Origin of the sequence: Pontibacillus salipaludis (assembly GCF_014642405.1) — a bacterium.
In the GTDB taxonomy this organism is placed as follows: Bacteria; Bacillota; Bacilli; order Bacillales; family BH030062; genus Pontibacillus; species Pontibacillus salipaludis.
In genome coordinates this window covers 1-56,387 of the sequence record NZ_BMIN01000021.1, presented here as the reverse complement: position 1 = coordinate 56,387, position 56,387 = coordinate 1, and the positions used below count along the sequence as shown (strand labels likewise).

The window sequence follows — 56,387 nt, the reverse complement described above, 5'->3', positions numbered from 1 at the left end:
AATATCTTGTTTGACATCGTCAATACCGTTTTCAACGAAGACTTGGAATTTTATGAAATTACAGGCGGAAATGATCAATTGCCGAAATCTTTCCTACCAGAACTCAAAGGGAATATTAAATTTAACGAAAAAGTTATACGAATCATTAGTCGCGAAGATGAAGTATTGGTGTTAGCTCGAAACACAAAAACGGGTGAGATTGATACGTATAGAGGGGACTACCTGATTATTACCGTACCGTTTTCAGTGTTGCAATTTATTGAGGTGTATCCCTATGAAACGTTTTCGTTTGATAAATGGAAGGCGATAAGAGAATTGCATTATGTAGCCGCTACAAAAGTAGGAATCGAATTCAAAAAGAGATTTTGGCAGAAAGAAGGCTTAGAAGGAGCGAACCTTATTACAGATTTCCCTAACCGCTTTATTTACACCCCTAGCCCCGCGTCCCCCACTCAGGGTCCTGGGGTTGTTCTAGCAAGCTACAGCTGGGGGGATAATGCGAAACTATGGAATGCACTCCCTGAGGAGGAGAGAATAAATCAAGCTTTACAAGATCTTGCGAAGATACACGGGCCAGAAGTTTATAGTGAGTTTCTAAATGGAGCTTCTTATAGTTGGAGTCAGGATCCTTATTCAGCAGGTTGTTTCACCCTTTTTAAGCCTAACCAAGGCGCAACCTACCCTGAGATTATTGAAAAGCCAGAAGGACGCATACACTTTGCAGGAGAACATTCTTCAGATTTTCATGGTTGGATGGAAGGAGCCGTTCAATCCGGTATACGGGCTGCATATGAAGTGAACAATCGAGAGTGAATCACAAATAGCATGGATTCTTGCAGGAGAATCCATGCTATTTTGGGATGATTCGATACTGAATGGTTAAAAAGGGAATAGAGAACAGCCACATTTTGTGTATGGCGTGCAACTCCCCTTCTCCTTCTTCCACTAGAAAATATTCTTCAATCGGCAACTTGAAGCGCTTTTGTTTAACCGTTAAATATGTTCCCGAATCAGCATTCTTTAACGTATTGCGTTTACTAGATAAACTCAACCGACTTCCCATTTGATTCAGCTCAAGAACCCCTGTCATGGTAGACCAGGGCAAGGGGAGTGCGATATTCATATAGGTACGCTCTCTCGTCTTATGAAAAGAATAGATGGCAATAAAACAAACCTCTTCCCCTATTTTTCGCACCCATGCCCTCGGGCGACGTCTACCATCGGTCTCTTCTGAAACAGGCACAATATCGCCTGTCATTTCCACTTCCCTACTCGATATGGGCAAGTTAATTTGTTCTGTTCTCTTACTAATCATACGATAAACAGATGCAAATGGCTTAAACCATGTTTTCCACTTTACTTTTGCAAATAAGCGATAGGACGTCGTTCGTTCATAAAAGTCGATAATCATGGGTGACAGGGTATGTAGATCAATATCTTCATATATTCTCATGTCTTCTACTAACCCTACCTCTTTCCTTCGCTTATCCTTGTGTTCCGCAAGGACTTCTTCACCGACATGAAACGTACCTCTAATTCGACTAGTTGGGATGTTACGCATCATTTGTAAATTCACCTTCATAGGAAAAAATCGTACCCATGATAGGGTTCTGGACACTTACATGAATTTCATAGACTCCACGCTTGTCATTAAAAGTTTCAACCACAGTTGCTATCCCTTGAAGGAAGCGTGGCAAAGGAATTTCCTTTTTCCCAAATACCGCACGCTGTCTTTTTGACTGAATGTGTAAGCCACCGTTTTCAAGGACGGTTAAAGCTAAATCAGAATACATCACAGATGGTTCACCAAGATAGTCTTTGATAATCCCACGGTCAGGATCGAAACTCATAAGCGCATTGAAATACCGCTTCTTACCGTTGAAATAAAAGACCCGCTCCCAATGCACTTGTTCCTCGCCCACCTCACCAATTTTAGGCTTATGCTGAATGGTAAAAGGAATGAACGTTCCTTCCTCAGGAAACATAAGCTTCCTTCTTGTCCCCATTAACTTTAGAGGGAACATCCATTTTGAGCCACCAGATATTCTTTTCATGACTCCAGATCCTTTATATGGTTTTTCTTCGATGTGCTTGTAGCGTTGTTGAAGCATGGGGTGTAATTTCTTGAACTCATGCCCCAATACTTGTGAATAAATTGGCATTAAGCTGACTCCTTCCTCTTACGCTTGCAATTCTTAGCAGTTGGTACATCCCTACTCACTGCAAGTCCCAGTACAGACAACAGAAATAAGCCACTATTGAAGGTTAATGGGCTAAACGGATGAGTTAACGTACTTGGGTCTGCCACAATGGCCGATACGGTAAGTACAGGAAAAGCGAACACCTGCAAATAATACAGCCACCTTCGCCTCTTTATAAACCACCATGTGAGACCAAATAGAATTTCTGCAATTCCCATACACACGACTACAGAACCCGCTGACACCGAGAAGGGCAGTAAACTTTCTGCTAGCGCTATCTCTTCCGGATGCCTATACAGGACTTTAGGAATCAATCCGTGATAGATCCATACAAAGGAGAAGAAAAAGGATAGAACCCAATAAGCGAAGAACTGCATGTGCTGGGTCTTGGGCTCTACCCCTTTTTCAAGCCATCGTTTAAGGACATCAAAACTAAGTGCTGTTGCCCATCCAATCATAGGACGAAAGAACAACTTGTCTATCCATGTTCCAGGCGTACCAAATCTGGTTTGATAATCGTATTGAGTTAGAAATGTCATCTCTTTATCCGATTTCGGGATGTACTTCCAGTAGCCTCTTCCTTCTGTAATGATGGAGATCTTTTGATCTGTACCAAAGTGAAGAGAGGACGTTCTTGAACCATCCTTACCATCGTGGGTCCCCTTACTTCTCCCCCATCCTGCAACTGAAAGACCAAGTCCTACGTTTGTTTTGTATGTAAACTCTTGCGGATCTTCTTCATGGCTCTTAGGTTGATAAGTAATCGAAGAAAAGCGCAAATCCCACTGTTCGTGCCTATCTGGATTTTGCGATGCTTTCCATAAATCATCCATTTCTGCACGGATAGGAATCTCTACATAGATCGGATTCTGATTCACCATAATTCATCACTCCTACTCTCCTAACTTACTCCTATAAGTTTAGCAGGAATAGAAAGAATCTGATAACCCTAAATAGAGGCATAAAGTCCTAATTTGACTAGAGACCCAAAATACTAAGTCTACTATCCTATTTTATTTTTCTGAAAATTTTGTTAATATGGTGAACGACAAGAGAGGAGGAATTATTTTTGAACGTTAAATCAAAAGAAGAAATTACAGAACACTATTCGATGCAAGAAACGATGCAGGCTATTGAATCATTCTACAAAACTGGGGACGATTCATATATTTCCCCTGATCGAATGCACATTAATGACGGTAAGAATACCGCTTTATTGATGCCTGCTTTTTATGGGGATTATTACGCCACGAAGCTTGTAGGGGTCGCTCCTGAAAACTCACAAGTGGGAAAAGATACGATCCATGGGCTTATGATCCTTCATGACCGAAAGACGATGGAACCGTTATTACTGTGTGATGCAATTGCCATTACCGCATTACGAACAGGCGCACTCGGAGGTCTCGGGATGTCCTACCTCGCGAGGAAAGATGCGAAAACACTTGGCATTATTGGAACTGGGACTCAAGGGTGGAGTCACTTACAATCTGCGCTTGTCGCTAGAGATATTGAAGAAGTACATATCTTTAACCGAACGAAAGAAAAGGCAGAAGCTTTTAAAGAAAGAGCCGAGCAAGCATTTCCAAACGTAACGTTTAGCATTTCAACTGCTGAAACACTAGTCAGAGACTCAGATATCATTGTCACCACGACTACCTCAACTGAACCTGTATTACCAAATTTAAGCCCAGCTGAATGGAAAGGAAAATTACTTGTAGGCGTGGGATCCTTCCGCCCTGATATGCAGGAGATTTCAGATGATGTATTGCGTAATGCAGAGGAAATTTACGTAGACGCACCATCTGCCTTACATGAATCAGGGGACATGATTCGTGCCAAAGCATTAAGAAGTAACCTAGAAGATGCATGGGACTTGGAGAAAATTATCACGAAAGAGCATGCTCCAAAAGCTCCTGAAGAAAAACTCATTGTGTTCAAGTCTGTTGGTGCGTCCATTTTTGATCTGGTCGTCTTTCAATCTATTTATGAAAAACTCTATCAATAGTAAGGGAGTGGAATGACTAAATGGAAAAATTAACGAAGAAAAAGTGGAAAGACCCAGGAATTATCATGGTCATCCTCTTGTCTACAATCGCTCTGATGTTTTGGATTTGGTGGCCTACCGATACCTACATCGGCGGTATATCCTTAGTAGGATGGGCCATGTTCGCGTGTTTCTTCATATGGCTGGCATTAACCATAATCTACGTGATTTGGATGGAAAAAATAGAGAAGCATGAAGCTGAATAAGGAGTGAGTCTATGCAAATAATGGAAGCTACGATACTTGGAATATATTTATTAATTATGATCGGCATTGGCATATGGTTTGCTAAGAGAGCCCACTCTTCTGAAGGAGATTATTGGACTGCAGGTGGTAAGATTAATAGCTTTGTAGGTTCTTTCGCCTTCTTCGCTGCAGTAGCTAGTTCAAGTTCTTTAATGGGGGCTGTTGGCTCAGGTGTCGCCCTTGGTATACCTTTCTTGTTAGCCTATGGATTTGGTGCTGTAGCCATCCCTTCGTTCGCCATGTTTCTCATATCTGGTCAGATCAGACGAGCCGGTGTGAAAACATTACCTGAATTCTTTAAAACGAGATATGGAAAGTCAGTCCAAATTGTATCTGCTATTATCGTTGTCCTTTGTATGACCTTTTACATGATTCCGCAATTAACAGCTTCTGGCCTAATTGGGTCCTATGTGTTAGGGATTGATTATGTAACAGCTGTCATCATATTAGGGCTTGGGTTCACATTATATGCAGCCCTTGGAGGGATGTGGGCCATTACATATACGGATTTGATTCAAGGTGCCGTTATGGTAATTGGAATGTTTATCTTAACGATCATTATAGTGATGGACCATGGGGGAGTTAGTACGTTAATCCAAGATGCTCTGGCTGTTGATCCTCAATTTGGTGATGTTACGCAGCCTTGGATGTCCTACTTTGGTTTATTTGTTGCCTTCTTATGGTTCGGAGTGGTCTCTCCTTCAGCTGTAATGAGAAACTTTGCAGCTCGTGATGCGAAAACAGCTCGACGCTCTGCACTAGGAGCTTGTTTCCTGTATGTTACGGTCTTTATATTCGGCTTTTTCATCGCTTCAGCAGGTGCAAGTTTAGGCGTTGCTGAATCGCTTGAGAATCAGGATATGATCTTCATATCCGTTATTGAACACTATATGCCACCTATTCTAGCTGGGGTGATGTTAGCGGGGTTATTGGCGGCAATCATGTCTTCTGCTGATGCGATGCTACTCGCTGTTGCTGCCGGTATTGCTCATGATATTTATAAGGAACATATCAACAAAGAGGCTTCCGAGAAGACGGTTACTCGATTAGGTCTTGTCGTCATGATTCTCGCTAGTATAGTCGGAATCATCTTCGCTATTAATCCACCTCAACTTATTGCCGTTATGGTTGGTTGGGTAAGTGGAGCCATGCTCTCGGCATTCGGATTCCCGCTCGTACTTGGATTATGGTGGAAACGCGCGAATACAGCTGGAGCTCTAGCAGGAATGGTAGGTGGTACCGTAACGTTTATCATTATGGCACTCCTTCCTTTTGCATTAGTTTCAGAACACCTGGTTTCTGCACCCGTTTCTGCGATCTTAACCATCGGAGTGAGCCTAATGACAGCCTCTCCATCTCAATCCACTCAACTTCAAGTCGATCAGTATCATACCAATATACAAGCATAAGCAGGTGATTCAATGAATGTTACGATTTTAGGTGAAGGAAAGATTCAGGAAACAGATTTATCTACATCTATTTATAAAAGCGTGAAGCCCACTTTGCGTTGGAACCGTCACTTTAATGAAAAGACCATTCAAGATGGGATTAAGAAGCAAACTAAGTTCTATTATCCCATGTGGATTGTTAAAATGCTTGTTATTGCAGACCGAAAACCGTTCCCACCGAAAGTAAGGCCTAATATGGTGTTTATCGATGCCATTACAGGGTATCGCGGGTTATTTCCAAACATTCCGCCAACCGCTCAGAAAAAAGTACCTGCATCTGAAATAAAAGAAGCGGTAATCAGTAAGGAAGATCTGTTTGCTCGCTATGTGCCGGATGTGCAGGATAAACAAATCAACAGAAACTACGTGCTTAAAAAACCTAGGTATGAAATTAAAGAAACAGAGTTGGTTTATTTACCTCTTTGGGACGTTGAGTTAAATACTTACTTTTTAACTAAGTCCTACTACATTAACGGAAATACAGGTGAGTCAGAAGAGTTAATGCGAGAACTTGCACAGTCTAATACGTGGAAACTTTAAAAAAACCTCAAGCAGATTCGCTTCTGCTTGAGGTATTTTAGTCCAATTTTTTTGATAGATCATACATTAGCTTTTATTTTACGAATGACTTCCTCGTAAAACGTATCCTCATGTGGAACAAAATCAGATCGTCCTAGTCGATTTTCGTAGAGTTCTCTACCCCCATGCCCATCTACCTTAAAGCCATACCCGATGATACTGTCTGTTTGATTGAACCAGAGCTGTTCAAAATCCCTTAACTTTACACGCATCATTCCTGTTACTTCTTCTATCTGGAGATCGAAATCATTAAAATCGTGGTTCCCCTTATATAAGAACGTATTTGCATACTCTTTATTAATAATTTGTTGAGTCTCAACTTGATAGGAAAGAGTCCCTAACGAAATCAATTCCTCAAATGCAACTCGTAAACCTAACTCTTCTTCCACCTCTCGTATACCATCCTCTACCGATTCTTCAGCAAGTAAGTGACCCGCAGCAGTGATATCAAAAAGGCCTGGATAATCTTTCTTATTAGGACTACGTAATTGTAAGTACAGGTATTCTTCTTTATTTATTCGTGTAGTCATCCAGCAATGAAACACCTCATGCCAGTACCCATATTTATGAACATCTGCCCGTGATGCCACCCCAATAGGATTCTTTTCTTTATCAAAGATTCTTAGCTGTTCCTCCATACGTCATCTCCTACTCGTTATCCTTTTCTGCTTCTTTTTTAAAACGTTCAATAAGGTTTCCAGGAGAGGACTCATCATATTCCTCTCTTAGTTTAGGAATGAGTTTTTCAAATAAAACAGCCATCTCATAATGATCTCGATCAAATGAATGATTGAACTCAACAGAAGTCATTCCAAGTGCCTCCGCGGCAGCTTGTTGTTCCATCACTTCCATTTGATCTGGCCCTTCTTCAATATAACGATCTACTTCTCCCTCCATTACCTGAACGTCATATGTTTCTTTTGCGTAGCTTTTCCAATCCTTCTGTTGCTGAACGGATTCTTTCGCTTGTTCTAGCACCATTTCTTCTTTTACATTGTCATTTCCATTTCGTTTGGATTGATAAATGATGCGTGTCATCCATTTCTCTACTCCTTCGTCATGAACACCAAACGCTTCCGCTTCTGAAACGGACTCTTGAAACATCTCTTTATACTCCTCAAACGTATACTCTTTTTCCTTCATTACCGCTTGATCTTTATCTTCTGGTTCTCCTGCTTTTGCCTCTTCACTTGTGACGGACTGACAGCCTGATAATAAAACGGCACTAAAAATCGTATAAGCTATTCGTTTGTTCACTATGACACCCCTTTGTCCGCGTGATTCTTATCCAATTATTTCAAAAAAGGAATATGAACTCAACCTCTTATCATTCCTAGTGTAGTTTGAACCTTACAAAAAAAGAGGGCATGGCTTCAGCCAATGCCCTCTTCCTTTAATTCAATTTCACTCCATAAAATTTTATTTCTGTCATATCCTCTATCGCGTACTTCACACCTTCTCGTCCGATTCCACTTTGTTTCACACCACCATAAGGATGATTATCTTGACGATAGGTAGAGATTTCGTTAATCCATACCCCGCCCATTTCAATCTGGTCAGCAACTCGGAAAGCGCGATTAATGTCTTTAGTGAAGACCCCCGCTTGAAGTCCATAAATCGAATCATTAGCGGCTTTAACTACTTCTTCTTCCGTCTCGAATGGAATAATCGACACAATTGGAGCAAACACTTCTTCTGCGATAATTTTCATGTCGCTTTTAACATTCGTCATAATCGTCGGAGTTAGAAGCGTACCTTTTTGATCTCCACCCGTTTCAATCTTTGCTCCGTTTTTCACGGCATCATCGATCCACGTTTTCGCGCGTTCAGCTGCTTCTTCTGTAATCATTGGCCCAAAGTCCGTACCTTCTTCAAGAGGATCACCAATTGTAAGATCTTCGGTTTGGGTTTTATATTCCGCTAAGAATGATTCAAACAGAGAATGGTGAACGTAAACACGCTGGGCGGATATACATACTTGCCCTGAGAAAGCAAAGGCGCCTTTAACTAAATCTGTAACCACTTCTTTTACATCCGCATCCTCAAATAAAATGTTAGGCGAATTTGAACCAAGCTCAAGCGTGACTTTTTTAAATCCTGCTTTTTCACGAATTCTTCTTCCCACAGGAAGACTACCAGTAAAGGTTACTTTATGAACGTTGTCATGCTCAACTAAAGGGTCACCAAGTTCTTCTCCTAACCCAAGAACTAAGTTTAAAGCTCCAACAGGCATACCAGCTTCATGAAACAGCTTTACGAGCATGTAAGCTGAAACAGGTGTTTTCTCAGCAGGCTTGAACACAATCGTATTCCCTGCTGCAATCGCAGGGGCCAATTTATGAAGGGACAGATTGAGCGGGAAGTTAAAAGGTGTAATCGCTGCAACAACACCGAGTGGCATTCGCTTCGTAAAGCCTAATCGACCTTGACCACCGATCGCAGCATCCATCGGAATAACTTCACCATTTATGTCTTTCGCTTGTTCAGATGCAAAGCGAAGAACCTGTACAGAACGTTGTACCTCACCGCGACTAAATTTTATAGGCTTCCCCGCTTCCCGAGAGATGATTTGAGCAAAATCATTTTCTCTTTCTTCCAACAGATCTGCAGCCTTACGCAGAATATCCGATCGCTTATGTGCAGGCATCTCTTTCATCGTATCGTGAAACGTTGAAAAACTCACATCAATCGCTCTATGTAAGTCTTCCACTTTCGCTAGAGTCATTTTCGCTACTACTTCTTGATTATATGGATTCTTTACTTCTAGAGATTCTCTTGTTTCGTCTATATACTCTTCTCCGTTAATGATTGAACTGATCCTCATCATGTCACCTCATTCACACGTTATGTTCTTCAGCTTTTCGGTTAACTTCATATTTTCACTGTAATCAACAGGACAATCTATCAAGACTGGACGCTTCATGGCGACCGCTTTTTCAATGGCTGGTTTCAAATCCTCAGCTCGGTCCACACGTATACCTTCCATACCAAATGACTCAGCAAATTTTAGAAAGTCTGGATTCCCAAAATCAATATGAGCAGGCCGATCAAACTTCTTCATTTGATGCCATTCAATAAGTCCATATCCTTCATCTCTCCATAGTAAAATGACAATCGGTAAATTCAATCTTACCGCTGTTTCTATATCTGCACCTGTCATAAGAAAACCGCCATCTCCACACACTGCCACAATCGTTTTGTCCCTTTGTGCTAACTTTGCACCGATTGCCCCTGGTACAGCGACTCCCATAGAAGCTAAGCCGTTTGATATGAGGCACGTGTTTGGTTGTGCGGTATGATACATTCGCGCAATCCACATTTTGTGAGCTCCGACATCTGATATGACAATATCTTCATCACGTAATACCTCACGAAGGTCAGCGATAATCTTCTGTGGTTTGACTGGAAAACCAGTATCATTTCTATACGAATCCAGTTCCTTGAGGGCTTTATCGCGTATCGACTTCGCCCAATCCAAATGACGAGCTTGTTCTGGAACCTTCTCCATTAATTGCTCTAAATTTTTCTTAATGTCCCCCACAACATTTAAAGAAACAGGATAATAAGCATCAATTTCAGCTTCTTCTGTATCAATATGAAGAATAGGTGTTTCTCCTGTAGGGTTCCAGTTTTGCGGAGGAGTTTCAGCCATGTCAAAACCAATTGTAATAATGAGATCAGCCTGCTTAAAACCACAAGTAATGTAATCGCCTCCGCTCAATCCAGCTGTAAGAAGACTTAAGTCGTCTTTCCAAGACAAGGCACCTTTTCCCATGAAAGAATGAACAACAGGGATTTGCGTCTTCACAGCAAATTCACGAAGGTGCTTACTTCCTTCACAACGAGTCACGCCATTACCAGCTAAAATCAAAGGAGACTTGGCTTTAGAAATCAAAAGAGCCGCTTCCTTCAAAACGTCTTCACTCGCTTGAGGTAACACATGCTCTGTTATGTACAGAGGATCAAGATCCACTTCCATCCCCGCTACATCTTCAGGCAAATCAATATGAGTCGCCCCCGGCTTCTCCCCTGCTGCTAATTGGTATGCTTTCCTTACGACTTCCGGTACGATCTCTCCTGTCTTAATTTGAGCATTCCATTTCGTGACGGGCTCATAGATATCTACAAGGTCGTAATACTGATGGGAAATCTTATGTTGGCGATTCAATCCAGCCTGCCCCGTGATCGCAATAAGTGGGCAATGGTCCATATTCGCGTTTGCTACACCCGTCAATAAGTTTGTAGCCCCTGGCCCAAGCGTCGCCAAACAGACTCCAGGTTTCCCGGTTAAACGACCGTAAGTTCCCGCCATAAAGGCTGCACTTGTTTCGTGACGTGTGGTAATGAATTCAATCTTTGAGTCTTTAATCGCGTCCATCATATCAATGTTTTCTTCGCCTGGAACGCCGAAGATATATTCTACACCTTCATGTTCTAAGCATTTAATAAGCAATTGTGCAACGTTCATATCTGTCACTCCCTAGTCTCAGTACTTATAGGGTGTGTAACGAATGAGATTCTTATGAGTAGAAGGTTGGGGTCTTATACACATAAGCATTCTTTTATGGAAGAATGCTTATGTGTGGATAATGCCCTTACGTTTGTTAAGTGCTTGGGGTGTCTGGGGAGCGACTCGCTTTTACGAACGGCTCCAACTCTTAAGGGCTGTGTAGTTTGCGGGTTTCACTATATGGCAGAGTTTGTTCGGAATATAGGTAATAAAAAGTATAAATAGCAAAAAAGAACGATAGGATAATAAAAAACCAAACGTTCTTTCTGTATGTCTTCTTTAACTATCTCATCCGTTAGCTTAAGAATGTTTTTTAGCAATGAAATAGGTGTTGTTCTCTTTATAAATGATGGTATCTTTACTTTCCTTGCTATTATATAAAGGTGTTCCTTTCGGCAATCCTGCTGCGTCAAAATCGACTTCATTGAGTTTTCCAGTCGTATCCAAATCGGTGAGATCTCGTTTAACCTCTCCAATCTTTTCTCCTACATTGCTTTCATTAACTTCTATATTAGTTAGCTCATAAGAAATATCATTATACTTTACAAACTTGAACGCCCACGATGTTGTTCCAGCGTTTCCTTCCTCATCAAAGGTAGTCTCCTCACTTGTCTGATGGTTACACCCGACTAAAAATAATAAGCATAGAATGAGATAAATAAAATTCTTACGTTTCATATAAGACCTCCTTATGAAAATAGTCGCAGTGCTTCTAGAGAAGTTTCATTGGATCTATTCAAAACTTCTGCTCCGATAATGAAACAGACGGGTGCGATTGTTAAACAATCACACCCGTCTGTTTAATAAGAGCTAATTTGAATGAATATAGTAAATTAGATTATCTGTCCATTCGTCAAACTCATATATAAACCCTTTTCTTATACATTCAAATTGCATTCCAACACCTTCTGCCAATTTAATTGAAGGCTTATTATCGAGATTAATGTGAGCTTCTATACGATGGTAATTTAGCTCTTTAAAAGCAATACTTATTGCAGCTTTAACAGATTCATTTCCATAACCTCTTCTCCAAAAGTGGTTATGAATCGTATAACCAATTCTCGCCCATTGAAAATCATCCCTCATAATTGTAGAGAAGTCTATTGCACCCAAATGAGCATGATCTCCTTTTCGAAAAATGCCAAATACATACACTTTATCATCCAAAGCCATCTGTTGATGGTTATCTACCAGTTCTCTAAACCATTCTTCAGTACAAATGCCCATATCTATTTTACCTTCATCGTATTTGTGTTGTGCTGGCATTCTATTTTTAAATTGAGTTAACCAATTTATATAATCCTCTTTGATATATGGTCTTATAATTAATCTTTCTGTCTCTGTTTGGTAAGCAAACCCTCCCAAATAAACACCTCATATTAAATTAGATCCCATCAGAATGGAGTGATTAAATTCAATCCTCATTCTAAAATGGTTCATGATTCTTATTTGATCTTCAGTTAGTTTTTCTTTATCCCAGTACATGTGCATCAAATTGTATTCAAATACCTCTTTTAACTTAATAAATAAATGGAGTTTTTCTAGCATTTCTGAAGATAGTACATTTTCCTCTTGGTATCCTTCAACGATTGCTTTCGTAATACTATTTCCATATTCAATGATATTCCCTCCACCTACAAACGAATACTCCAACGCACTATATATTGGAACAGCCAAGTCAAAAATATAAAAATTCTTCTCACAATCTTGAAAATCAACCATTGTCAGAGCCAAGCCTTTATCAACAAGTATATTTTCTAACCATAAATCCCCGTGTAATAACCCATAATTCGCATTATTTTTAGGGATGGTTTTTATAGATGATAGTACTTCTTTTGCAATTTCTCGAATTCTAGTTTCCTCTATAGGAATATATTTAAGAAAGTTATATTCCTTGTTATCATGCCAATCATTGATGAATGTAATTGGATGTACTTCTTCAAACTTTTTTGACAATCGATGTAACTTACCAATCTGCCTGCCTAACTCTTTTAAAACATCTGCGTTCCACTCATTCCTTGGGAGGTGTTCACCAGGTGCAGATTTATAAAGAACAGTTAAGATTTCATTGTTTTCAAGAGTTATCCTTTCTACAACCTTATCATTAATAGAAGATATGGTTGGCGACACACCCAATCCTTCTTTATATAAGAAATCCGTATATTTAACCTCTTCTAATTGTTCATCAAAACTTTTATAATTTGTAATCCTTGCAAAGTAATTCCCTTCTTTAGCAGTGCATCTAAAGATTTCATCTGTTACTGATTCTACTTTAATTATATTTACTGGATATACTCTGTTCAGTAATTCTCGTATTTTATGTACCAAACTCACTACCTCCTGCTCTATTTCTAACAAGCACGACAATCATTTCAGGTAGAGGCGCATCCGTAACAATCCCTTTTTTTTAACTCGCTCTCCTCTTTAGTGAAATGAGGAAGAGGTGCTATAAACTTGAGTAACGATACTATTTTAAATAATCACTGGCTACTTTAATATCAAACATCCCACTCTTTTTTAAGAACTGGAAAAGTAAGTGGAGATGTCCGCTACCATATAAAACGAAAATTCGTTCCTCATCTGAATCAATCAAGTTAACTAAGTTTTTATAGATTAACAGATTGCGGTAGTACCAATACTTCGCAGTCCACGTGGCCCCAACTGGATCCCCTTCACTCTCTACTAGAGCCAGCTTCATATAGAATTCCTGTCCTCTTCCTATATTCTCGGAGTCATTAAGCCATAGCAAATAATCTTTCAGTGTATGGTTATGTAGATATGTATTGTATTCAGCTATTAAGCGTTTTCCAATTCTCGTCACTTCTTTGAACGCAGCGGAACTCTTCCCATCATCAATATCTGGAGTGTCTTTTTGAGCCTCGTTCCAATCGACGGGGTATACCTGGTTGAGATTACACTCCCCCGCTAAACGGAAACCGATTTGATCAATCTCATTAACCTTTAGTGGATAACTTCCATTGATATAAGAAGCATATTGCGCATTTAATTCTTCCTCATTTTCTTTTAGGACCTCTAAAGCTACTTTCGTTGGTTCGAATTGCTTTAGACAGTTAATGATTTCTCTAATTTCGTTTTGCCTTTCATTCGATAAGATATCCACTTTGCCCGTACTAAACAGATCGACGTTACCTTGATCAGAAAAATGGTCCGTTCCAAGTAATAGGATCGTTGGCTTCATACTAACAACTTCCCTTCTAAGCTCTTTAATCATATTCCAACCCACATTAACAAAACATTCTGATATATTATATTATGATTGAGCTATCTCTTTTAACGTTGACCTTCTCTAGCACCCAATAGTTTAAGTGTAATAGTACACAAATATTATTGTTTCACTGTTTATTTGGCTTCAAGTTCTTTAATTCTTTTTTCCAGTTTTTCTACTTTCGAAAATGCAAACAATGCAATGCTTGCACCACCTGCTGCAAGAGAAAACGCCAAAATTAACATAGTCTCCATACCCATATCACCTCGTATCATTAAAGATTAACCTTTCAATATCCTTATTGAATTCTACAGCCTCGTTAGCAAAATAGGTGCTGCAAGTCCCCAAAGCTCCTTGCTCCACTAAAGCACCCGATCGTTAATTAGAAACTATTTTTTTGTTGATTTATTTAAACAGTAGTTTGTTCTAGAAGGTTCTCTAAAGCATTTTCCATTGATAATGTTGAATTTTGATTTATAGTATCTGTAAAAAGCTCCCTTAATTGTCTAGCAGAAGCTTCTAACTTTTCTCTAGTAATTTTATTTGGGTAAGTGGAAAGATATGCTTTGATGAAAGATGGTTCTAATGTGTTATACGCTTTAAGTTGATGAAGTTTTTTCTTCTCATTCAATGCTTGTACAGTTAGGGTGTAATCTCTCATTTGTTCTAGCATTTTCAGAGCATATATTAAGTTATTTCGTTTCAGCTCTTTTTCAAAACTCAAGAAACAATAAACAAATTCAAATGAAATATCAAATCCTAATCGATATTTCTCAGGATTATCCTTAAACTTTTTATTTTCAACATTCATTTTCTCAGTTACTAAGCCAGTTTTATCTGTAATGACTTTCCATAAAGGAGACCTTACAGTTAATAAATCCCTAGGTACGATGGAGACATTAAATTCTAAATGGTTTTCCATTATTGCAATAATAAGAAATATTTCTTCACTAAATTGCTTTTCTTTGATGTATAGAGAATTAAAATCATTGAAGGTCTGATAAGCAAACCTTTTGGTCACTTCTGCATCCTTTATTTCAGAAGTAGCAATCATTAAATCGATATCAGAGTGTTCATCTGTATATCCAACCACTCCAGAACCTAATTGGATAATACCTTCCACCAATTTAGAAGCTTCTAATTTCTCAATAATATTATCAAAAAAAGAATTTCTTTCTTCAGAACTATACATGACCCACTCTCCTTTTTACTACCTTGCACTTTATTAAAAATAAGACTAGTCCTCTCTTAACATTACTAAAACGTTAATGTAAGAAACGAATACTCTTCTTTAATGATCGCGACTGTTTATTGGAAATTCCTTACATAAGATTACCATTAAAGCATTTTTCACAAATAAACTTACCTTCATTTCTTAGATACGCCTTTATTTCAGTGAAACCTTTTCGCTTAGGGTAGCGCATTTTCACATAAACAACGTCATCACTTTTTATTTCTTTTTGACAATACGTGCATTTAGGTTTATCCCACAACATAATAAAACCTCCAGATAACATCTGATTAACTTCTATACGAAGGGATTCTATGAAAAGTTTCTTCAATTTCTATGTCCAAGTGATCTTTAACATTAGCACCCTTTAGTTGAATAAAAACAAGATTATCTCTTTGAAAACTTACAAATGCAAACCTCCGTTTGATAGTGAAAGCTTACCTTTTCATTTTTTGATATTTTAAGAATAAATGATGGAGTTCTTCTACAAATTCTTTATAGCTTCCTGTTCTGTTAAGAAGCGATTGCTTTTCTTCAAAAAACGCACCCGTTAACAATAGAAGCAACCATTCATTTGACCAATCTACTTCTTCTTGTTATTTAGGAAGAACAAATGATTGGTCACGAACTACTACTGTTTCAGGCATAAAACATATTAAAGTATTACTATTATCTAAATTTTTAAAACGCTGGTCCCATTCTTCTATTTCAGTACCTAAGTAACGAGAAATTAACTGGTTAGCTATGACCTTATCAAAAGGTTCTACGGTTGCTGTACCTCTAAAACCTGCATGTAAAAAAAGTCCATTGTGCTGATTGTAATCTACTATTCCAATCGCACATTTCGGATTTTCCTTTATTCTATCTGGAAATGTATCTGAAGCTGTTCCTATTATCCAAATCTTATCATCTTTCCAATAAAACCAAACGGGTGAATCTCTCGGTGCATCCTCTACAACTGTTGATAAATGAGCTACTAAAGGCTTGGCAAGAAGATTTTCTAAATTAAAACTTTTACCTGTATCTTTAATAATTTTCATCATGACCTCCTGATTAATCATTTTGGTCTGTTAGTTTAAGAACAATATTTCACATAACCTAAATTTATTTTAGCATAAAATACCAATTACCTGTTTAGACACATTCATCACACAAGCCGATATAAAACGACAGGAAAATTCCATAATAAAAAGCCCGCCTTCTCTAGCAAATCAAGAAGTTGAGCTGTTCTGTTCCTTCTCATTTACACTTCAGCTGCATTAGGCCTCCAGAACGAAATGGTTCTATGTCAATTCAAAATTAGGGTGCTTGTCCTTTTAATTAAACACCATCATAGCCGTAACTCCATAAATAACAAATGAAACGATCCACATCGTTATAGAAAGGAGAAAAGACGCTATTATTGCACTAATGGTTAAGTGTAAGAAGAGACTAACCATAATTACCACAGAGACAAGCTCCTTGGGCGTGAAGAAATGCCAGTGCATCCACTTTATGGTCCCCCCCTTAGTCCTCGAACATATATAAAAAATGCCATCCTTTTTATATAAAGGATAGCTCAATAATGCTGACTAGAGTGCTTAAGATATTCTATAAAACAAGTTTGTTTGTCATCAGATAAGGAGTAGTAAATAATAAACCTCATGTGTTTTCAGCAATTACTCACTCCCTTTTAAAAATCACAATTACTCAACAAACTGGACTGTTTATTGAACATCATTTAACCATGGCTCTTCCACTATCCCGCCACGTTAATAAAAAAAGCGATTGCTCTTGTTCGACAATTGCACTCGTTAGTTGCAAGAATAGTGCCCATAACCATAAAAGATCCACGTACATTAGTAAATACTAATATATGTGGCTCTTTTCATTCTGTTATTTCTCTTCAAGTTCAGCAAGATTGACTTCTTTCCAATCTTTTTTCTTATCGCTAAGCTGTTTATCATAATAGTTTGACTTTCTTTCTCCGGCTTCTAAATTAGTTATCACCCAAGAGCTATTACGTTTCTCAATCGTTACTTTTCCATTAGTAGCATAAGCCGGAATTATAAATTGATAATTAACTTCTTTATCTCCATCGTCTTTATTGCTTTTGAAGTAGTATGTGGTGACTTTTCTTTTGTACGTATCCACTAAATGTTTTGGTACGTGTTTGGTTTGATCTTTCAGTTCCTCATTTGTCAAACTGTCTGTTAATTCACTAGCTTCTTCAAAATCTTGCTCTTGCACCCATATTGCGTGGGAGAAATTAAAGAATAAGTCTTCTGGCGTAATCTTCTCAGAACAACCTTGTAGCATAACAATAGTAAGCAAGGATATTAGAACCACTACCTTGTTCATCTTTTCAGCTCCTTTAAATAGATGGAGATTTACACAGACTCTTTTTTCTTCTTCCACTAACCTGCTCCGTTAATGAAAGAAGCGATTTCTTTTGTTCAGCAATCGCATTCTTTAGTTCAAACTACTTTTATTAAAGAAAATAATTTCTTATTTCCTTCCAACTATTCACTCTGTAATAACCAGTTTCCGAAGAATTATAAGGTGAATTAAATAGTATCCCTTTACCCTTAAATCGCTTAAAGTGTTTAGGGTTGTCATCAATGAGATAATCTGCATTAACGATACTTTTATCACCACAAAAAACAAAGTTATTCTTATTTAAAAAACTAAAATTGCCTTTTAACCATTTATATTTGGAGGTGAAAGATGTCGGGATTTCCATAGCAGCCGTAACAATAAAGATTTCGTAAAATTGACTTAATTCTTTTAGAACCTCCTGACTGTCTTCCATTACCTCTAAATCACAAAAAAAATTGGGTTCACTTAAAATGTTCATAATTTCTACTTGTAAATTAGGGCGTATTTCTGTTAAGTATTTACCTTGCAAGTCTTGAATTGAAATATCCTCATTGAACCTTTCATTAAAGACTTCTATGTGTTTAGACAAAGGGTCTGCTATCACATCGTCCATATCTACTGCTATTCTTTCCATAATCATTCCACCCGCCAATCGTTATTTAACATTATGATCCATTAATGAAGAAGCGACTGCTCTTGTTCACCAAACGCACTCGATAGTTGAAAATTCAACTTCAAGATATAACGATCATTCACTTTATACTTTTAAGACGTTGGCGTGCGGTTTTAGAAGAATTTGTAATAGGTGTATGTCCTAGAGCTTTTGCTAACCCAAACCTCGGCATATTCCCATAAATTGACTCAAATTGACCAGGCTTAATTAAATAGGTTTCATGGTAAATTCCCACTGCATCAGTATCTTTAACTTTTTTATTAAAGTCGCTCCATGCTTTCAAGTGTTTATCTCCTTTTGCATATCTTAACAAATCCTCTTCTGATTCCCAGTATTGGACCATCAGTGTCGAACGAAAGTTGAAGAAATTCTCCATAGTTAGAAATCCTAAATCCTTGTTACTGAAAAGCTCTCTAACCATAGCTGGCATTGCTAAAAATACAGGAACCCATTTGTGTACTGCCCACCATTTATTTATACGCATACCAATTAGGAAGACAACAAATTCCCTTTCATCCCTATTATCAACAGTAAATCTACCCTTAAATACTTCTGCCCCCATCATTCTTCCTCCTTAAGATTCAGTAAAGTATCTTTTGTTTTTACACACCACTCAATAGCTGCATGGGTAGTACTAAGTCCATAATCTAGCGTAATAATCCAAAAAGGCGCATCCTTATGGTCACACGACTCTGTAAGAATCATTTCCTTAATACCTTCGTAGGTGTTATATCTCTCAAGAAGATTTTCATGATAGATTTCAATTTGCTTGATCGTTATGTGTTTGTCCTGTTGGCGGCTAAAAAATAGCTTTAGAAGTAACTCATTTTTCTCTACAGGAAGTTCTTGTACAGGTTGTTTTAACCATTGCTTCAGTGCTTCTTTTCCAGAAGAAGTTATATAATACTCTTTTTTATCAGGTCTTCCTTGCTGCGACGTGTACTTCACTTCTGCATAACCTTTATCCACTAACAACTTTAAAGCAGGATAAATTTGACCGTAGCTAATCTTCCAAAAATGGTTTAAGCTACCATCGATCATTTGCTTCATTGAATACCCAGTATGATACCCCGTTGTTAGAAGGCCAAGCAATGCATATTGTGTGTAATTTTTTTGAGCCATAGCATACTCCTATATATCTTTTTGATATATTCAATTTACCAAATATTCAAATAAATGTAAACGAAACAATTTAAACCCCAACAGGAATTTCTATTGAGGTTTACGCCGAGAGTATATAGTATTGTTCGGTCTATTGTTTTATTATTTCAAGTCTTTCAAATTACCCTCCATATCTAAAGAAGCAGTCGATGATCTTTAACAATCGCACACGATAGTATCATAAATGCTACTTATATTACCCTTAAAAGTACATCACAAATGCCAAAAAAAGCATAACAATTGCACCAAAAATATACTTATAGCCGCGCTTATCTTGGCGACCTTTGACGGTTTCAACTGCCGTTAGCGCACATGTAACAGATGCAAGGACTAGAACAATATAGATAGGTATATTGAAGTCCAAAAATAAATAAGATACAGAAAGTCCAAATACTAAGACTATAAGGATACTATTTACTCTTTTTAATATATTTATTTCTTCTCCCTCGTTAATGAAAGAAGCGGCTGCTCATATTCAACAATTGCACCCGTTAGTTGTAAAAGTATTGCTCATAACCATAAAAGAGCCACGTACATTAGTAAATACTAATATATGTTGCTCTTTTCTTTCTGTTATTTCTCTTCAAGTTCAGCAAGATTGACTTCTTTCCAATCTTTTTCTTTGTCGCTAAGCTGTTTAACATCATTCTTTGACTTTATTCCTTTTGCTTCTACCTTCGTTATAATCCAAGAGCTATTACGTTTCTCCATTGTTACTTTTCCATTCGTGGCATACTCTGGAATTATAAAATGATAATTAATTTTTTTATCTCCATCGTCTTTATTGCTTTTGAAGTAGTATGTGGTAACTTTTCTTTTGTACGTATCCACTAAATGTTTTGGTACGTGTTTGGTTTTATCCTTTAGTTCTTCACTTGTCAAACTGTCTGTTAATTCACTAGCCTTTTCAAAATCTTGCTCTTGAACCCATATTGCGTGAGAGAATTTAAAGAATAAGTCTTCAGGCGTGCTCTTCACAGAACAACCTTGGAGCATAAAAATAGAGAGTATGGAAATAAGAATAGCTTTCTTGTTCATCTTTTCAGCTCCTTTAAATAAATAGAGATTTACACACACTCTTTTTTTCTACTTCCACTACCCTGCCTCATTAACACAATAGGAGCTGCCGCATCGACAACTCCATATTTCACTATTGCACCCTATACTTGAAGAGTTGAAATCAAGATATCTAGTTTAAATTTCGTTAATTAGACCAAAAACATAATGATCTACATATTCGTCGTACAATAATTCTGACTTTTCAAGACATCCTTCTTTTGTAAAACCTAACCTATGTGGGATGGCTAAACTTTTTTCATTCTCAGTTGCTACTCGTATTTCTATACGCTTAAGTTCAAGTTCATTAAAGCAATAGTTTATGACTTCTTGACACGACTTTGTCATTAACCCTTTTCCTTGAAAAGAATCCCCAAGCCAGTAACCTAAGGAAGTAGATTTATTTGACCAATTAATAGTATGTAACCCTACGATCCCTGCTAATTCTCCTTTATACCAGATCCCCGCCTGGAAGCCATCATTGTTACAGAATTGCTTTAATGCCCCCTCAATAAATCCCTTAGAGTTCTCTACTGTCTTTGTACGATCAACCCAAGGTAACCATTTACGTAGATTATTCCTTGAGGTATCAGTGAGTTGAAATAGTTCTTCAGCATGACGTACTTCTAGTAAACGAAGTTCAGTCTCTTCGTTGATTTTATATTTAAACATTTAATATTCCCCTTTCGTTTTTATAGCTTAGAGAACGATTCTCTTCTTGGATAATCGCACCCGTTTGTTGAATAAGGAAACTTTCATCGGTATTGCCCCACTAAATTTCCAAACCATTAAATGACTACGCCTGTCCCAGCTGGATTCACATGAAAAAGTAGTTCATTTTGTAGCACAACATAATGTTTTGTACTCCTACCGTACTACTTAGGTAACTCTCAGCTTGTTATTGGTAATTATCTATATAGTTGCCATCATTGAAAATCTCTAGGGCTTTAATAGGTGTCCAATCTTCTGGTGTAAGCTCTGGGTATAATGTGAGGTATGATTGGACCATCTTATACCCCTCACTATAACCGTAAGAAGAAGGCAGTCCATTGCCACCCATGGATATTTCTAAAGCCCTATTTAGATTTACTGTATGAAGGTCATTTTCGATTTTTTCCCAATACTCTTTTTTATAATTTTCATCTATTGGGGTGTGGTCAATATCAGGATATGCCAACTTTTCAAACATGACGGCTTTCCCTTCAAAAACGATATTGTCTAAAACTGTGAATCGCTTATAGTTCTTTAAGTATTTCTCCGTCCAACCACTATGATGGTATTCGTGGGAAATTGCTGCTTTAATTAAATTATCATCATAATATTGGTTGTATAGAACTATGATTTTCCCAGCTCCAACTGTAAACATAGGTACTGTTGTAATGGTAGTCGGAAATACACACACTGCCGTTTCCTTTTCAGTTGGAAGAAGATTAGATGATTTGATTAACGCTTGCTTTATGGTTTCCTCAACTTGTTTTTCCTCAATTTCTTCACTCAGTGTAGTCAGAGGTGTGTAAACACTTGGTGTCGAATGAAGGATAGAATCCGCCATATACTGATATTCTGCGTTCGCAAAACAATCTTGGTATACGGGATCAATGACCACTTCTTTGTACACATCCAACTCTGAACGTTCGGTGTTCTTTTCTATTTTTTCTCTTAAACCTTCAAAAAGCTTATCGGCTCTCACAATTTTAAACTCTTGATTTGTTTGAGGGTTTTCAAATGATAAAACAAGACTATCTTTCCCCACTTCTTTTCCACCCGCTACTGCTTCTCCCTCATTCGTTTGTGAACAAGCACATAAAAGAAGTAGCGTTAGTACAGTAGCTAATCCCATAATTCTCTTATTTATTAAAAAGACCTCCCTTATTTAAATCCCTTCGCTTTAAAAATTCCATTATCACGATGCACCTTAATTAAAAGGACAGTTCTTCTTCCCTAAACTGCCTCTTTAATACAATAGGAGCCACCGCATCGACAACTCCTTATTTCACTATTACATTCGTTAGTTGCAGAGCATAGTCATACATATAATCATAAATTAAACCTTTCAGAAATTATCTTAGCTACTTCCATAGCACTCAAGTTGGTATTATTTATTTTTATGTAATTTTCTTTTTTAATCTCACCCTCGTTGGAGTTCAACCTATGTTTTTTCATTGTTTCCTTTAGTTCTTTTTCTGACCATTCAATGTTTCTTTTTGTAGGCTTGTGTTCAAGTCGGTGAGGATTTTTATTTCGTTCAAGTCTCTCGTCAATATCCGCTTCTAATTCAACTAAATATATACTTGAACCCTTACTCTCAAAAATTTCACATATCTTCTCTACAAAGTCCCAATCCTCTTGTTGATCAAATGCCCACACATAAGTAAATATCAGCCCTGCCTCTTCACTCTCAGCTACCGCCTTAAATATTTCCGTCCTAAATAGAGTTGATAATCTCCACATTTCTGGACCAAATCCGAAATATGGTTGTAGGAATTCTATGGTCATATGGTTGTGAAACAATTTCAATTCAGTAACCTTTTCAAGTTCTTGCCCAATTGTCATTTTACCAACTGCTTGAGGTCCAAATAGAAGTACAAATTTCATAAATTTCCTCCATAAATAATTTCGATTATCATTTGTTGTCAATAATTATTCTTCCACAAATGACCTGCCGCGTTAATGAAAGAAGCGACGCTCATATTCAACAATCGCACCCGTTACTTCAAGAAGAGCTTAGCTTATATTAGCTGAAAACCCTTGCATTTTGGTTATTAAAGATTCCATTTTTCAAATGCTTCTTCTATTATTTCAGCATCAGGCATAAAAGGAATAGTGTGATACGACCAATCTAAAAATCCAGTTTTGCTTGCTTGAGTCAGAAAGGCTTTTTCAAATTCATTATTTACATAAGTCTTAGTTAAAAACATATGATTCCCTGTATAACTAACTAAAATCTCAACATCCTCTTTGCCTACAGTGCTTTGTTCACTTTCTTCCCTGTCTTCATTGATGTCATTTATATAAACACCAGCATCATTAAGGATGGGTGTTTGGGTTCTTAAATATATTGAATCCCAATTAGAATTAAGTAAGAAAATACCTATAATCGCCAAGGATAATAATAAAAATTTTTTCTTTTGTTTCAAACATAATCCCTCCTTTACTCTTATTTGAATTTTACTGCCGCGTTAGTTTAAGTACAACCCTTCGCAAACTCACCATATATTTTAACATAATATAACAATTAACTACTTAGATTTAGGAAATCAATATATAACAGCATTCTAATTCACATAGGAAATAGCACAATAACAACAGCTGTTATCATTGTGCTATTTGGAGCGTATTCGTCTGATAAATCAAATGTTACTATCAAATAACTCTTGAGATATAAGATAAAAAAAAGAGACCAAATCCTATTCGATTTGGTCTCCTGATTAGGCTACTTTTCCGTAGGTTTCTCCACCAAAATGGAATGACTTACGATACACGCGACTTCACTTATAAACATTTACTTCTTATTCGCTTGTCTTCCACTCTTTTTTTGACTCTGATGTTTTGAATTTCCCTTTTGCATATCTTCAGCCAATTCTGCTTCGTATTTTTTATTCTTTTTAGCAATTTCAGCGGTTTTCTGATTGTGTTTGGATGGGCCTTTTTGGGACATGTTCATCTACTCCTTTTAGAAAGTTATGCATAGTATGCCTCAGTTGTGGAGTAGATATGTTCGTTCCTTCGCTTTCATCCGTTACAATGGAAGAAATAAGTTATAAGAAGGTGATGTAATGGCCGTAAGTAAAATAGCGATCGTAACAGGAGCGAATACAGGCATGGGGTTTGCTACAACTGTAGCCTTAATAAAGAGAGGGTTCTTTGTTATCATGGCTTGTCGAAGCAACGAGCGAGGGCTATATGCACTGCAGAAAGCTAAGGATGAAAGCAATTCAGATCAAGCAGATTACATACAATGTGATTTAGGTTCGCTCCAAAGTATCCGCGATTTTATTCGAGAATTTCGAAGTCGTTTTGATTATTTAGATGTTCTCATAAACAACGCAGGTGTTGTGAACACTAAGCGAATAGAGACTACGGATGGATTTGAAGGCATGATGGGGATCAATCACCTCGGACATTTCTTACTGACTAACCTGTTACTTGAACCTCTACAAAATGCTAAACAAGGACGTATTGTGGTTGTATCTTCTGGCGCCTATAAAGCTGGTAAGATTCACTTGGATAACCCCCACCTACACAACCAGTTCAGTGTCATCAAAGGATATGGTCAATCTAAACTCGCTAACCTGTTGTTCACACGCGAATTAGCGAGGAGGTTACAAGGGACGTCCATCACAGTAAACGCGATCCACCCAGGGGCCGTCAGCACGAGCCTTGGAGTCAGTCGCGAAACAGGATTTGGGAGTACCATTCACAAGTTACTTCGTCCTTTCTTCCAAACACCTGCAGAAGGTGCGGACACTGCTATTTATTTAGCAACGGACCCTAATGTGACATTGAGTGGAGCGTATTATTACAAACGAAACCCGACACCGTTAAAGAAGAATGCCAAAGATGATGAAGTAGCAAAACGTTTATGGGAATGGAGCGAAAAAGAAGTTCACCTAAAATAAAGGGGAACTCCATAGCGGAAGTTCCCCAGTAAACATTATTTAGTTGAACGTTCTACATACGGATAAATCGGATCCTTTAAGTGGAACTCGTATGTTTCTCCGTCTACGATTCCAACTACTTTGTTACTATCGTAAAGATCTAGTAAGAAATGAGCCATTTCTTTTGCAGTATGGTACTGAGGCACGTTTCCTTCGTAAGATATATCTTCTACATCAAACGAGCGCTTCATAAATTCTGTTTCTGTAGCTGCAGGAGCAAGTACTTTCGCTCTCATCTTAGCGCCTTTTCCTTGAAGCTCTTGAGCCAAACCTTCTGTAAATGCACTCACATAAAACTTGGTTGAACAATAGGTCACAGCGCCACCAACAATATTGTACCCACCGGCTGATGAGATATTTAAGAGCTGCGTTCCTTCTTGATTTTCATAATCACGCACAAACAATGTTGAAAGAACCGTTAGCGCTTCAACATTCAGACGAAGCATTTTTTGAATTTTATCAAGATCTTGTTCTGCTACTGGATCAAAGTTCCCAAATCCAGCATTGTTCACAAATGTCTCTAACGTGTACGTCTTGAGGTCTTCATAAAAGGCGTGAACATTTTCAGGCTCAGCTAGATCAGCTGACTTAATGACCACATCTACATTGTGCTGTTGTTGGATCTCTGACTTTAGCTCTTCTAATTTCTCTTCGCGACGAGCGACTAGAATAAGGTCCTTTCCTCGTTCCGCGAATGCAATTGCTGCTTCATAACCAATTCCTGAACTTGCTCCAGTAATAACTGTATATGCCATACATGATCCTCCTCTTTATTATGTGATACACTATAAGCCTACTCGTTAAAGTGCACTTGAAGTCAAGCATTCATGCGCGAGGTATATGCTAAGGAGGATTTTCAATGTATTCCATAAGCCAAGTAGCAGAGAAATTAAACATCAAACCTCATACGCTTCGTTATTATGAGCAAGAAGGCATTTTAGAATCTAATCGAAATCATGCCGGCGTACGAAACTATACAGAACAACAGGTCAAGTGGCTTCGTTTTGTCCTGAAACTACGCGAAACCCATATGCCTGTTTCAAGCATTCAAGAATATGTAAAGCTCATGCAAGAAGGTGAGCATACGGCTAATGAACGCCTGCAATTATTAGAAGATCATCGTGCGTCTATCCAGCAACAAATAAGAGAACTGCAAGATACAGAACAGATGCTTGAGAAAAAAGTATCCACTTATAAGGACATGATTGGTAACGAAGTTCATCCTTCTATTTCTTCGTATATAAAATAATAGCCACAATCATAAGGACCATACCCGAAACCCGAGACCAGTCCAGGGGAATCTGCTTCATTCCAAGCCATCCAAAGTGATCAATCAAGGAGCTCGCAATCAATTGCGCTGAGATCAGTGTGAAGATTGCAGCTCCTACCCCTATTCGCGGGACAGCCAGAACCATTGTAGATACGAAGAAAGCCCCGAGTACTCCACCAATTAACTGCCACTTCGGCACAGAAAATACTTGCACAATATTACCTTTACCAAAGAAAAGCATAACCAAAAACAGCGTTACAGCTCCGACTAAAAAGGAGACAAATGCTCCTTCAAATACACCTATCTTTTGGCCTAAGCCTCCGTTAACAGAAGACTGAACAGCCACACCGATACCGCCCACAAACACCATAAGCATCACTAAAAACTGCATATATGAAACCTCCTCATCTGTCCAATCTAATGATTATTTATAAAGGCAATATGCTTATTATTTCAGAACATCAAATATTCCACAATTAATAGGTTCCACACAAAAGCCACCCGATCGTTTGGGTGGCTTTTTCATAATGCTCAGTTAATGTTTATTGTTGATTTCATTTGTTCCATATACCTTATATGGAAGACACGAAGCTGAGACACTTTTGTGTAAATAAAGCCGTTACGTTCTTTGAGTGCTTAGGGTGTCTAAGGGAAACATTCCCTGAGTTTCGAGTCTTCTCTTATAATAAAATAACGAGATCAAAGTTTAACAGAACCATTTATTAAAAGGTCTTCAATTGATCGAAAGGATAAAACCGCAAGAAAACTTGACCTACAAGGTGGTCAACCGGGATTGTCCCCACTGCCCGGCTATCGTGACTGTTATTACGATTATCCCCCATTACGAACACATGCCCTACTGGTACAACTACTTTCTCAAAAGAACTAAGCATCTCTTCTTTAATGTATGCCTCTTCAAGGACCTTACCATTTCGATAGAGATCCCCATTTTTATACTCGATCGTGTCGCCAGGCTCTCCGATTACGCGTTTCACCCAATAGTTGTCTTGATTTTTATCACCAAAAACCATATTTACGACCGGACTTTCAAGAAGCTTGTCCTTTACGGTACGTTCTTCATCTAAACGGTTATCGACAACGACCACATCCTTATATTCAGGTTGTTGGCCAAGGGTGTAGGCACCTTTAAATACCCATAGTCGATCCCCTTTCATGTCTCCTTCTTTAAGGTCCATTCCATCTAAAGTCGGTTCCATAGATTCTCCACTTACTTTAAACGGTTGCAATAGAAACGTAGTAATCGCAACAGAAAAAACAAGCACAAATACAATAACCTTGCTCCAACTAAATATTTCTTGTGCAATGTGTTTTATACTCATAAATAAATCCCTTTCGTTTGTTAAATAGTCTGCATATTGGAAGCTGTATCATTTACCTTTTACTATACTTACGACGACAAAGGAGAAAAGTTCCCCCTTTTTAAACTTTAGGTGTCCTTTTAATAACGAGCTATTCAACCATATTCTTCTGTACGTAAATAATCATACCAACGTGCGCTATAGCTATGAGCGGGACTAATATGCCCATAACCGCAGGAAGCTGAGATCGAGGAGTTAATACCCCTGAAACAATCAGAACAAGGCCGGTGGATAAATCTAAGTGGCCAACTAACTTGGATAACCTTTCCTTATCTCGAACTCGACGCTGGTTGAACCCACTTAGCAACCATGTATGCTTCTTTATACCAACCATATAAGCAAACAACAATAAAATGATTCCAATAGCTAAAGGACCCTCATTCAAATACATCGAACCATTCCTTTCCTATAGAAGCAACTTTGCATGCAAACTCATATGATAGATGAAAGTAATACTGCTTCTGCTTGAAAAATGAAGATTACCTACATCTCAATAGCTCCATATAAACGCTGCACTTCGACATCTTGCCCATTCAACCAATCCGGTAATCGAAAATCTAATCCCGTTGAGCCTCGGGCAATCGTGGTGACGACCCTACTCTCTTGAAATGAATAAGAAAATGTATGTAGTGTTCCAAACAATTTGTCATACTCTGTAAAAAATAAAGCGGAAGCAGGATCGGAAAACATTTGAAACAGCTTTTCACGACTTAACGCTTCTTTTTCATACTGTTGTAAATAATGCTCTCGCTTTAGAGATCCTTCTATACTAGGTCTGTTCTTGTCTTTCATATTTGGTTGCTTAAAGTTGTTAAAACATGAAAGAAACTCTTTATCCCGACGTATACTGACTCCTTTTGGACTTACTTCCACAACTGCGAAATTACCCGGGTCACCAAGCGAGAAATTGTAACAGGCTACATGAGGGATATCTTTTAAGAGATTGATAGCCTCTTCAACAGATGAACACGTATCTAAAATGATCCGCACCGTAGTCCAGGCTGATAATCCTTTCGCGTAATGAGTATTGCTCACGAAGTGAAGACCAACTACTACCCCTTTTTCGTTGACTCCGTCGTGTCGTCCAATACCTTGAAGGTTGTAACCTGCTGAGGCAAAACCCTGGTTTGATTTAATTATGCTGAAAATACCATCATAAAATTCAGGGGAAAAATCGTAATTTCGTACATAGAAAGAGTTTGTCACATAAGCCGTACAGCCCATGGCAGCCACTTTCGGAACATCGTATCCGCTAAACAAAGATGCAGCCTTTTTTGCCGGTATCTGTAGCGTTTCCCCCAATCCCTCTAACTCTTCTAATAGATGGGGAGCAAATTGAAAAAAAACATCCTTCATACTTTCATAATCAATGCTATCTTTTGTGATGCTCTCTAGCATCTCGATCTTCCTTCGCTCTTTTAGAAGCTCAGCTGTTCTAACCCCAATTGAGTGGTGATTCTTTTTCATTTGCAAAACATCAACGTTGAACGGATTCATATATATCCACCCCCCTAATTACACAACAGTATACCATACCATTTTATTCCACGAGTAATGGTAGCCATATTCTCGGGAAGACTCTTCTATTCTCGAAGGTTTCAATACATATTTCGTAGATGAACTTGTTTAATGATTTGTTTGATGATTTATTCTTAAATTGTGATACTATATCACATAGACTATTTCCATTGTTTAAAAAGGAGATTCATATGAACCATCAAAAGGAAACTTCTAAAGATAGACGCAAACGTATGCGAGAAACGAACGGTAGAAAGTATTTAAAGGAAGATCATGAAGATTGGACTAGCGGTGATTATTTCAGTTTAGGTCATATAGTGGGAAGAATGGGGTGGAAAGGCACCGGTCTTTTAATCATTTTCATGATTGTCGGATATGCCATCTACATAATGGTATAAAAAAAAGACTGCCAAAGATGGCAGTCTTTTTTTTCGCAAGTAATAAATTACTTTTGAACGTTCGCAGCTTGTGGGCCACGGTTACCTTCAACGATTTCGAATGAAACCGTTTGGTTTTCTTCTAATGTTTTGAAGCCTTCGTCTTGAATAGCAGAGAAATGAACGAATACATCGTCTTGACCTTCTACTTCGATGAAACCGAAACCTTTTTCAGCGTTGAACCATTTAACTGTACCTTGTAACATAATTGTTACCTCCTGCGTGGATCAAGTCCACATTGTATTACTATTATTGCTCTGCATATTCATTCCAGACGAAAGTGACTTAATAGTTACTTTTTCTTTCACTCGTAAACGAACAAGAATAATTAATACCTACTATATCAGCTAAATGTAATTCCGTCAAGTGTAGCTACTAAACTATTTATAAACTTCTATTATTCATCCATACAAAAAGAAGAGCTACTCTCCCCTTCTAGGAGAATAGCTCTTCCTTAATCAATTACTAATTAAGACGGGAACCCAAGAATCGCTTTCTTCTCAAGATATTCTTCAATTCCATAATCGCCCCACTCACGACCAATACCTGATTGCTTATACCCGCCAAACGGTGCATTGAAATCATGGGAGGCATCATTTACCTTGATGCGTCCAGCACGGATGGATGTTGCAACTTTTCTAAGTGTTTCTGGGTCTTTACCATAAACGTAACCTGCTAGTCCATATACAACATCATTCCCTATTTCAATCGCATGATCGATGTTGTCATACGTAATAATACTCATAACAGGTCCAAAGATCTCCTCTTGTGCAATGACCATATCATTAGATACATCAGTGAAGATCGTTGGTTGAGCGTAATACCCTTTTTCTAAGCCTTCTGGAAGCCCTGTACCGCCGGCAATTAGATTTGCACCTTCTTCAATCCCTTTTTCAATATAGGATTGAACTGTGTCCCACTGCTTCTTGGATACAAGTGGTCCAACATAATTTCCTTCACGAGGATGACCCACTGGGAATTCAGGAAGCACATCTAATACTGCTTGTTCAAATTCTTCTTTCTTAGAAGCTGGAACAATCATTCGGGTAGCTGCAGAACAAACTTGCCCAGTGTTAGTGGCGATATTACTTACTGCATTTCGTGCAGCATCTTTCATATCCGCATCTTCCAGAACAATCAATGGAGATTTACCACCTAGTTCAAGAGCAACGTTTTTAATCGTTTCAGAAGCATTTTGCATTACTTTCGTTCCAACTCCAGCTGAACCTGTAAACGATACAAAGTCAATATCAGGGTGTGAGCTAATGCCATCACCAATCGTTTCGCCTGTACCGTTAACTAGGTTGAATGCACCCTTAGGCACGCCTACTTCATCAAAGATCTCTGCTAACATAATGGCAGCAAATGGCGTCATCTCAGAAGGTTTTAATACAACTGGGCTACCGGCTGCAAATGCGCTGGCAATTTTTGTTGAAGCTTGGTTTGTTGGGAAGTTCCATGGTGTGATTAACCCACTTACCCCAACAGATTCTTTAACTACCGTATGGTTACCGCGGTGTTCCATAAATTCAATATTTTTAAGAGATTCAGCCGCTTGAGCAAAATGATTATAACCCATGCTATAGTGTACCTTCTCAGAAATTTTAAGAGGTGCACCTAACTCATCCGTCATGACATCAATAAATTCATCTTTGCGTCGTGCATATGCTTCGGCTATGTTCTCAAGCATTTCAATGCGTTCTTCTTTAGAAGTTTGAGAGAAACTTGGAAAAGCATCGCGAGCTGCTTGAACAGCTTTATTCAGGTCTTCCTTCGTTCCTAAACTAATTTGACCCATTGGTTCTTCCGTTGCAGGGTTAATAACGTTATATGTGTCATTACCAGTTGATTCAACCCACTCACCGTTAATGTAGTGTTTTAAGTTCGTACGCATATTCAAATTCTCCTTTATAAAAAAATTGTATTTGTAAAAAGTTGTATAGTTTTGCTTACGTAGTCATGTATTACCGCTTATGCTCAAAACGAAACATCTCGAATCGAAAGCAGTTTTTTTGAGGTTGTTTCCGATTGCGCTTACACTATTGGTATAGAAAGGATGATTAAATTGGCACAAGAAGTTAAAGGAAAAGTTGCCTACATTACAGGGGCAGGTAGTGGTATTGGTCGAGCCACAGCGATTCAATTTGCTAAAGAAGGCATTCACCTTGGACTTATAGCAAGAACAGAAAGTAAATTGAAGGAAGTTAGAGACATAGTTACTTCATATGGGGTGAAAGCTAGCTATGCTAGAGCAGATATTGCTAGCCTTGATCAAGTAGAAGAAGCCGTGGAGCTATTAAATGAACAAGTTGGTCCAGCCGATATTTTAGTGAATAACGCTGCGATAGGATTAAATGGATCGTTCCTAGAATTAGAACCAGATGAATGGAAGCGCACGTTTGAAGTAAACGTTTTCGGTACCTATCATGTTACAAGAACGGTTCTCCCACATATGATGGAGAAAAACCAGGGAGACATTGTAAACATTTCTTCAAGCAACGGTTTAAAAGGAACAGCGGGCTCTACTTCCTATAGCGCATCGAAGTTTGCTATCCAGGGTATGACTGAAGCCCTTATGCAAGAAGTTCGCCGCCAAAACATACGAGTCTTCACGTTAAACCCAAGTCTCGTCGCCACTGAACTAGCCTTTGGTGACAAGCTTGAGGAACAAGACAAAGAAAAATACATGCAACCTGAAGACATTGCTGAATACATGGTTAGCCAGTTAAAGCTGCACCCTCGCATCTTTATAAAACAATCCCTGCAATGGGCAACAAATCCGTTTTAATAGTAGAACATGCATGCGCAAGGCCCAGGGATCATCTGTTTGTAACTTCTTACCGAAGGGTACATAAGGTATAAATTGTTTAAGGAGGCGTCCTAATGGATTTCGATCATTTAGTTGTTTTAGCAAAATCTCCTGAGAAATCTCAACAGGATATGAAAGGTAAGCATGGTATTCGAGGAGAAAAAGGTGGGGAACACAAACAATGGGGCACATACAACCATTTAGCGTTCTTTGAGAATGGTGCTTACATAGAATGGATTGGAATTACAGATTATGATACAGCATCAGATTCCGATAATCCATTAATCAAACAAACTGTCCAAGCACATGACAAGGATGTAGAAGGTCCTTTTACATTTGCACTCAGAACATCACAAATGGATCAACTTATTGAGCATTGGGAAGCCGAAAATCTTGACTATCAAGGACCTTTCGAAGGAAACAGAACGACTCCAGACGGACGCCAATTGAGCTGGCGTATGTTGTTCCCAAATGCCGAAAGCTCCTCCCCCCTTCCTTTTATCATTGAATGGAAAGGTGAACAGAATAAGCCTAGTAACCCTGAAGATCTAAATTCATTGCCATTTAAAACGATTCACGTTGGTGTGGAGGATCTAGAAGCTGCTCTTCACCAATGGACTTTATTCTATCAGTTAGGTGAACCTGAGCATTCACACGACTTAGCCGGAAACCCCGCCTACGAATGGAAGTTAGGAAATGGAAAACTGTCATTATCAGAGGGGAACGGAGTAAACGCGAAATTCGGAAGTATAAACCTTTAATAGATGTGAAAACCATACTATTTTCTTAGGGTAAGTAGTTCAGTTTTGGAGAACAATAACGAAAATGTAACATAAAATGAGCGTTGAATTGCATAGCAATTCAACGCTCATTTTTCTTCAACCATCACACCCATTAACTGCAGCATAATGATCTTTTATCCTTTCTCTAATGTTTGAAATATGTAATCAACCTTTTCTTCTATCTCAACGTTGTAGCTATTAGCAGTAAAAACAAGGATAAAGTTATCTGTATATAAACTATTAACACCATAAGGAAATTCTGCTTCGGCAAACAATGTTGTTAGTTTACCAACAATCCTGTCCTTCTTACTGCCAAAGTCGAATAGAAGATAAACAGTTCCTCCATTAAACTCATAATGTTTTTCGTCAGAACCAGCAAAAGTGAATGCTTTTGACTTCTCTTTTTTCTCATTTAAAATAATACCTGTCTCTTGGAATTCACTTAGTATTGGCTTCACTATTGATTCTATATGTGAATTTGAATTACATGCCGAAAGAATTATTATTGAAAAGAACATAATGCTCCTAAAAATTCTTTTAATGATTATTCTCCCCTATTATTTATCAAATTTGCTCATAGGATTACATTTACAATCTTCTCGTAAAAGACGTCAAAGTAACACCTCCAAATTAAACTTCTTGTTCAACAATCACTACCTTTAGTTGAAGAATATAAAGTTATTCATTTGGTAACTGAAGTTTCACGTTATACATAGTATCTTCCCTATAATCCCAATACCGGCCTTCAACATCTAAATTCATCACTTTTTTGTAGTAACCTATTTCAAGTAGTGTTTCATTCCCATTTTTAAACTGTAATTCGAAATCAGGTGATTCAAAATTCATATTTGCTGTGGAACCTGTTTTAGCATGATCTAAGTTCTTTACAAGTTCATCGATAAATTCTTTTTCACCAATAGTAGAGACCAATTCTTCACTGTTCCATTCATACACCTCAATACTGAAAACTTCTTTATTTAAATTAAGGTTATTATTTTGACAGCCTAGTAAGACGAAAGAAAATAACAGGAATACAGAAGCTGATTTAGCTTTTAACAACAAACTTGCCCCCTTTCAACTTCATCGACAACTACTTTTCACTCTCCCACCCCATTATTATTTAATAGGTTTGGTAAAAAGAGCTGATCTCCTTATTAAAAGAAAGCACTCTTAAGTGACGTATCACATTCAGCAAAATTTAATGTTACTTATAGTTATTTTTATTTTATAGATATCGTTATCCATTAGTTGCTTCTGGCTTTAACTCTACGTTCCACAATAAATCCAACTACCAAGCCGATAACTATAGGAAGTATTGCAATATTCGCATCGAAAAACACGCCATTTTCTAACGGTTCGTTTAGTACGAATGAAAACCTAAAAAGAGATACATTAAATAGGTTTCCAATCCAATATAAAAGAGCCATCGTGCCAACTGATGATAATAAAGGAAGCCATATTTTTCTCATATAACACCTCTCTCAATACTTTTTATGGAATACACCTGCTCCTTTAATGAAAGACAGAATGCGCAAAATTTACACCAAGAGGAAAGATGGCTCTTTCTTGTTCACTTAACGAGTCCATCAAACTCCCATTATTAAAGAGAAATAGTTAATAAAAGCAAACCACCCTAAAGAAGCCAAACTTAATGTGAGTACAGTTAATGACAAGTAAGGGTGATAGCCTTTCCTTTGTTTCGAACGGATTAAGAATAGTACGGAGCCTCCTATACTTACAACAAAAATAATCCCCAAGATCCCATTAATAATATTCGAAAACCTAATTCCTAAACTAATAAGTACATTGATTAAATAAAATAGGTTAACCAATAAGGATAAAGCTAATACCGTTTTTATCTTCATAATACCTCCATACCTAAGTTCAATAATTCTATAGTCACTTAATCAATTCCAACCATTTCAATTCAATCTATCAATCAACTGATCCGAACAGAATTCTAGGTTATTGAGCGATTCTTTTTCTTTGTTGATAACATATAGACAACAACAGCAATAAGCAGTAAAAATCCTAAATTAATGAAGCGATAAATTAGAGCCACCCCATCAAATATATCTAGTACACCGTGTATTAGTACAGTAAAGAAAATGAAATACATTATTATGTTTTTCATAATACTCCTCCTTTTTTCTTCACATTCATTTTAGCATGAAATCCCAATATATTCCTATTCAAAAAATTACATAATCTGAAATTCCAATAGCCAATATCCGTACCCAAAACTGAACAAGTTATTTTTAGGAGGCTGTTTATTAGTTCTCACAAAGCATAATTGAGCACATAATTTAATAGGAAAACGAATAAACAGGAGAATTGCGATGACAAACCATTATTTAGATTTATTAGCTCACTTTGGAATAGGCGGAGCTCATCCAGGAGGATTTGAACTGAGCAAGCAAATTTTCGAACAACAACATTTAGAAAAGAACCATCATGTTTTAGACATTGGTTGTGGGACTGGACAATCGTCCGAATATCTTCGGGAAACATATGGATGTGAAGTCACCGGAATTGATATCCACCCGCTTATGATTCAAAAAGCCAATGAACGAAAAACGGATGTCACATTTTTAGAAGGAGATGTAGAACATCTTCCCTTTACGGATCACAGCTTTCAATTTGTCTTCACAGAATCCACTCTGAGTTTCACAACTATACCACGAGCGCTCAAAGAGATTAATCGTGTCCTTACACCTAATGGTACGGCTCTATTCTTGGAAATGACCGCCGAGCCTTCTCTTCCTGATCCATTAAAAAAGCAGATCAAGGACCTCTATCATATTCAAGACATTTATCTGGAATCACAATGGAAGGAAGAAATGAAAGCCGCTGGTTTTTCAAACATTGAGTGCCTAGATATTCCATCGAATTTAAAAGAGAGCCCTCTTTCCGATATGAAAATGAGTCCCGTCATTCCAGAACCCTTATATGAGCTCTGGGATCTGCACGTAGAACTTGTTGAAACCTGCAAGGAACATTTAGGATTTCGCATATACCGTTGCTGTGAATTTTAAACTTATAAGAGAATGTTCTTTATATATAATGAGATGATGCGATAACTCCCCTCTTTATTAGAGCGGAGTTATTGGCATTGTTCTTTTTAAAAGTTGAACCTCCCACCATAAAGTATTAACTTCGTGGTGTGACAAATGTAGACTCTCTAATAATTTCTTCAGTAGACACATAGAACAAGTCTTCCATTTTTCGAAGCCCCTTCTTCCTGCAAAATGCATTCACAAGATGATAGGCTGCATTGTATCCCATCCACTTTGGTGGTCTTCCGAATTTATTTCCATACATCAGTTTCATATTTTTTTCATGGTCTTTGGAATCTAAAACCTGGGAAAGATATTTGTGCCAATAAGGCTTCATTTCATTTTCCTTAAAAACGGACGTCCATGGCGCCATAAATTCTTCTCCATACATACGTTTCACAGCTTGTTCTGCAGTCCCTTCTAATACAAGCAACTCGTCAAAACGAAGATCTTCTTCAGATAGCCCTTGCGTAGTCATCCGACACACATGATGATACTCATGTGCCAATATGGCTTTGAGTTCATTTTCACTATGCGTAGCTGAAAGGAATAGAAAAACAGCTCCTTTAATAGCCAATCCATTCCTGTTCTTTTCCTGTCTTTTATCATAGCCGCGTGTGATTGGAAACACATAGATCGGGATTTCCGGCCCTTTCCATTGCTTCTTTAGCTTCAGAAATTCTCCTTCAATTGTCTTCCAGATTTCTTTTTCCCTCATGGATTCTAACAACGTTTTAATCTTTCGCCATTCTCCAGGTTGAAACAAGCCATTTTGTTGCATGTGATATAGAACTTCTTCAGGAGTTGAAGAAGGGAAATGCTTACTGATCGGTTCACCAATCTTCTTCAGTTGAGAATCGTAAAAATCAGAAGACCGCTTCTCTTCACACTCTTCCAGTAACTCTTTGATCCACTTATCCGTTTGGATCACGCTCATATAGCTCCCCCTTTTCCCTTGGTTATTAACCTAATCTAGGGATTCTGGCCAAAATGTCTAGTCCAATCAAGACCCTCTCGCATACGTTATGACTACATACTGATATGTATATCAGGACAGAAAGGAGGATATGTATGTCTCATCACATGTATGATCGTTGTTGCCGTTATAAAGGCAGAGTAGTCCGCTTAGAATCAAGAGGTAGAGTTCATGTTGGAGAAGTCACACGAGTTACAAGAAGTCATGTGTGGATTCGACCTACTGGTGGTCCAAGAGGATTAGGATGGGGATATTACGGATTTGGATATGGAGGATTTGGCGTACCATTTGCACTTGGTGCTATTACTGGTATTGCCCTAGCAGGAGCCTTCTTATGGTAGTGGTTTGGGCTTAAGCCCAATTGCAAGATATTTTCATCAGATTGGGAATGCACCTACACACCTTTTTCCTAATTCCATATGATGAGATAGTGTAAGGTCCACAGAGTGGATTTATACAACATCTAGTAAAGAAAGGAGAGGTTTGTATGTCATACGGTTGTGGTTATGGCGGTGGCTATGGCGGCGGATACGGTAGCAGCTTCGTATTAATCGTTGTATTGTTCATCTTGCTTATTATTGTTGGAGCTTCTTTCGTTTACTAATTTTCCTTACACCTGACCTCAATTCCAGGTCAGGTTTTATTTTTGTAAGAATGACTTTGGCCCTAACAGAATAAAGGCCATCCACATATAGTAACAAAGTACCTTACTGTAGAAAGGAGTTGAGAATATGTCTGGAGGATACGGCGGAGGTTTCGCGTTAATTGTTGTGTTATTCATCTTGCTTATCATTGTCGGAGCAGGAGCGTTTAGCGGAGGATACGGATACTAAAATACAATCCGAGAACCTCCTTTTCTAAGGAAGTTCTCGGCATTACAAAATTGGAGGTGGCCACGATGCCATTAAAAATTTGCTTATTTCCTGGCTATAAATACTGTGGCCCAGGATGCAAGGGACCAGGCAAACCAGTAAATGCTGTTGACGCAGCATGTAAAGCTCACGATGAATGCTACGAACGATTTGGCCCTAGTTGCGAGTGTGATCAACAGTTCATCAAACGACTTGCCGCTTTACAAAACCCACATACACAAGAAGGGCGACACGCAAGAGCCATGTACAACTACATGAAATTTCAGAGCTTATTTACATGTAAATGGTGAGGCAAGTGAGCTGTCAGCTCCAGAACACTCCTTAAATCTTCAATCACTACATCCGCTTCTTCTAACTCACCTTCTTGGGAAAAATCAAACTTACACCCTACAGCTAATAAATTATTAGCCTTTGCTGCACGGATATCAGACCTACGATCTCCCACGACCAAAGCCTCGGAAATGTTATGGTCATTCATAATCTTATGTACTAAATCACTTTTATCCCCGGAGTTTATAACTTGAATGCTATAGACACCTGAAACCCAGTCATTTAAAGCGAACTGATTGGCAATGGTATGTAAGTATTCTTCTTCCCCATTACTTGCAATAAACACTGAGATAGATCGATCGGTTAACTCTTGTAATACATGGTTTGTATAAGGATACAATTCTCCCAAACCGTTACGTATATTTTCTATTAAACTTTTTTGAAACCATTCATTAGCCCGTTTCTGCTCGACTTTTGTGTGGTTAGGTAAGAGCGTCTCCCAGACAACAGGAAGGGAGACTCCCATAATCGAACGGTATTGCTCCAAAGGTGTTTCATCTTCCCATAGATCCTCTTCACGTAAACGTTGAAACGTATCTTCTAGAGATGGTTCTAATATGAGATCTGTCTGAAAAAGCGTACCGTCCATATCAAATATTACAGCTTCGTTCATAAATATCCTCCTTCAATCGGCTCTCCCATGGACCTTCGAATATATTTAGGGATCATGACTACTTGCGCATTCAAGTCTACAGGACCGTAATTTGGATCAATACATTCTTCCCAATAAGCTAAGTGAAGCTGATCAATTTCATGTTGAGAATCAGTAACATCAGCTCCATTCTCCCCTTGTACAGAATACCAATACAAGTACTCATCCCCGTCCACTACTTCTCTAAAAATAGTTTCCACGTACATTTTTTCATCTTGAAGTGTGAGCAAAACCTCTTCTATACGGTTATTCAAAAGCTCCATCCAATCATCGACTACCCTTGACTTTCCCTCTTTAACTTTGAATCTTGTACATTCAACGTTCATGATATCCCCCTTTTAATAGGATGAATTTACCATAAAATTTGATAGCTGTCTAATTAGATTAAGGAAAATTCCTTAACTACCTACTTCAACCTTAACATTCTCCGGATTTACAAGTGTGAATGTAATCTTTTGGGACATTTCAAAACCCGGCTCATAAATAGCTTTAAACATTTTAGATCCATCTTGTTCTTTTAGAAGCTCTTGGAGGTTAGCGTAATTTTCTGTAGGAAAGCTAAAGGATACAGGCAGCTCTTCTGTTAATTTTTTAGCTTGGGATACCCGGATAAGCCGACTGACTGCCTCTTCTCCTTTTATTCGAACAGATTTCGTATACGTATATGTTTTAGAGTGGTCTTTCTTCCACCCCTCTTCTTCAACAATACGCACGCCCTCTCCAGGTTCTACTTTAAATTCAATTGGCTCTGCTTCCCAATTGTTCTTTGTTTCACTTATCCGAAACGTCATCTTAGGTATGATTGTTACTCCTGTCGGCCCTCCTCCATAGAGAACTTGCTTTTCACCCTCATGTGCTTCAAGCATGTAAAAGGTTTCTCCGTCCTCCGACCACTCGTTGTACGTTCTTAAAAGGTCTTGTTCATTTAATGGAGATTGTGTAGGTTCATTAAACACTTTTTCTGAAGTGTCGATCGTCTTTTGTTGAGGTTCCATAGCAAAGATAATAAAAAGGAGGAGTAATGTAAATGTGGCGGTAACTGTAATTCTTTTCATACGGAACTCTCCATTCAATAGTTTTATTCACATATTTTACCACTGTTTTCAGAAAAGTTCTTCCTCTCTCACCCATTTTCTTGTAAAATATAGACAACTTTTGTTGGAGGTGGAACGATGAATCATCCGATCCATAATGAAATCGGAACTGTCTTTATCCCTGTAAAGAACATTGAAAAAGCACGTGACTGGTATTGTGACATTTTGGGATTAGCTGCTGATGGTGATATCGTATTCGGTCACTTGTATGTATTGCCGATGAAGAGCACAGGAATTGTATTAGATAGTAAAATATATTCCTATGAAAACGTTTATAAGACGGCACCTTTTCATTTGAATACCAAAGATATTCAGAAAGCCTATTCTTATATGAAAGAAAAGAGAGTCACTCTTACATCAGAAATCCAACATGATCATTACTTCACCTTTCAAGACCCTGACGAAAATCACCTAATGGTTTGTCAGTGTTAACCTTATACCCTTCCTAAAGGATGGGGTGTTTTTCATTTTAGCGATTAGCTACCTCTCTATATAGACGAACAAATCATGCCAAAAGTTTCAAAAAATCTAGTTTTTTCCATAAAAAAAGAGCTCCCCTCATAGGTCAAGCTCTTTTCCTAAGCATGTATTTGCACACTGAAGATCGTCTTCTTGGTTCTGTTTGTTGTACCTATTCATCCTTCATCTTAAAAACTAAAATTCCAATAACCATTACTAGTAAACCAGCTAATTTCGTAAAGCTAAAAGGTATTACCTCACTGCCAAATAACCCAAACGTATCAATAATGAGTGCCAATAATAACTGGGCTACTAGAACAATAGAAACCGCATATGCAGGCCCGAGAGCTCTAATCCCTCTCATAATGCTATAAACAATACCAACTCCAAACAGCCCACCTGTCATATACAGCGCATTTACCTTTTCTAAATGGAAAAGAGAACCCTCGCCAACAAGCAAGAAGACAGGAATGGCAACGGCAAGACCGACAACAAATACTAATGTCGTCGTAGCCCACAATCCAAAGCGCTCGCTCACCCTTGAATTAAATACAGTTTGCAAACTAATAAACACACCTGCAATTACGGAAAGGATAATCCCTTGCATATGTCTACTCCCCCTGTTACTCGTATATATTGCCGTGAGCACGCTCGCGTAGCAAGTCGTGGTCCTTTATGTATATACGTTTACTTTTCTTTTCAATAATACCTTCTTCACACATTTGCTTAATCACACGATTTAAATGCCTATAACTTGTACCTATCAGATCTGCTATATCTTTTAAGTTTGTTGTCTTCATTTCTTGATAGAATAACGTACTCTTCTCAGTTGTAGCAGTCGAAAGGAAGTAGCTTGCCAGACGGGTCTCAACAGAATTTAAATGATTCAGAGTTGACGCATTTGATTCTGTATAAAATTTATGGGTAACTTCTTCTAGAAGAAATTGAAGAAATGGCGGATGGTCATAAGCTAAACGGGTGATATCTTCATAAGATATTCCCATTAAGTCTCCTTCTGTTACCGCTTCTACCGTATTGAAAACCAGGTTCTTCTTTAAGTACTCAACATCCCCAACAATATCTAATGGATTTTTAAATCGTAATAACCTTGATCTCCCCTCAGTAGAAACCGTGTAGATCTTTAATTTCCCTTTTACGAGAAAATACATTTGATTAAGTTGCTCTCCCTCTGTGCAAATCGTCTCACCCTTTTCAAAGTGGTATAAACGAATCCTTTCTTGGAGAGCATTTGGAAATGTATGCTGAAGTTCATGTTGTTCTAAGAAACCGTGAATTAACTGGCGATCCATCACTTGTCTCATTCAAACACTCCTATAACTTAAAAATAATGATACCTAAAATCATAATGGCGATACCAGCGACTCGGTTCAAACTAAAATGAATCTTTGGCACCCCAAACAACCCTTTTGAATCTATTAAGAACGCAAACATTAGTTGCGACACTAACAAGAGTGATACGGCAAAACTTGCACCTAATAAGGAGATCCCCATCAATTCACCAAAAACGATTAAAACGCCAAAGGCTCCTCCCAATAAGTACATTGGCTTCACTTCTTTAATTTGCTTCACATGACCGTCTCTTGCAAATATGAATATCGTGCCTGATAGTAACAATCCAACGATATGAACAATAACAGTTGTATGCCATACTCCAATCGTTTCTCCAAGACGCGCGTTAAATACACCTTGGATCGTGATAAAAAGTCCAGCTATTAATGAGAATAAAATCCCTTGCACATCGATAACCTCCAAACGTTGTTTTCACCTCTCTTATTAAAGTACAACAAACAACATCATCAAAAGGACATATGTCCCAAAAACACCTAAAAAAATATCACAGCAATTCATTACCGTGATAAAGCGTGCCAGACACCAAGTAGTGCTTTAAAGCACAAAAGGAGGTGGGTATCGTTTAGCTGTTGGTCACACTAAATGGTACCTGCCCTCCTTATTTTACGTTTCTATTGTGCTTGAGATTTCTACGCCTTTTAAAGCTTGTGTGGCAAGTCGGTCTGACTCTTGGTTTTTCTTACGAGAGACTGCTTCATACTCTGGCTTTAGGTGTAAGCTTTGTAATTTCTCTTCAATCCGATCTGACCACCTTGATAATGTATCCTCATAGCATGGCCATTCATCAAGAAGCTGATGGATGACTACTTTAGAATCTCCTATAATTTGAATGGGCATATGATGAACTCCGAGTGCTTCAACTTCTTGTAACCCTAAATGGAGGGCCGCATATTCAGCTTCATTATTAGACTCTAATTCTTCAACACGAGCATTTTTTCTTAATCGATAGGCCTTACCATTCTGTTCATAATAAACCACACAACCGAGTCCAGATACCCTTGATTGCAGGTCAAACCCTCCATCAAAGTAAACTGTAATATTGTGAGGTTCTGTTTCGTATTCCTTCATATATTCTTTTAGTTTCTTCATGTCCCATTCTTGTTCATAAGCATCGATAAACTTCATCGATTTCACACGGCCTGTTCGCTCAAAATCTTCAGCAATTAAAAGCGCATGTGCTCCTTGTATCAATTCTGAAGAAAATGCTGCTTCTGCTCCTGTTGGAGTTTTATACACGATTTCTATATGTACTTTCATATTGACTCTCCTTTACCTTTTATAGATGATTACCGTTTCATTGACCGTTCGTTATAGCATACCCTAAACCATTCCTTATGTATTCTTGATCAAGAATAGTGTTTCTTGTTACGTTTACAAACACATGTATACCCTCTTAAATTTTGTCTCAATCTCTTTGAATTTTATGAGACCTCTCAACACTTGTTGATGGTCGCACCATCCGAATTATATAATAAACACTACTATTACAGTATGAGGAGATCGAAGAATGACTAATTTACAAGGACAAGTTATCATCATTACAGGTGCCAACAGAGGACAAGGAAGAGCGATTGCAGAGCACCTTGTTTCACTTGAAGCAAATGTAATCGTTGGAGCAAGAAACTTAGAAGACGCACAAACAGCCGCTACAAAGATTGGAAAATCGGCCTATCCTGTTCAGCTAAACGTTACTTCAGAAGACCAATGGCAAACAGTGGTCCGAGATGTAATTAAGAAATTCGGTCGAATCGATGGCCTTGTAAATAATGCAGGGGTCCTTATCCGAAAACCTTTTACAGAAATGGCAATGAGCGATTATCAACAAATGATCCAAGTTAATCAATTAGGAGTATTTCTTGGCATGCAAGCTGTCATTCCACAAATGAAAAAACAACAAAAAGGGGCAATTGTGAACAATGTATCCATCTCATCCTTTGCTCCCATTCGTAAATCATCTGCCTATGCTGCGACTAAAGCAGCTGTAGTTGCTATGTCCAAATCGGCGGCAATTGAATTAGGACCAGAAGGTATTCGCGTCAATATGGTGCACCCTGGAGGAATTGAAACGGATATGGCAACTGGTGGTCAAGGAGTACCAAGTTTTTATGAATCCGTCCCGCTCGGTAGAATTGGACAACCGGTTGAAATCGCAAAGGCTGTTGCTTTTTTAGTTTCTGACGAGAGCTCTTATTGTACAGGGACAGAGATTGTAGTCGATGGCGGTATGACGTTAGGAACCTCTGATCAGTAAACACTCTATACGTAACTAAAAAAGGATCTGGCAATAGCCAGATCCTTTTTACTTTCTATGCTTTCTTCTTTTTACGTCCAATCTTACTTAATGCTTCATACACAACAGGTACGATGAGGAGTGTAAGCAGCGTTGAGCTTGCTAGTCCTCCGATTACGGTAATACCTAGTCCCTTACTGATGATTGAACCACCTTCAAAGCCTAGGGCTAATGGTAATAGAGCCCCTATTGTAGCAAGTGCTGTCATCAGGATTGGTCGAAGGCGTGTTGCTCCAGCATCTAGTAAGGCTTCACGTGTAGAAATGCCTTCTTTCTCTCGCTGGATCACACGGTCAATCAATACGATACCATTTGTAACTACTATACCGATTAGCATAAGCGCACCGATCATAGCGGAAATACTTAGCGTTTCCCCACTTACTAACAGACCAAGTACGGCCCCGATAATGGTAAATGGTAAGGAGAACAGAATAGCAAATGGCGCTAATGCACCTCCAAAGAAGATGACTAGAACTACATAGACAATCGCAATAGCAGCAAGCATCGCAATACCCAACTGACTAAACGACTCATTAATATCCTCTGTAACTCCGCCGATCTTCAGTTCAATTGTAGCTGGATGCTCAATTTTATCTAATTCATTCTGAACATCAGCTGATACAGTACCAATGTCGTCTGTAGTGGCTTTAGCACTAACGTTTGCATAGACTTTGCCGTTTTGACGAGTGATTGTATCCTCTGTTGTTCCTTCTTCCACCTCAACAAGTTCGCTTAGAGGAACGGATTGACCTAGTGGTGTTTGGATTTCTTTATCCGTTAGTTCATCAATATTGTTATATTGATCTTTCTTCACTTCCAGGTAAACTTGAAGCTCTTCTCCATCTTCCTGGACTGTTGTAACTTTTGGTCGTTCACGGTCAGGACTTAATTCCATACCAATTTGACCAGCTGTTAAACCAAGTTCACTTAATTTCTCCTGGTTAGCCACGAGGGTATATTCTTCATACGACTCAGAAAGACTTGATTCAGGATCACGTAAATTTTCTTGGTCATTCAAGATTGTTTTTACATCTTCAACATATGGCTTGATATCATCCATATTCTCTCCGAACACTTGAACTTGAATGTCACTGCTTGATCCTGTAGCTGAGAAGTCTTGACTCGACCATTCTCCTTTTTCTGTCATAGCTTTCAGATCATCAGTAACCGTTTGCTTTTCTTCCTCAAAGTTTTCCGTGTCTTCATCATATTCGACAAAGAAAGCGGCTTGATTGCTCACTCCAGGGTTCATAGGGTTTTCTCCACCCACAGAATACTGAATAGTCTTAACGCCTTCACGATCTTTAAAGTATTCATAAGCATCTTGTGCTGTCTCTTCTACGTCTTCAATTGTTTGACCTGGCGCCGGACTATACGTTGGCATAACCATCTTCTCACCTTCAGAAGGTAAGAAACTCGTTCCAACTAAAGGAACAAGAGCAATACTTCCAACAAGAATCGCCACCGCTACAATTGAAGTAATAATTTTGTGATTTAATACACTGTTTAAAGCAGAGCGGTACCATTTTGCTAACTTACCAGGTCCTTCATGATGACCTTTCATCGCTTGTTTCTTATTCAGCAGTGAATGAGACATCATCGGTACGATTGTAATGGCTACAACTAGAGAAGCTAGTAACGCAAATACGACCGTTAATGCAAATGGTAGGAATACTTGCCCGACTACCCCTTGCACTAATCCTAGTGGAAGGAATACCGCAATGGTTACGATTGTAGAAGACAAGATCGGCATAAACATTTCTTGCGTAGCAGCACGAACCAATTCTTTGCCTTCTAGCTTTTCATCCTTTAAGGACATTCGTCTGTATATATTCTCTACAACTACAATTGAATCATCTACAACACGTCCGATGGCAACTGTCATGGCACCTAATGTCATAATATTTAGCGTAATTCCCATTTGATTTAGTATCAAAATAGCAATTAGCAAGGATAGTGGAATGGATACGACTGAGATCAATGTTGTTCTAAAGTTGCGTAGGAACAACAGAATGACAATGATTGCAAACAAACCACCAAATAGTGCTTTATTCAACATCGTACTAACAGATTCTTCAATTGGTTCACCTTGGTCGAATGAATATACAAATTCAACACCATCAAGGTTCTCTTCGAATTCATCAGCTCGGTCTTTAACCGCATTTACAACATCTACTGTATTCGCTTCCTGAGATTTGACAATTTGGATGGAGATTGAATCCTCTCCGTTGGTACGAGAAATGGATTCTGCTTGCCCTACAATCTCTAATTCTGCAATTTCTTGTAGCTCAACAGTCGGGATACCTTGTGCTTCCGCGCTACCTTCTGCAGCAGCATTCCCTTGCGGAGCAGCTTGAGGTTGTTGGCCAGCTGGGGCTTGTTGAGCTGCTTGTGATGAAGATCCTTGAGATTGGGATGGTACCATCGGGATCTGTAATTGTTTCAAATCTTCTATAGTAGCAATGTTTCCGTCCATCACAACAGATTTTTGCGTATCATCAAAGTTATATAACCCTAATGGGAAGGTTACGTTTGAACCTTTTATAATATTTTGTACGGTTTCTTTGTCCATACCACGCTGTTCTAGCGCTTCATCATTAAAACTCATTTGTACTTCTTTAATTTGTTGACCTGATACTTGAACAGAAGCCACACCTTCTAGCCCTTCAAGCTCAGGAATGACCAAGTCTTCAACAGTCTTAGTGAGATCTTCTAGACTTCCCTCTCCATTTAGAACGCTCATACTTATTACTGGAAATGCATTAAAGTTAATGCGTGAGACGTCTGGATCTTGAGCGGATTCTGGTAACTGCACAGAACTTACAGCTTCTTGAAGTTCATCTTCTGCTTCGTCAAGATCTTTACTATAGCTGTATTCCAGCTGCAAATTTGATGCATTTTGGAATGAACTTGAGCTAACTGTTTTCACACCACTCAGGTTCTGCACCTGCTGCTCAATAGGCTCCGATATTTCATCCGCCACTTCAGCTGGTGTGGCACCTGGATATACAGTTGTTACCGTAATAATCGGAGGATCAATGTCTGGTATTGTTTCTAACTTCATGTTTAATCCCGAGTATAAGCCTGCCAAAGTAATAATAATGGTCATCAGCCATACAGCAAACTTATTGTTCATCGAGAAATTAATGATATTCTTCAATATTTATATCCCCTTTCCATCATAAGAACAAGCTCGTTGACTAGTTAGTCAGTACGATATACAATATACATGACCAGTCAGTCAGAGGTCAAGAAATAAATGCTGCTTCCTAGATAAAAAGGGAGGATCTCATATGGATCAAAAGAAAGTAAACATAATAGAAAATGCTATTAAATTATTTGCCCAAAAAGGTTTCAGTTCTACATCTGTTCAAGAAATTGTGAACGCAAGTCAAATTTCAAAAGGGGGGTTCTACCTCCACTTTAATTCTAAGGATGAACTATTGCATGAGCTTTTTGAATACTATTGGCTTCGTATGCAAACACGTATCAACGAAGTATCATCAAAACCCTTAGATCCAAAAGAAAAATTTACAGACCAGCTCAAGGTTACAATAGAAGAAATCGCTACCCACCGCGACTTCATCATTATGCAAGTAAGAGAACAAGCCATCCCCTTTAATGATACAATTGAACATTTCATCAGAAGAATGCGCTATCATTCTATTTTATTTTACAAGAATCATTTGCTAGGCATATACGGTCAAGAAATAGAACCTTATGTATGGGAAGCGAGCGTAATGGTACAAGGCATTTTGAAGAGTTACATGGATTTAATAATTGTCGATAATGTCGAATTTGATTACTACTTATTAGCACAGTCAATTACAAACAAGATCGATTCTCTTATTGAAGGATACAAACAACAAAATGACCCACCAGTCATTACTGAAAAAATCGTCCAACAACTGACCCCTTCTTCTTACGATTTCAACCACATAGAAGAGCTCATAGATCAATTAGAAGTGATCTCCACAAGTGAACCTGAGCCAGACATAAAAGAAACCGTAGAAGTATTGTTACAAGAATTAAAGACTTCTTCTCCAAGGAAGGTCATTATTACAGGGATGGCTCACCACTTAGAAAAGTACGAGCGATATGGAGATCTAGCTTCTTTACTTAGGGCTTACTTTATGTAGAGGGAATCTTAGGAGGGGTTCCTTTTTAGTTTGAGCAACAATAAAAAAGAACTTTTCCCTAAGAGAAAAGTTCTTTCAATACCATTAACTCCCTATTAATCTGAAGAACCTTACAACGATCTACTTCATAGTATTTCAAAACGATAAAAGTATTCAAAACCATAACCCCTTTTTCACATGGCTCCACTTAGCGATCTTTATCGTCACCTTCATCCTCTTCCTCTTCTTGTTCATCTTCCTGGCGTTCTTCATGGAACTCCTCATTTGATTGACCCGTAATATGATCAAAGGGGGTATAATAATTATCGGGGCGTTCCTTTTTTATCATAACTTTGTAGACCACAATTAATATAAGGGCTACCGTGATAAGTACAAATAGTGAAGAAGAAAACACTAAATAATTCAACTCAACCACCTCTTGTTATTTCAAGAAATCCACATATATTCAATAGAAATGATCAGTAGTGCTTTTTTAACTCAAAACATTCAATTCTATTACTACATTCAAGACACTACTCTTCATATGTTCCCTCTTGACTTAAGTTCAACGTATTACCGTTTATGATCAAGGTCGTGTCACTCTCCCATTCAATAGCGACGCTGTTGACTCCTTCTTCATAGTAAACCCTTTTCTTAAACCAAAGTGGCCCGTCTAGCTCTCCTGTTACACCAAACGATCCTGTTGCTCCTGCATCAAAACTGTAGAAGTCGATTGAATGGTTATGGTTAGGTGAACTTACTGTTTTTAAGTATTCATTCGTACCTACGTCCGAGAAAAAGGAGGTAAATGCAAGAACTATAAGTAAGGAGAGTATTAAAAGGATGGCCATAAAAAGCGTTATCCAACTTCTCATTTTAGTCTTCCATGCCCTCCTGTCTTGAAAGCCTATCACGCCTAAAGCAAAAACTAGTAAGCTAATCAGTAGGAGAATATAAGTTGGCGGGGCTAATAGCCAGGTATTATTCAGATGTGAATAGAAAGAGTAGATTCCGGTCACTGAGCAAATGAGGGTTAAATAAAAGGCCCATTGATTACTGTGTTTAACCACATTGCTCCCCCTTTCTGTTCATTAGGAATTTTACATGTATAGGTTGCTTTAGAATAAGCAAGTTCAATATTGACATAAAATTACAGTTGCTTCTAATTACCTTGTCTCTAAATCTTTCCACTGCGTATAACTATGATAAGTTGTACCTGCAAACCCTTCTGCTTTCATTTCTTTATAATAGCGTCTGACTTCAGCTAATTCATATTCCATTTCTAAGTATGTTTTGTCGTCGAAGCTGACATAGTCTAAGTAATGGGGCTGCAATTCCACACCGATCTCTACTTTGGAGGAGTTTGCATGTAGCACTTCATTTTCAGATAGGGAGGTAATGCTATTAGAACCTAAAGCTGTATTTCGATAGGCCATTACGGTTACATAATCTTGACGATCTATCATATTTTTATAAAAGTCAGGGTCATACGGGGCTACACTTGGGCCGTCTGTCCAAAATGGCAAATCACTGCCGACAATAAATCCGTTATCCTTTGCATAATCAACATATATCTGTGATGAATTTGACCACTGATTGACTACATTCTCCCGGTCCGTATCCCACTCATCCAAAACGTGGGGTTCTATGTCAAAGTGAATCCCTTTGAACTGCGCGGCTTCTGTCACTTCACTGTTATAGGACATCACTCGGTCCATTCGATGTTTGCCTTCCGGGATATTCTTTTCTAACCCCCAGTGTGGTGCTCCCATTAAAGCATGAACTGTGATCCCCAATTGATCCATACTCGATATAAAATAAGGATAATGGTCTTCAACTAATGGGTTATAATGAAGATATACATGGTTAATGTGATGACTGTCTAAAAACTGAATGGTTTCATTTGGTCGTTCTGACACAGCTTTGCTGTCCCAAAGCCATACGCTTTTTCTTGACTTGTTTTCATTTAAGGCATCTTGAATAGCTTTTGAGTACGTATTAAATTCACTCGTTTGTTCTTGGTTTGTTAAAGAGGCAAGTAAGCTTAAATCTCCCCCTGAAAAGAATGCTCTGGCCTGCGCTTCTGTATATGTAATGGAAACTTCTTGACCCATATCGGAATTCACAACGGAGTTTACGGAAAAGCCGCTTCGTTCTAAATGTTTGTTCAGCATGTTTACTAAACGTTCATTGCCTCCCTCAATCGTCGTTTCAACCACCTGACCTTGCACCCCTGTTATTGAAACGACTGTACTCACCTCACGAGTAACAGATGGTTCTGTTTCAATAGTAGGAGAAGATGCTGATACATTGACTACACTGTAGTGATTGTAGATCTCCCCTGCAGCACTCTGAGCGAGTAATGAAGAAACAGGCAAAAGTTCTCCCTCTTCTTTACCATTGATAAATACTTCAGATCCTAGATCAACATAAGAAAAAGCCCAACAGCTTTCACAAATTACCTCATCCTTTGTGGCAACATTTCCTTCACCAAACACTGTACCGCCTACCCAAATTCCTAAAATCACGCTTAACGCTAGTACCACATGCACCTTAAATTTCATAGATTGCTGTCCCTTTCGATGTTTAGACTTAATTTTTTTATCGAACAAAATAAGACTATTTTGAGGCGTATGGATGTAATTCCTATTTTAGACCCATAAATGAGTTATCCACCCCTATTTACAAAGGTAAATCAACCTACGCAATGGAATTATATGTTAAACTATAAAAAACTCTTTTAGAGGTGATGATGGATGGATTTTTTACACTGGTATGATTGGATTACTCCCACAAACCCACAAGCTTCATTATTTTTAGGTATAATCATCACACTTGTTATTGGCATTTTCGTTTGGTTTGACACCAAGAAGCGTTCTACTGTGGTTTTGACAATTGTAACAGGAGTTACCGTAACTAGCTTAGGAGTCTTCTTCCTGAGATGGTTTGGTTTTTATATCTAACCCCCCTCCTTATTGCCCTTAAAATTACAAAAATATTCCTTAAATTGATTGACTATTAGCTACCTAGACGATATAGTTCAAATAGTGATATATCATTTAATGATATAAATTATTCGACAAGGGAGCTCTTTTATGGCAAGAGGCGAGACATTTGAAGCTGGTGAACTAACCGATACTTCCTTCTACATTTTACTTACTCTTCAACAAGCAAGACATGGGTACCTCATCATGCAGAAGATTGAGGAACTAACGAATGGATTGGTTTCAATTGGACCAGCTTCTATGTATACAACAATTAGAAAATTACTTAACGCGGGATTGATCAAACAATACGGGGAAGGTTCAGGTAAGCGTAAGACCTATATCGCGACTGCTTCTGGGGTTCATCTTCTAAAGAGAGATATAAAGCGACGTGAAAGTATGCTAGCCCATGCTAAACTCATGTTTAATGAGGAAGGAGAACAATAAATGAAAAGAACGAAATATGTCATGAGCGGAGGACTTGCCTTTTCAGAGGAAAAAGATTTAGAAAAGCTCTCCTCTCTATCTAAAAAAGGTTGGATCACTAAGAAGCTCGCACCATTCGGATACGTTTTGAAACGAGGGGAGGCGAGACCATTAATCTATGCAGTTGATTACCGCAAAGATGCAGATGAAGATTATTTCGCTTATTTCGAGGAAGCAGGCTGGGATCATATATCCACAGCAGTGAATTATATCCATTTGTTCAGTGCTCCAGAAGGGACAAACCCAATATACACAGATCAATCAACGATTATTGAGAAGTATGAAGCGGAGAAAAGGATTATGGGTAAAGCTGCCTTGCCAACGCTACTCATTACGATTGCCCTATTCATGCTCTATCCATTGAGTAACTTAGATTGGATGGCAGATATATTTGGTGAAGTTGGTATTGTATTAGGCTATGTATCTATGATCGTTCTCGTCTTTACCGGGATGCCTTACCTCGGATTTAGAAGAAAAGTTCAAAAACTACGAAAATCATAGCAAATATCACTTTAATTTATTTGCTTTAGAATAATGACGAAAGAAGTATAGGTAAGCAAAAAAACGCTCAGATACATATCACTATCATACCTGAGCGTTTTTATTATCCTATATTCTATTCAATATGACGTGAAATAATTGACTACCCCATTAGCCGTACTCTTTACAAACTCTTCTTTATGCGCCTCATCTTGGATAGCTGAAAGATCAGACCAATTAGATAGGAAACCAATTTCAATTAAAACAGAAGGGACCGTGTTCATTCTGTTAACACGGTAATGCGTTGTCCCATCTAATCCACGAGGGCTCTCACCAAACACTCCTTTGATCTCGGACCAAATCGATTTGGCTAAATCTTCGCTTTTTTCAGGGTAATCATTCTGCTCACCTTCATCACACCATTCTTCTGATGTGTCGCAAGGGGTCGTATTATAAAATAACTCTGACCCGCTAACAGAAAGATCATTAACACTATTAGCATGAATGGATAAGAATATGTCGGCATTGTGTTCAGCTGACAGATCAGCACGGTCATCTAATTCAACATATACATCAGAATCCCTGGTTAAGATGACAGTTGCCCCCATTAATTCAAGCTTCTGTTGCAAATCCTTTGAGTACTCAAGGTTTATATCTTCTTCTTGGGTTCGACCGTCAATTGCTAATGCTCCATTGTCATTACCACCATGACCTGGATCTAAGATGATGGTTTTCCCCTCTAATAGTTGACCATTAGTAGACTCTTTTATGTAGTCGGTGTGCGCCCAACCTTCATTTCCATTATAAGAAACATAAGCCCATTCTCCGCTATATTTCGTAATGATGACTCGAGTCCCATAAGTTACTTGGTCTTTTACATATTCACCAGGCGCGCTACGTATGTTGAGTACATCAGCTGTTACAAAACCTTGTGTACTTTCATTCAAGATGTAATCAGAATGAACCCAACCTTTTGAGGCACCATAGCTGACATAGTACCATACACCACTAGTTTTCAAAATGGAGACAGTCGTACCTTCAGCAATCTGGCCTTTTAAGGTCCCGCTTAATGTAGGTTCAGTCCTTACGTTAAGATAATCCGCAGTTACTGTTCCACTCCTAATGGTATCAAGTTCCTGAGTACTTTCATCCTTATAAACCCATGAAGGACCTAAATAAGTATTTACTTTATACCAATTCCCTCGTTGTTCAACAACGTCCATTGTGACAGGTTTGGCTGCTCCAATTTTCGTGCTTTTATCAGGAGATTTATATATGTTGAAGATTTCTGTGAACGAAACTTTTGCAATTGACTCGTGTTGAGTGGTTTCTTTCTTGACCCAGGTAACGCCAAGGTATGTATGTACTTTATACCAGTCCCCTCTTCTTTCGAGTACATCCATACTTGTAGGTTTAGCTGCTCCTACTTTAGTGGAAGTGTCTGGTGACTGATAGATATTGAAAATTTCATCAAAACTTACTTGACCAAGATCTTCGTTTTCATCGATATAATTCATACTTGACCATCCAATTAAATCTTCAAACTGAACCCTTGCCCAATCGCCTTTTCTTTCAAGGATTTGTACTTCGCTGTTGTCTTCTAAGGATCCAATGATTGCTCCGTCAGTAGGTGCCTCTCTTACATTTAACGTGGATGTGGAATCCACATCTACTGTTCCGGTTTGAGCTGCCACATTCATTACAGGGTTTAGTAACAAAGTAACGCCGAGTGCCGTTGATGTTATAATCTTTTTGTAGTTCATGCCTTACTCCCTTTCCTCTATTTATCTATGAAATTACCTTTTTTTATCTCTGCAGGAAATTCCAAAGACCCCCTCTCTATATAATGAAAGATCAAACAAAAAGGAACAAGACCTAACAGCAAATTTTGCAAAATTAAATTTATTCAGCATAATACATATAGCTACTTATTCAGGGTTTACGGGAATTTCAATGAGTAAAAAATTAAGCTAACAATAAGCGCTTGAGGAAGACTTTCAAGGGGAGCATAGGGTGGAGAAAAGAGTAACATCTAAGTAAGGGGTTAATAGAAAATTAAAAAGCTCTCTATTCACATGAATAAAGAGCTCATCCAATAATTAGAATAATGGAACTGGCACACTTTGTGGTTCAACAACTCCTGCTACTAGAGCAGCAACGATTAAGAAACCTACCATTTTTTTCATAATTTTACACCCCTTGTTTCATTTTACTCCAATCAGGAATTAAATCAATGAAAATTTTTACAACTTCAGGGTGAAACATTGTTCCATCGTTTTTTTTCAATTCCTCAACGGCTTCGTTCACGCTCATCGCTTTACGATAGGGGCGGTCTGTAGTCATGGCGTCAAAGGCGTCTACTACACTTACTATAGAAGCTAACGGAGAGATTTCATCTTTGTGAAGGCCTTTAGGATACCCTTTCCCATCATAGCGTTCGTGATGTTGTTCAACAATTTGTGAAGCCATATTCATATAGGGACTATCAGTTTCTTCCAATAGTTCTTTGCCGTATATACAGTGCCTTTTCATTTCTTGCCACTCTTCTGCTGATAAAGGCCCTTCCTTTAGCAGGATAGACTTAGGGATTTTAATTTTCCCGACATCGTGAAGATACGAAGCATAGTTCAATGTACACATATCAACTGGTGAAAGCCCCATTCTTTCCCCTATTAACATAGACATTTGCATAATTCGTTCGCAGTGATCAGCCGTATATCCATCTTTAAGCGCGACTTCTACCGCTAGCTCTTGATTTTCTCTCAAAAGCTCCGAAAAGAACTGAAAAACAGGTTGTGAAGATATGTAAATAAATTCAGTTTGCTCTAGTGCTGAAAATATAAATCCATGTTGAACAGGCGATGCAGACAAGACATCACCAGGTGATACCAACTTTGTTTCCCCTTCTATAGTTACCTTCATTGATCCTCTTACGATAAAGATACTCTCAGACGCCGTCCCTCCTTCTTGTGGTTGCATCGACCATCTTGCTCCCTCTTCTAGCAAGTGATGAATGACTTCCGTACCATCACCGGTTGCAAGTAACTTCACTGTAAGCCCTTTATAGCGAACAGTTTCAATCGGGTTGTCAATTGATGTCAGGTATTGGTTCAAGGTATCCCTTCTTTCTTTCGTTCTATTAATACGTACTTACAGTATAGCAAAAAACAGATGGCCTCTTATAGCAACGTACGCACACTCTCTATTTCATAATTACTTATACTTGCAAGCTTTTGAACAAAGTTTAAACTGTTGTGTAGTAACCTATAGGTATGTAAAAACCAGTCGAAATCTGTTTTTTAATCCAATTTCACTCTACCATTATTAGTCTAGCGTTTATTTTATTTATCGGCTTCCCTTAAAAAAAATAAACTTTTTTCTGGTATAAAATGTGCTTACACTAATGGTCTCCCCTAATCACCAGGTAATAAACTAAAAATTCTCTAAGATCCTAATTTCTGAGTTAACAGAGACCTTCTAGAGGGATTCACAGAAACAGCAAGTGATCAATCGAGTAGGAGGAGGTGACTAACCTCCGTCCTCTCACACCACCGAGCGTACGGACCCGTACTCGGCGGTTTCCCTAAGTTTGACGTAGAAATTTATATCGATGAGATAAACTACGAAGCCCTAG

At 38.3% G+C, this 56,387-nt stretch carries 71 protein-coding genes (1 of these 71 running past the window's edge); 21 read left to right on the top strand and 50 right to left on the bottom strand.

The features are described 5' to 3' along the window. Positions 1-813, top strand: the 3' portion of a protein-coding gene (locus IEW76_RS17985) for a flavin monoamine oxidase family protein (RefSeq protein WP_188655814.1). Its footprint begins 681 nt before the window's first position; 813 of the gene's 1,494 nt are visible here — the last part of the coding sequence; the start codon falls outside the window, past its left edge; its stop codon occupies positions 811-813. Positions 814-850: 37 nt separating this feature from the next. Here the strand turns inward: IEW76_RS17985 and IEW76_RS17980 are convergent, their stop codons facing one another. Genes IEW76_RS17980 through IEW76_RS17970 form a run of 3 tightly spaced genes read right to left on the bottom strand, consistent with a single transcriptional unit; the run spans position 851 to position 3,082 of the window. After that, a complete protein-coding gene (locus tag IEW76_RS17980) occupies positions 851-1,564 on the bottom strand; it encodes a hypothetical protein (protein ID WP_188655813.1) in 714 nt (237 codons plus the stop codon). Then, the gene (locus tag IEW76_RS17975; RefSeq protein WP_188655812.1) at positions 1,554-2,162 is read right to left on the bottom strand and encodes a DUF4166 domain-containing protein; all 609 of its coding nucleotides are present in this window, start codon (positions 2,160-2,162) and stop codon (positions 1,554-1,556) included. The genes IEW76_RS17980 and IEW76_RS17975 overlap by 11 nt, the downstream gene beginning before the upstream one ends. Next, on the bottom strand, positions 2,162-3,082 hold the full coding sequence (locus IEW76_RS17970) for a DoxX-like family protein (RefSeq protein ID WP_308422092.1): 921 nt from the start codon (positions 3,080-3,082) through the stop codon (positions 2,162-2,164). Before IEW76_RS17970 ends, IEW76_RS17975 begins: the two co-directional genes overlap by 1 nt. Positions 3,083-3,270: 188 nt before the next feature. On the opposite strand from IEW76_RS17970, the gene IEW76_RS17965 reads away from it, so the two are divergent. The 4 genes from IEW76_RS17965 to IEW76_RS17950 are packed head-to-tail and all read left to right on the top strand — an operon-like array spanning position 3,271 to position 6,478. Then, positions 3,271-4,206, top strand: a complete 936-nt coding sequence (locus IEW76_RS17965; RefSeq protein ID WP_188655811.1) for an ornithine cyclodeaminase family protein — start codon at positions 3,271-3,273, stop codon at positions 4,204-4,206. A 20-nt stretch (positions 4,207-4,226) separates the two neighbouring features. Next, a complete protein-coding gene (locus tag IEW76_RS17960) occupies positions 4,227-4,451 on the top strand; it encodes a hypothetical protein (protein ID WP_188655810.1) in 225 nt (74 codons plus the stop codon). Positions 4,452-4,462: 11 nt separating this feature from the next. Then, on the top strand, positions 4,463-5,899 hold the full coding sequence (locus IEW76_RS17955) for a sodium:solute symporter family protein (RefSeq protein ID WP_188655809.1): 1,437 nt from the start codon (positions 4,463-4,465) through the stop codon (positions 5,897-5,899). A gap of 12 nt (positions 5,900-5,911) precedes the next feature. Continuing rightward, entirely contained in the window at positions 5,912-6,478 is a 567-nt protein-coding gene (locus tag IEW76_RS17950; RefSeq protein ID WP_188655808.1) for a hypothetical protein, read from the top strand. 59 nt (positions 6,479-6,537) lie between these two features. Here IEW76_RS17950 and IEW76_RS17945 read toward each other — a convergent pair whose 3' ends face one another. The 22 genes from IEW76_RS17945 to IEW76_RS17850 form a co-directional block, all read right to left on the bottom strand. Further along, positions 6,538-7,155: an NUDIX hydrolase gene (locus tag IEW76_RS17945; protein ID WP_188655807.1), complete on the bottom strand. Its 618-nt coding sequence runs from the start codon at positions 7,153-7,155 to the stop codon at positions 6,538-6,540. Positions 7,156-7,165: 10 nt separating this feature from the next. Then, positions 7,166-7,774 (bottom strand): hypothetical protein, encoded by a 609-nt coding sequence (locus tag IEW76_RS17940; protein ID WP_188655806.1) that lies wholly within the window; start codon positions 7,772-7,774, stop codon positions 7,166-7,168. A 136-nt stretch (positions 7,775-7,910) separates the two neighbouring features. Continuing rightward, positions 7,911-9,344: an aldehyde dehydrogenase family protein gene (locus IEW76_RS17935; RefSeq protein ID WP_188655805.1), complete on the bottom strand. Its 1,434-nt coding sequence runs from the start codon at positions 9,342-9,344 to the stop codon at positions 7,911-7,913. A 6-nt stretch (positions 9,345-9,350) separates the two neighbouring features. Next, a complete protein-coding gene (locus IEW76_RS17930; protein WP_188655804.1) occupies positions 9,351-10,985 on the bottom strand; it encodes an acetolactate synthase large subunit in 1,635 nt (544 codons plus the stop codon). Between the two features lie 342 nt (positions 10,986-11,327). Beyond that, entirely contained in the window at positions 11,328-11,705 is a 378-nt protein-coding gene (locus IEW76_RS17925) for a hypothetical protein (protein ID WP_188655803.1), read from the bottom strand. A 132-nt stretch (positions 11,706-11,837) separates the two neighbouring features. Continuing rightward, entirely contained in the window at positions 11,838-12,392 is a 555-nt protein-coding gene (locus tag IEW76_RS17920) for a GNAT family N-acetyltransferase (RefSeq protein WP_188655802.1), read from the bottom strand. A gap of 9 nt (positions 12,393-12,401) precedes the next feature. Further along, positions 12,402-13,307, bottom strand: a complete 906-nt coding sequence (locus tag IEW76_RS17915; RefSeq protein ID WP_373286017.1) for a phosphotransferase enzyme family protein — start codon at positions 13,305-13,307, stop codon at positions 12,402-12,404. Positions 13,308-13,494: 187 nt separating this feature from the next. Then, positions 13,495-14,226: a DUF5694 domain-containing protein gene (locus IEW76_RS17910; protein WP_188655800.1), complete on the bottom strand. Its 732-nt coding sequence runs from the start codon at positions 14,224-14,226 to the stop codon at positions 13,495-13,497. 436 nt (positions 14,227-14,662) lie between these two features. After that, positions 14,663-15,445 (bottom strand): aminoglycoside 6-adenylyltransferase, encoded by a 783-nt coding sequence (locus IEW76_RS17905; RefSeq protein ID WP_188655799.1) that lies wholly within the window; start codon positions 15,443-15,445, stop codon positions 14,663-14,665. Positions 15,446-15,575: 130 nt separating this feature from the next. Further along, positions 15,576-15,749, bottom strand: coding sequence for a Fe3+ hydroxamate ABC transporter substrate-binding protein (locus IEW76_RS20880; RefSeq protein WP_229721296.1), 174 nt, complete (start codon positions 15,747-15,749; stop codon positions 15,576-15,578). A 331-nt stretch (positions 15,750-16,080) separates the two neighbouring features. Then, a complete protein-coding gene (locus IEW76_RS17900) occupies positions 16,081-16,527 on the bottom strand; it encodes a pyridoxamine 5'-phosphate oxidase family protein (RefSeq protein WP_229721295.1) in 447 nt (148 codons plus the stop codon). Positions 16,528-16,800: 273 nt separating this feature from the next. Then, positions 16,801-16,932, bottom strand: a complete 132-nt coding sequence (locus IEW76_RS20995; RefSeq protein WP_268235080.1) for a hypothetical protein — start codon at positions 16,930-16,932, stop codon at positions 16,801-16,803. 427 nt (positions 16,933-17,359) lie between these two features. Continuing rightward, positions 17,360-17,824: a hypothetical protein gene (locus tag IEW76_RS17895; protein ID WP_188655798.1), complete on the bottom strand. Its 465-nt coding sequence runs from the start codon at positions 17,822-17,824 to the stop codon at positions 17,360-17,362. A gap of 130 nt (positions 17,825-17,954) precedes the next feature. After that, positions 17,955-18,476, bottom strand: coding sequence for a 5' nucleotidase, NT5C type (locus IEW76_RS17890; RefSeq protein WP_188655797.1), 522 nt, complete (start codon positions 18,474-18,476; stop codon positions 17,955-17,957). Positions 18,477-18,594: 118 nt separating this feature from the next. Continuing rightward, entirely contained in the window at positions 18,595-19,077 is a 483-nt protein-coding gene (locus IEW76_RS17885) for a DUF4188 domain-containing protein (protein WP_188655796.1), read from the bottom strand. Next, positions 19,077-19,637, bottom strand: a complete 561-nt coding sequence (locus tag IEW76_RS17880; RefSeq protein WP_188655795.1) for a PadR family transcriptional regulator — start codon at positions 19,635-19,637, stop codon at positions 19,077-19,079. Before IEW76_RS17880 ends, IEW76_RS17885 begins: the two co-directional genes overlap by 1 nt. 612 nt (positions 19,638-20,249) lie before the next feature. Continuing rightward, positions 20,250-20,714 carry a hypothetical protein gene (locus IEW76_RS17875; protein WP_188655794.1) on the bottom strand — a complete coding sequence of 155 codons (465 nt, stop codon included), beginning with the start codon at positions 20,712-20,714 and terminating at the stop codon, positions 20,250-20,252. Positions 20,715-20,870: 156 nt separating this feature from the next. Beyond that, entirely contained in the window at positions 20,871-21,404 is a 534-nt protein-coding gene (locus IEW76_RS17870; RefSeq protein WP_188655793.1) for a GNAT family N-acetyltransferase, read from the bottom strand. Positions 21,405-21,630: 226 nt separating this feature from the next. Then, complete coding sequence (locus IEW76_RS17865) at positions 21,631-22,485, bottom strand: DUF2268 domain-containing putative Zn-dependent protease (protein ID WP_229721294.1); 855 nt, start codon at positions 22,483-22,485, stop codon at positions 21,631-21,633. A gap of 284 nt (positions 22,486-22,769) precedes the next feature. After that, positions 22,770-23,327, bottom strand: coding sequence for a DEAD/DEAH box helicase family protein (locus IEW76_RS17860; RefSeq protein ID WP_026798841.1), 558 nt, complete (start codon positions 23,325-23,327; stop codon positions 22,770-22,772). A 167-nt stretch (positions 23,328-23,494) separates the two neighbouring features. Further along, on the bottom strand, positions 23,495-23,869 hold the full coding sequence (locus IEW76_RS17855; RefSeq protein ID WP_188655791.1) for a hypothetical protein: 375 nt from the start codon (positions 23,867-23,869) through the stop codon (positions 23,495-23,497). A gap of 365 nt (positions 23,870-24,234) precedes the next feature. Further along, on the bottom strand, positions 24,235-24,390 hold the full coding sequence (locus tag IEW76_RS17850; protein ID WP_188655790.1) for a hypothetical protein: 156 nt from the start codon (positions 24,388-24,390) through the stop codon (positions 24,235-24,237). 118 nt (positions 24,391-24,508) lie between these two features. Here IEW76_RS17850 and IEW76_RS17845 point away from each other — a divergent pair, with 118 nt between their 5' ends. Continuing rightward, entirely contained in the window at positions 24,509-25,351 is an 843-nt protein-coding gene (locus IEW76_RS17845) for an SDR family oxidoreductase (RefSeq protein WP_188655789.1), read from the top strand. A gap of 35 nt (positions 25,352-25,386) precedes the next feature. Here the strand turns inward: IEW76_RS17845 and IEW76_RS17840 are convergent, their stop codons facing one another. Continuing rightward, positions 25,387-26,145 (bottom strand): SDR family NAD(P)-dependent oxidoreductase, encoded by a 759-nt coding sequence (locus IEW76_RS17840; RefSeq protein WP_188655788.1) that lies wholly within the window; start codon positions 26,143-26,145, stop codon positions 25,387-25,389. 104 nt (positions 26,146-26,249) lie between these two features. On the opposite strand from IEW76_RS17840, the gene IEW76_RS17835 reads away from it, so the two are divergent. Beyond that, on the top strand, positions 26,250-26,639 hold the full coding sequence (locus IEW76_RS17835) for a MerR family transcriptional regulator (protein WP_188655787.1): 390 nt from the start codon (positions 26,250-26,252) through the stop codon (positions 26,637-26,639). On the opposite strand, the gene IEW76_RS17830 is transcribed toward IEW76_RS17835, so the two are convergent. From IEW76_RS17830 to IEW76_RS17815, 4 genes are all read right to left on the bottom strand, one after another. Continuing rightward, positions 26,617-27,051, bottom strand: a complete 435-nt coding sequence (locus IEW76_RS17830; RefSeq protein ID WP_188655786.1) for a DMT family transporter — start codon at positions 27,049-27,051, stop codon at positions 26,617-26,619. The two genes, IEW76_RS17835 and IEW76_RS17830, sit on opposite strands and share 23 nt — an antisense overlap. Positions 27,052-27,382: 331 nt before the next feature. Continuing rightward, positions 27,383-28,000: a signal peptidase I gene (gene lepB / locus IEW76_RS17825; RefSeq protein WP_188655785.1), complete on the bottom strand. Its 618-nt coding sequence runs from the start codon at positions 27,998-28,000 to the stop codon at positions 27,383-27,385. 130 nt (positions 28,001-28,130) lie between these two features. After that, a complete protein-coding gene (locus IEW76_RS17820; RefSeq protein ID WP_188655784.1) occupies positions 28,131-28,430 on the bottom strand; it encodes a DUF3784 domain-containing protein in 300 nt (99 codons plus the stop codon). A gap of 92 nt (positions 28,431-28,522) precedes the next feature. Continuing rightward, entirely contained in the window at positions 28,523-29,536 is a 1,014-nt protein-coding gene (locus IEW76_RS17815; protein ID WP_188655783.1) for a C45 family autoproteolytic acyltransferase/hydrolase, read from the bottom strand. Between the two features lie 212 nt (positions 29,537-29,748). On the opposite strand from IEW76_RS17815, the gene IEW76_RS17810 reads away from it, so the two are divergent. After that, on the top strand, positions 29,749-29,955 hold the full coding sequence (locus IEW76_RS17810) for a DUF6366 family protein (protein WP_188655782.1): 207 nt from the start codon (positions 29,749-29,751) through the stop codon (positions 29,953-29,955). Between the two features lie 47 nt (positions 29,956-30,002). Here IEW76_RS17810 and IEW76_RS17805 read toward each other — a convergent pair whose 3' ends face one another. Next, entirely contained in the window at positions 30,003-30,200 is a 198-nt protein-coding gene (locus IEW76_RS17805) for a cold-shock protein (protein ID WP_027446191.1), read from the bottom strand. A gap of 263 nt (positions 30,201-30,463) precedes the next feature. Further along, positions 30,464-31,888: an aldehyde dehydrogenase family protein gene (locus IEW76_RS17800; RefSeq protein WP_188655781.1), complete on the bottom strand. Its 1,425-nt coding sequence runs from the start codon at positions 31,886-31,888 to the stop codon at positions 30,464-30,466. Between the two features lie 171 nt (positions 31,889-32,059). Between IEW76_RS17800 and IEW76_RS17795 the strand changes: the two genes are divergently transcribed. Next, entirely contained in the window at positions 32,060-32,782 is a 723-nt protein-coding gene (locus tag IEW76_RS17795) for a 3-ketoacyl-ACP reductase (RefSeq protein WP_188655780.1), read from the top strand. 95 nt (positions 32,783-32,877) lie between these two features. Beyond that, complete coding sequence (locus IEW76_RS17790) at positions 32,878-33,564, top strand: VOC family protein (protein WP_188655779.1); 687 nt, start codon at positions 32,878-32,880, stop codon at positions 33,562-33,564. A 155-nt stretch (positions 33,565-33,719) separates the two neighbouring features. On the opposite strand, the gene IEW76_RS17785 is transcribed toward IEW76_RS17790, so the two are convergent. The 4 genes from IEW76_RS17785 to IEW76_RS17770 all read right to left on the bottom strand — a co-directional run bounded on the left by IEW76_RS17785 (position 33,720) and on the right by IEW76_RS17770 (position 35,450). Beyond that, a complete protein-coding gene (locus tag IEW76_RS17785) occupies positions 33,720-34,043 on the bottom strand; it encodes a hypothetical protein (protein WP_188655778.1) in 324 nt (107 codons plus the stop codon). Between the two features lie 220 nt (positions 34,044-34,263). Continuing rightward, on the bottom strand, positions 34,264-34,647 hold the full coding sequence (locus IEW76_RS17780; RefSeq protein ID WP_188655777.1) for a hypothetical protein: 384 nt from the start codon (positions 34,645-34,647) through the stop codon (positions 34,264-34,266). 182 nt (positions 34,648-34,829) lie between these two features. Further along, on the bottom strand, positions 34,830-35,054 hold the full coding sequence (locus tag IEW76_RS17775) for a hypothetical protein (protein ID WP_188655776.1): 225 nt from the start codon (positions 35,052-35,054) through the stop codon (positions 34,830-34,832). Positions 35,055-35,171: 117 nt separating this feature from the next. After that, positions 35,172-35,450, bottom strand: a complete 279-nt coding sequence (locus tag IEW76_RS17770; protein ID WP_188655775.1) for a hypothetical protein — start codon at positions 35,448-35,450, stop codon at positions 35,172-35,174. Between the two features lie 474 nt (positions 35,451-35,924). Here IEW76_RS17770 and IEW76_RS17765 point away from each other — a divergent pair, with 474 nt between their 5' ends. Continuing rightward, positions 35,925-36,620, top strand: coding sequence for a class I SAM-dependent methyltransferase (locus IEW76_RS17765; RefSeq protein ID WP_188655774.1), 696 nt, complete (start codon positions 35,925-35,927; stop codon positions 36,618-36,620). Positions 36,621-36,735: 115 nt separating this feature from the next. On the opposite strand, the gene IEW76_RS17760 is transcribed toward IEW76_RS17765, so the two are convergent. After that, positions 36,736-37,578, bottom strand: a complete 843-nt coding sequence (locus tag IEW76_RS17760; RefSeq protein ID WP_188655773.1) for a DUF2268 domain-containing putative Zn-dependent protease — start codon at positions 37,576-37,578, stop codon at positions 36,736-36,738. A 134-nt stretch (positions 37,579-37,712) separates the two neighbouring features. On the opposite strand from IEW76_RS17760, the gene IEW76_RS17755 reads away from it, so the two are divergent. The 4 genes from IEW76_RS17755 (at position 37,713) to IEW76_RS17740 (ending at position 38,779) form a co-directional block, all read left to right on the top strand. Beyond that, positions 37,713-37,958, top strand: a complete 246-nt coding sequence (locus IEW76_RS17755) for a hypothetical protein (RefSeq protein ID WP_188655772.1) — start codon at positions 37,713-37,715, stop codon at positions 37,956-37,958. Between the two features lie 146 nt (positions 37,959-38,104). Beyond that, positions 38,105-38,221, top strand: coding sequence for a YjcZ family sporulation protein (locus IEW76_RS17750; RefSeq protein WP_084599432.1), 117 nt, complete (start codon positions 38,105-38,107; stop codon positions 38,219-38,221). A gap of 127 nt (positions 38,222-38,348) precedes the next feature. Then, positions 38,349-38,450: a YjcZ family sporulation protein gene (locus IEW76_RS17745; protein WP_084599434.1), complete on the top strand. Its 102-nt coding sequence runs from the start codon at positions 38,349-38,351 to the stop codon at positions 38,448-38,450. A 65-nt stretch (positions 38,451-38,515) separates the two neighbouring features. Next, positions 38,516-38,779, top strand: coding sequence for a phospholipase (locus IEW76_RS17740; RefSeq protein ID WP_188655771.1), 264 nt, complete (start codon positions 38,516-38,518; stop codon positions 38,777-38,779). On the opposite strand, the gene IEW76_RS17735 is transcribed toward IEW76_RS17740, so the two are convergent. The 3 genes from IEW76_RS17735 to IEW76_RS17725 form a co-directional block, all read right to left on the bottom strand. Next, positions 38,752-39,432, bottom strand: coding sequence for an HAD family hydrolase (locus IEW76_RS17735; RefSeq protein WP_188655770.1), 681 nt, complete (start codon positions 39,430-39,432; stop codon positions 38,752-38,754). The genes IEW76_RS17740 and IEW76_RS17735 overlap by 28 nt on opposite strands. Next, entirely contained in the window at positions 39,429-39,797 is a 369-nt protein-coding gene (locus IEW76_RS17730) for a DUF6176 family protein (RefSeq protein WP_188655769.1), read from the bottom strand. The genes IEW76_RS17735 and IEW76_RS17730 overlap by 4 nt, the downstream gene beginning before the upstream one ends. 72 nt (positions 39,798-39,869) lie before the next feature. Further along, positions 39,870-40,526 (bottom strand): hypothetical protein, encoded by a 657-nt coding sequence (locus IEW76_RS17725; protein ID WP_188655768.1) that lies wholly within the window; start codon positions 40,524-40,526, stop codon positions 39,870-39,872. Between the two features lie 117 nt (positions 40,527-40,643). On the opposite strand from IEW76_RS17725, the gene IEW76_RS17720 reads away from it, so the two are divergent. Next, positions 40,644-40,997, top strand: a complete 354-nt coding sequence (locus IEW76_RS17720; RefSeq protein ID WP_188655767.1) for a VOC family protein — start codon at positions 40,644-40,646, stop codon at positions 40,995-40,997. 199 nt (positions 40,998-41,196) lie between these two features. Here IEW76_RS17720 and IEW76_RS17715 read toward each other — a convergent pair whose 3' ends face one another. The 4 genes from IEW76_RS17715 to IEW76_RS17700 all read right to left on the bottom strand — a co-directional run bounded on the left by IEW76_RS17715 (position 41,197) and on the right by IEW76_RS17700 (position 43,652). Beyond that, positions 41,197-41,631: a DMT family transporter gene (locus tag IEW76_RS17715; RefSeq protein ID WP_188655766.1), complete on the bottom strand. Its 435-nt coding sequence runs from the start codon at positions 41,629-41,631 to the stop codon at positions 41,197-41,199. A 16-nt stretch (positions 41,632-41,647) separates the two neighbouring features. Then, positions 41,648-42,346 (bottom strand): Crp/Fnr family transcriptional regulator, encoded by a 699-nt coding sequence (locus IEW76_RS17710; protein ID WP_188655765.1) that lies wholly within the window; start codon positions 42,344-42,346, stop codon positions 41,648-41,650. Positions 42,347-42,356: 10 nt separating this feature from the next. Further along, positions 42,357-42,782 (bottom strand): DMT family transporter, encoded by a 426-nt coding sequence (locus IEW76_RS17705; protein ID WP_188655764.1) that lies wholly within the window; start codon positions 42,780-42,782, stop codon positions 42,357-42,359. Between the two features lie 216 nt (positions 42,783-42,998). Then, a complete protein-coding gene (locus IEW76_RS17700; RefSeq protein WP_188655763.1) occupies positions 42,999-43,652 on the bottom strand; it encodes a reverse transcriptase-like protein in 654 nt (217 codons plus the stop codon). Positions 43,653-43,902: 250 nt separating this feature from the next. Here IEW76_RS17700 and IEW76_RS17695 point away from each other — a divergent pair, with 250 nt between their 5' ends. After that, complete coding sequence (locus IEW76_RS17695; protein WP_188655762.1) at positions 43,903-44,646, top strand: SDR family NAD(P)-dependent oxidoreductase; 744 nt, start codon at positions 43,903-43,905, stop codon at positions 44,644-44,646. Between the two features lie 55 nt (positions 44,647-44,701). Here IEW76_RS17695 and IEW76_RS17690 read toward each other — a convergent pair whose 3' ends face one another. Further along, complete coding sequence (locus IEW76_RS17690) at positions 44,702-47,845, bottom strand: efflux RND transporter permease subunit (RefSeq protein ID WP_188655761.1); 3,144 nt, start codon at positions 47,843-47,845, stop codon at positions 44,702-44,704. Positions 47,846-47,978: 133 nt separating this feature from the next. Here IEW76_RS17690 and IEW76_RS17685 point away from each other — a divergent pair, with 133 nt between their 5' ends. Continuing rightward, positions 47,979-48,824 (top strand): TetR/AcrR family transcriptional regulator, encoded by an 846-nt coding sequence (locus IEW76_RS17685; RefSeq protein WP_188655760.1) that lies wholly within the window; start codon positions 47,979-47,981, stop codon positions 48,822-48,824. A 187-nt stretch (positions 48,825-49,011) separates the two neighbouring features. Here IEW76_RS17685 and IEW76_RS20875 read toward each other — a convergent pair whose 3' ends face one another. The 3 genes from IEW76_RS20875 to IEW76_RS17670 form a co-directional block, all read right to left on the bottom strand. Next, positions 49,012-49,230, bottom strand: a complete 219-nt coding sequence (locus IEW76_RS20875) for a DUF3951 domain-containing protein (RefSeq protein WP_229721293.1) — start codon at positions 49,228-49,230, stop codon at positions 49,012-49,014. Positions 49,231-49,336: 106 nt separating this feature from the next. After that, positions 49,337-49,678 (bottom strand): DUF5412 family protein, encoded by a 342-nt coding sequence (locus tag IEW76_RS20870; RefSeq protein ID WP_229721292.1) that lies wholly within the window; start codon positions 49,676-49,678, stop codon positions 49,337-49,339. A 291-nt stretch (positions 49,679-49,969) separates the two neighbouring features. Next, on the bottom strand, positions 49,970-51,367 hold the full coding sequence (locus IEW76_RS17670) for a poly-gamma-glutamate hydrolase family protein (protein ID WP_188655758.1): 1,398 nt from the start codon (positions 51,365-51,367) through the stop codon (positions 49,970-49,972). A 192-nt stretch (positions 51,368-51,559) separates the two neighbouring features. On the opposite strand from IEW76_RS17670, the gene IEW76_RS17665 reads away from it, so the two are divergent. The 3 genes from IEW76_RS17665 to IEW76_RS17655 all read left to right on the top strand — a co-directional run bounded on the left by IEW76_RS17665 (position 51,560) and on the right by IEW76_RS17655 (position 52,774). Next, positions 51,560-51,766 carry a hypothetical protein gene (locus tag IEW76_RS17665; RefSeq protein ID WP_188655757.1) on the top strand — a complete coding sequence of 69 codons (207 nt, stop codon included), beginning with the start codon at positions 51,560-51,562 and terminating at the stop codon, positions 51,764-51,766. A 132-nt stretch (positions 51,767-51,898) separates the two neighbouring features. After that, on the top strand, positions 51,899-52,234 hold the full coding sequence (locus tag IEW76_RS17660; protein WP_188655756.1) for a PadR family transcriptional regulator: 336 nt from the start codon (positions 51,899-51,901) through the stop codon (positions 52,232-52,234). Further along, on the top strand, positions 52,235-52,774 hold the full coding sequence (locus IEW76_RS17655) for a DUF2812 domain-containing protein (RefSeq protein ID WP_188655755.1): 540 nt from the start codon (positions 52,235-52,237) through the stop codon (positions 52,772-52,774). It begins immediately after the preceding gene. Positions 52,775-52,893: 119 nt separating this feature from the next. Here IEW76_RS17655 and IEW76_RS17650 read toward each other — a convergent pair whose 3' ends face one another. Then, on the bottom strand, positions 52,894-54,516 hold the full coding sequence (locus tag IEW76_RS17650; RefSeq protein WP_188655754.1) for an N-acetylmuramoyl-L-alanine amidase family protein: 1,623 nt from the start codon (positions 54,514-54,516) through the stop codon (positions 52,894-52,896). 427 nt (positions 54,517-54,943) lie between these two features. Beyond that, a complete protein-coding gene (locus IEW76_RS17645; RefSeq protein ID WP_188655753.1) occupies positions 54,944-55,867 on the bottom strand; it encodes an HD domain-containing phosphohydrolase in 924 nt (307 codons plus the stop codon). Between the last annotated feature and the right edge of the window lie 520 nt (positions 55,868-56,387).

Coding starts and splice junctions, on each gene's coding strand:
- IEW76_RS17750 (WP_084599432.1), top strand. CDS start 38,105: ATGTCATACGGTTGTGGTTATGGCGGTGGCTATGGCGGCGGATACGGT.
- IEW76_RS17835 (WP_188655787.1), top strand. CDS start 26,250: ATGTATTCCATAAGCCAAGTAGCAGAGAAATTAAACATCAAACCTCAT.
- IEW76_RS20870 (WP_229721292.1), bottom strand. CDS start 49,678: ATGAGAAGTTGGATAACGCTTTTTATGGCCATCCTTTTAATACTCTCC.
- IEW76_RS17885 (WP_188655796.1), bottom strand. CDS start 19,077: ATGGGGGCAGAAGTATTTAAGGGTAGATTTACTGTTGATAATAGGGAT.
- IEW76_RS17895 (WP_188655798.1), bottom strand. CDS start 17,824: ATGAACAAGGTAGTGGTTCTAATATCCTTGCTTACTATTGTTATGCTA.
- IEW76_RS17740 (WP_188655771.1), top strand. CDS start 38,516: ATGCCATTAAAAATTTGCTTATTTCCTGGCTATAAATACTGTGGCCCA.
- IEW76_RS17805 (WP_027446191.1), bottom strand. CDS start 30,200: ATGTTACAAGGTACAGTTAAATGGTTCAACGCTGAAAAAGGTTTCGGT.
- IEW76_RS17970 (WP_308422092.1), bottom strand. CDS start 3,082: ATGGTGAATCAGAATCCGATCTATGTAGAGATTCCTATCCGTGCAGAA.
- IEW76_RS17655 (WP_188655755.1), top strand. CDS start 52,235: ATGAAAAGAACGAAATATGTCATGAGCGGAGGACTTGCCTTTTCAGAG.
- IEW76_RS17715 (WP_188655766.1), bottom strand. CDS start 41,631: ATGCAAGGGATTATCCTTTCCGTAATTGCAGGTGTGTTTATTAGTTTG.
- IEW76_RS17815 (WP_188655783.1), bottom strand. CDS start 29,536: ATGAATCCGTTCAACGTTGATGTTTTGCAAATGAAAAAGAATCACCAC.
- IEW76_RS17870 (WP_188655793.1), bottom strand. CDS start 21,404: ATGTTTAAATATAAAATCAACGAAGAGACTGAACTTCGTTTACTAGAA.
- IEW76_RS17650 (WP_188655754.1), bottom strand. CDS start 54,516: ATGAACTACAAAAAGATTATAACATCAACGGCACTCGGCGTTACTTTG.
- IEW76_RS17905 (WP_188655799.1), bottom strand. CDS start 15,445: ATGTATAGTTCTGAAGAAAGAAATTCTTTTTTTGATAATATTATTGAG.
- IEW76_RS17790 (WP_188655779.1), top strand. CDS start 32,878: ATGGATTTCGATCATTTAGTTGTTTTAGCAAAATCTCCTGAGAAATCT.
- IEW76_RS20880 (WP_229721296.1), bottom strand. CDS start 15,749: ATGTTGTGGGATAAACCTAAATGCACGTATTGTCAAAAAGAAATAAAA.
- IEW76_RS17710 (WP_188655765.1), bottom strand. CDS start 42,346: ATGAGACAAGTGATGGATCGCCAGTTAATTCACGGTTTCTTAGAACAA.
- IEW76_RS17760 (WP_188655773.1), bottom strand. CDS start 37,578: ATGAGCGTGATCCAAACGGATAAGTGGATCAAAGAGTTACTGGAAGAG.
- IEW76_RS17660 (WP_188655756.1), top strand. CDS start 51,899: ATGGCAAGAGGCGAGACATTTGAAGCTGGTGAACTAACCGATACTTCC.
- IEW76_RS17955 (WP_188655809.1), top strand. CDS start 4,463: ATGCAAATAATGGAAGCTACGATACTTGGAATATATTTATTAATTATG.
- IEW76_RS17665 (WP_188655757.1), top strand. CDS start 51,560: ATGGATTTTTTACACTGGTATGATTGGATTACTCCCACAAACCCACAA.
- IEW76_RS17735 (WP_188655770.1), bottom strand. CDS start 39,432: ATGAACGAAGCTGTAATATTTGATATGGACGGTACGCTTTTTCAGACA.
- IEW76_RS17775 (WP_188655776.1), bottom strand. CDS start 35,054: ATGAGAAAAATATGGCTTCCTTTATTATCATCAGTTGGCACGATGGCT.
- IEW76_RS17935 (WP_188655805.1), bottom strand. CDS start 9,344: ATGATGAGGATCAGTTCAATCATTAACGGAGAAGAGTATATAGACGAA.
- IEW76_RS17960 (WP_188655810.1), top strand. CDS start 4,227: ATGGAAAAATTAACGAAGAAAAAGTGGAAAGACCCAGGAATTATCATG.
- IEW76_RS17830 (WP_188655786.1), bottom strand. CDS start 27,051: ATGCAGTTTTTAGTGATGCTTATGGTGTTTGTGGGCGGTATCGGTGTG.
- IEW76_RS17720 (WP_188655767.1), top strand. CDS start 40,644: ATGAATCATCCGATCCATAATGAAATCGGAACTGTCTTTATCCCTGTA.
- IEW76_RS17755 (WP_188655772.1), top strand. CDS start 37,713: ATGTCTCATCACATGTATGATCGTTGTTGCCGTTATAAAGGCAGAGTA.
- IEW76_RS17765 (WP_188655774.1), top strand. CDS start 35,925: ATGACAAACCATTATTTAGATTTATTAGCTCACTTTGGAATAGGCGGA.
- IEW76_RS17820 (WP_188655784.1), bottom strand. CDS start 28,430: ATGTATTTGAATGAGGGTCCTTTAGCTATTGGAATCATTTTATTGTTG.
- IEW76_RS17810 (WP_188655782.1), top strand. CDS start 29,749: ATGAACCATCAAAAGGAAACTTCTAAAGATAGACGCAAACGTATGCGA.
- IEW76_RS17840 (WP_188655788.1), bottom strand. CDS start 26,145: ATGGCATATACAGTTATTACTGGAGCAAGTTCAGGAATTGGTTATGAA.
- IEW76_RS17860 (WP_026798841.1), bottom strand. CDS start 23,327: ATGAAATTTGTACTTCTATTTGGACCTCAAGCAGTTGGTAAAATGACA.
- IEW76_RS17910 (WP_188655800.1), bottom strand. CDS start 14,226: ATGAAGCCAACGATCCTATTACTTGGAACGGACCATTTTTCTGATCAA.
- IEW76_RS17975 (WP_188655812.1), bottom strand. CDS start 2,162: ATGCCAATTTATTCACAAGTATTGGGGCATGAGTTCAAGAAATTACAC.
- IEW76_RS17685 (WP_188655760.1), top strand. CDS start 47,979: ATGGATCAAAAGAAAGTAAACATAATAGAAAATGCTATTAAATTATTT.
- IEW76_RS17945 (WP_188655807.1), bottom strand. CDS start 7,155: ATGGAGGAACAGCTAAGAATCTTTGATAAAGAAAAGAATCCTATTGGG.
- IEW76_RS17930 (WP_188655804.1), bottom strand. CDS start 10,985: ATGAACGTTGCACAATTGCTTATTAAATGCTTAGAACATGAAGGTGTA.
- IEW76_RS17850 (WP_188655790.1), bottom strand. CDS start 24,390: ATGTCCCAAAAAGGCCCATCCAAACACAATCAGAAAACCGCTGAAATT.
- IEW76_RS17725 (WP_188655768.1), bottom strand. CDS start 40,526: ATGAAAAGAATTACAGTTACCGCCACATTTACATTACTCCTCCTTTTT.
- IEW76_RS17700 (WP_188655763.1), bottom strand. CDS start 43,652: ATGAAAGTACATATAGAAATCGTGTATAAAACTCCAACAGGAGCAGAA.
- IEW76_RS17745 (WP_084599434.1), top strand. CDS start 38,349: ATGTCTGGAGGATACGGCGGAGGTTTCGCGTTAATTGTTGTGTTATTC.
- IEW76_RS17730 (WP_188655769.1), bottom strand. CDS start 39,797: ATGAACGTTGAATGTACAAGATTCAAAGTTAAAGAGGGAAAGTCAAGG.
- lepB (WP_188655785.1), bottom strand. CDS start 28,000: ATGAGTATAAAACACATTGCACAAGAAATATTTAGTTGGAGCAAGGTT.
- IEW76_RS17880 (WP_188655795.1), bottom strand. CDS start 19,637: ATGGCTCAAAAAAATTACACACAATATGCATTGCTTGGCCTTCTAACA.
- IEW76_RS17845 (WP_188655789.1), top strand. CDS start 24,509: ATGGCCGTAAGTAAAATAGCGATCGTAACAGGAGCGAATACAGGCATG.
- IEW76_RS17875 (WP_188655794.1), bottom strand. CDS start 20,714: ATGAACAAGAAAGCTATTCTTATTTCCATACTCTCTATTTTTATGCTC.
- IEW76_RS17980 (WP_188655813.1), bottom strand. CDS start 1,564: ATGATGCGTAACATCCCAACTAGTCGAATTAGAGGTACGTTTCATGTC.
- IEW76_RS17695 (WP_188655762.1), top strand. CDS start 43,903: ATGACTAATTTACAAGGACAAGTTATCATCATTACAGGTGCCAACAGA.
- IEW76_RS17800 (WP_188655781.1), bottom strand. CDS start 31,888: ATGCGTACGAACTTAAAACACTACATTAACGGTGAGTGGGTTGAATCA.
- IEW76_RS17770 (WP_188655775.1), bottom strand. CDS start 35,450: ATGAAGATAAAAACGGTATTAGCTTTATCCTTATTGGTTAACCTATTT.
- IEW76_RS17900 (WP_229721295.1), bottom strand. CDS start 16,527: ATGATGAAAATTATTAAAGATACAGGTAAAAGTTTTAATTTAGAAAAT.
- IEW76_RS17950 (WP_188655808.1), top strand. CDS start 5,912: ATGAATGTTACGATTTTAGGTGAAGGAAAGATTCAGGAAACAGATTTA.
- IEW76_RS17890 (WP_188655797.1), bottom strand. CDS start 18,476: ATGGAAAGAATAGCAGTAGATATGGACGATGTGATAGCAGACCCTTTG.
- IEW76_RS17670 (WP_188655758.1), bottom strand. CDS start 51,367: ATGAAATTTAAGGTGCATGTGGTACTAGCGTTAAGCGTGATTTTAGGA.
- IEW76_RS17925 (WP_188655803.1), bottom strand. CDS start 11,705: ATGAAACGTAAGAATTTTATTTATCTCATTCTATGCTTATTATTTTTA.